56 protein-coding genes and 7 tRNA genes (1 of these 63 cut by a window edge) are annotated in these 53712 nt (G+C 71.5%); 27 read left to right on the top strand and 36 right to left on the bottom strand.

All coding sequences use genetic code 11. The features are described 5' to 3' along the window. Positions 1 to 319, bottom strand: the 5' portion of a protein-coding gene (locus ACK1X7_RS39060) for a DUF4365 domain-containing protein (RefSeq protein ID WP_385149537.1). It extends 164 nt beyond the left edge of the window; only the first 319 of its 483 coding nucleotides appear in the window; its start codon is at positions 317 to 319; the stop codon falls past the left edge of the window. A 258-nt stretch (positions 320 to 577) separates the two neighbouring features. Here ACK1X7_RS39060 and ACK1X7_RS39055 point away from each other — a divergent pair, with 258 nt between their 5' ends. Next, entirely contained in the window at positions 578 to 1303 is a 726-nt protein-coding gene (locus ACK1X7_RS39055) for a 3'-5' exonuclease (RefSeq protein ID WP_385149491.1), read from the top strand. A 102-nt stretch (positions 1304 to 1405) separates the two neighbouring features. On the opposite strand, the gene ACK1X7_RS39050 is transcribed toward ACK1X7_RS39055, so the two are convergent. The 10 genes from ACK1X7_RS39050 to ACK1X7_RS39005 all read right to left on the bottom strand — a co-directional run bounded on the left by ACK1X7_RS39050 (position 1406) and on the right by ACK1X7_RS39005 (position 10319). Further along, positions 1406 to 1777 (bottom strand): VOC family protein, encoded by a 372-nt coding sequence (locus ACK1X7_RS39050; protein WP_351902648.1) that lies wholly within the window; start codon positions 1775 to 1777, stop codon positions 1406 to 1408. Positions 1778 to 1936: 159 nt separating this feature from the next. Next, a tRNA-Val gene (locus ACK1X7_RS39045) sits at positions 1937 to 2011 on the bottom strand. A 67-nt stretch (positions 2012 to 2078) separates the two neighbouring features. Then, the gene (locus ACK1X7_RS39040; protein WP_385157129.1) at positions 2079 to 2567 is read right to left on the bottom strand and encodes an SRPBCC family protein; all 489 of its coding nucleotides are present in this window, start codon (positions 2565 to 2567) and stop codon (positions 2079 to 2081) included. Positions 2568 to 2601: 34 nt separating this feature from the next. Continuing rightward, positions 2602 to 5364, bottom strand: coding sequence for a Tat pathway signal sequence domain protein (locus tag ACK1X7_RS39035; RefSeq protein WP_413116386.1), 2763 nt, complete (start codon positions 5362 to 5364; stop codon positions 2602 to 2604). Positions 5365 to 5528: 164 nt separating this feature from the next. Next, positions 5529 to 6077 (bottom strand): hypothetical protein, encoded by a 549-nt coding sequence (locus ACK1X7_RS39030; RefSeq protein ID WP_413116385.1) that lies wholly within the window; start codon positions 6075 to 6077, stop codon positions 5529 to 5531. Positions 6078 to 6180: 103 nt separating this feature from the next. Then, on the bottom strand, positions 6181 to 6984 hold the full coding sequence (locus tag ACK1X7_RS39025) for a carbohydrate ABC transporter permease (protein ID WP_385157132.1): 804 nt from the start codon (positions 6982 to 6984) through the stop codon (positions 6181 to 6183). Positions 6985 to 7156: 172 nt separating this feature from the next. Next, positions 7157 to 8158, bottom strand: a complete 1002-nt coding sequence (locus ACK1X7_RS39020) for a carbohydrate ABC transporter permease (RefSeq protein ID WP_413116384.1) — start codon at positions 8156 to 8158, stop codon at positions 7157 to 7159. Between the two features lie 11 nt (positions 8159 to 8169). After that, the gene (locus ACK1X7_RS39015; protein WP_413116383.1) at positions 8170 to 9450 is read right to left on the bottom strand and encodes an ABC transporter substrate-binding protein; all 1281 of its coding nucleotides are present in this window, start codon (positions 9448 to 9450) and stop codon (positions 8170 to 8172) included. A 275-nt stretch (positions 9451 to 9725) separates the two neighbouring features. Beyond that, positions 9726 to 9797: transfer RNA gene (locus ACK1X7_RS39010), tRNA-Val, on the bottom strand. Between the two features lie 66 nt (positions 9798 to 9863). Next, positions 9864 to 10319 (bottom strand): TIGR02611 family protein, encoded by a 456-nt coding sequence (locus tag ACK1X7_RS39005; protein ID WP_385156422.1) that lies wholly within the window; start codon positions 10317 to 10319, stop codon positions 9864 to 9866. 190 nt (positions 10320 to 10509) lie between these two features. Between ACK1X7_RS39005 and ACK1X7_RS39000 the strand changes: the two genes are divergently transcribed. Then, positions 10510 to 10923, top strand: coding sequence for an SsgA family sporulation/cell division regulator (locus ACK1X7_RS39000; RefSeq protein WP_003959770.1), 414 nt, complete (start codon positions 10510 to 10512; stop codon positions 10921 to 10923). A 312-nt stretch (positions 10924 to 11235) separates the two neighbouring features. Further along, positions 11236 to 11805, top strand: coding sequence for a CGNR zinc finger domain-containing protein (locus ACK1X7_RS38995; protein ID WP_382961840.1), 570 nt, complete (start codon positions 11236 to 11238; stop codon positions 11803 to 11805). Between the two features lie 74 nt (positions 11806 to 11879). Here ACK1X7_RS38995 and ACK1X7_RS38990 read toward each other — a convergent pair whose 3' ends face one another. Continuing rightward, positions 11880 to 12053, bottom strand: coding sequence for a hypothetical protein (locus ACK1X7_RS38990; RefSeq protein ID WP_216346387.1), 174 nt, complete (start codon positions 12051 to 12053; stop codon positions 11880 to 11882). 68 nt (positions 12054 to 12121) lie between these two features. Next, the gene (locus ACK1X7_RS38985; protein WP_361513378.1) at positions 12122 to 12580 is read right to left on the bottom strand and encodes a hypothetical protein; all 459 of its coding nucleotides are present in this window, start codon (positions 12578 to 12580) and stop codon (positions 12122 to 12124) included. A gap of 132 nt (positions 12581 to 12712) precedes the next feature. On the opposite strand from ACK1X7_RS38985, the gene ACK1X7_RS38980 reads away from it, so the two are divergent. Then, a complete protein-coding gene (locus ACK1X7_RS38980) occupies positions 12713 to 13228 on the top strand; it encodes a DsbA family protein (RefSeq protein ID WP_216346389.1) in 516 nt (171 codons plus the stop codon). 54 nt (positions 13229 to 13282) lie between these two features. Here the strand turns inward: ACK1X7_RS38980 and ACK1X7_RS38975 are convergent, their stop codons facing one another. From ACK1X7_RS38975 to ACK1X7_RS38965, 3 genes are all read right to left on the bottom strand, one after another. Next, the gene (locus ACK1X7_RS38975) at positions 13283 to 14128 is read right to left on the bottom strand and encodes a GNAT family N-acetyltransferase (RefSeq protein ID WP_385156418.1); all 846 of its coding nucleotides are present in this window, start codon (positions 14126 to 14128) and stop codon (positions 13283 to 13285) included. Positions 14129 to 14197: 69 nt separating this feature from the next. Continuing rightward, positions 14198 to 15025, bottom strand: a complete 828-nt coding sequence (locus tag ACK1X7_RS38970; RefSeq protein WP_382961833.1) for an aminotransferase class IV — start codon at positions 15023 to 15025, stop codon at positions 14198 to 14200. Beyond that, a complete protein-coding gene (locus ACK1X7_RS38965; protein ID WP_390795342.1) occupies positions 15022 to 16077 on the bottom strand; it encodes a chorismate-binding protein in 1056 nt (351 codons plus the stop codon). Before ACK1X7_RS38965 ends, ACK1X7_RS38970 begins: the two co-directional genes overlap by 4 nt. 160 nt (positions 16078 to 16237) lie before the next feature. On the opposite strand from ACK1X7_RS38965, the gene ACK1X7_RS38960 reads away from it, so the two are divergent. From ACK1X7_RS38960 to ACK1X7_RS38940, 5 genes are all read left to right on the top strand, one after another. Next, positions 16238 to 16310: transfer RNA gene (locus ACK1X7_RS38960), tRNA-Gly, on the top strand. Positions 16311 to 16338: 28 nt separating this feature from the next. Beyond that, positions 16339 to 16409 (top strand) — tRNA-Cys (locus ACK1X7_RS38955). A 1-nt stretch (position 16410) separates the two neighbouring features. Beyond that, a tRNA-Val gene (locus ACK1X7_RS38950) sits at positions 16411 to 16482 on the top strand. Positions 16483 to 16526: 44 nt separating this feature from the next. Continuing rightward, positions 16527 to 16598, top strand: a tRNA-Val gene (locus ACK1X7_RS38945). Between the two features lie 11 nt (positions 16599 to 16609). After that, positions 16610 to 16681 (top strand) — tRNA-Val (locus ACK1X7_RS38940). Between the two features lie 63 nt (positions 16682 to 16744). Here the strand turns inward: ACK1X7_RS38940 and ACK1X7_RS38935 are convergent. Further along, on the bottom strand, positions 16745 to 17041 hold the full coding sequence (locus tag ACK1X7_RS38935; protein WP_361509529.1) for a zf-TFIIB domain-containing protein: 297 nt from the start codon (positions 17039 to 17041) through the stop codon (positions 16745 to 16747). A 65-nt stretch (positions 17042 to 17106) separates the two neighbouring features. Then, the gene (locus tag ACK1X7_RS38930; protein ID WP_413116382.1) at positions 17107 to 18141 is read right to left on the bottom strand and encodes a phosphotransferase family protein; all 1035 of its coding nucleotides are present in this window, start codon (positions 18139 to 18141) and stop codon (positions 17107 to 17109) included. Between the two features lie 178 nt (positions 18142 to 18319). On the opposite strand from ACK1X7_RS38930, the gene ACK1X7_RS38925 reads away from it, so the two are divergent. Then, positions 18320 to 19219 carry a cyclase family protein gene (locus ACK1X7_RS38925; RefSeq protein ID WP_413116381.1) on the top strand — a complete coding sequence of 300 codons (900 nt, stop codon included), beginning with the start codon at positions 18320 to 18322 and terminating at the stop codon, positions 19217 to 19219. A 114-nt stretch (positions 19220 to 19333) separates the two neighbouring features. Next, the gene (locus tag ACK1X7_RS38920) at positions 19334 to 19921 is read left to right on the top strand and encodes a TetR family transcriptional regulator (protein WP_385154549.1); all 588 of its coding nucleotides are present in this window, start codon (positions 19334 to 19336) and stop codon (positions 19919 to 19921) included. Positions 19922 to 19969: 48 nt separating this feature from the next. Here the strand turns inward: ACK1X7_RS38920 and ACK1X7_RS38915 are convergent, their stop codons facing one another. Continuing rightward, positions 19970 to 20434: a winged helix-turn-helix transcriptional regulator gene (locus ACK1X7_RS38915; RefSeq protein WP_385154546.1), complete on the bottom strand. Its 465-nt coding sequence runs from the start codon at positions 20432 to 20434 to the stop codon at positions 19970 to 19972. Positions 20435 to 20547: 113 nt separating this feature from the next. Here ACK1X7_RS38915 and ACK1X7_RS38910 point away from each other — a divergent pair, with 113 nt between their 5' ends. The 6 genes from ACK1X7_RS38910 to ACK1X7_RS38885 all read left to right on the top strand — a co-directional run bounded on the left by ACK1X7_RS38910 (position 20548) and on the right by ACK1X7_RS38885 (position 26403). Continuing rightward, positions 20548 to 21780 carry an MFS transporter gene (locus ACK1X7_RS38910; RefSeq protein ID WP_413116380.1) on the top strand — a complete coding sequence of 411 codons (1233 nt, stop codon included), beginning with the start codon at positions 20548 to 20550 and terminating at the stop codon, positions 21778 to 21780. 291 nt (positions 21781 to 22071) lie between these two features. After that, entirely contained in the window at positions 22072 to 23262 is a 1191-nt protein-coding gene (locus tag ACK1X7_RS38905) for a helix-turn-helix domain-containing protein (RefSeq protein WP_413116379.1), read from the top strand. Positions 23263 to 23691: 429 nt separating this feature from the next. Further along, positions 23692 to 23976 carry a hypothetical protein gene (locus tag ACK1X7_RS38900; RefSeq protein ID WP_385154537.1) on the top strand — a complete coding sequence of 95 codons (285 nt, stop codon included), beginning with the start codon at positions 23692 to 23694 and terminating at the stop codon, positions 23974 to 23976. Next, positions 23973 to 24149: a hypothetical protein gene (locus ACK1X7_RS38895; protein ID WP_385154534.1), complete on the top strand. Its 177-nt coding sequence runs from the start codon at positions 23973 to 23975 to the stop codon at positions 24147 to 24149. The genes ACK1X7_RS38900 and ACK1X7_RS38895 overlap by 4 nt, the downstream gene beginning before the upstream one ends. A 226-nt stretch (positions 24150 to 24375) precedes the next feature. Beyond that, positions 24376 to 25263, top strand: coding sequence for a radical SAM protein (locus ACK1X7_RS38890; RefSeq protein WP_413116378.1), 888 nt, complete (start codon positions 24376 to 24378; stop codon positions 25261 to 25263). A 300-nt stretch (positions 25264 to 25563) separates the two neighbouring features. Further along, positions 25564 to 26403, top strand: coding sequence for a protein-L-isoaspartate O-methyltransferase family protein (locus tag ACK1X7_RS38885; protein ID WP_413116377.1), 840 nt, complete (start codon positions 25564 to 25566; stop codon positions 26401 to 26403). A gap of 214 nt (positions 26404 to 26617) precedes the next feature. Here ACK1X7_RS38885 and ACK1X7_RS38880 read toward each other — a convergent pair whose 3' ends face one another. Next, positions 26618 to 26836: a hypothetical protein gene (locus ACK1X7_RS38880; protein ID WP_385154526.1), complete on the bottom strand. Its 219-nt coding sequence runs from the start codon at positions 26834 to 26836 to the stop codon at positions 26618 to 26620. A gap of 286 nt (positions 26837 to 27122) precedes the next feature. Further along, positions 27123 to 27359 carry a hypothetical protein gene (locus ACK1X7_RS38875; RefSeq protein WP_078639914.1) on the bottom strand — a complete coding sequence of 79 codons (237 nt, stop codon included), beginning with the start codon at positions 27357 to 27359 and terminating at the stop codon, positions 27123 to 27125. A gap of 306 nt (positions 27360 to 27665) precedes the next feature. Between ACK1X7_RS38875 and ACK1X7_RS38870 the strand changes: the two genes are divergently transcribed. Then, a complete protein-coding gene (locus tag ACK1X7_RS38870; RefSeq protein WP_385154523.1) occupies positions 27666 to 29057 on the top strand; it encodes a serine/threonine-protein kinase in 1392 nt (463 codons plus the stop codon). 234 nt (positions 29058 to 29291) lie between these two features. On the opposite strand, the gene ACK1X7_RS38865 is transcribed toward ACK1X7_RS38870, so the two are convergent. Further along, complete coding sequence (locus ACK1X7_RS38865; protein WP_216348140.1) at positions 29292 to 30110, bottom strand: TrmH family RNA methyltransferase; 819 nt, start codon at positions 30108 to 30110, stop codon at positions 29292 to 29294. 80 nt (positions 30111 to 30190) lie between these two features. After that, on the bottom strand, positions 30191 to 31411 hold the full coding sequence (gene cobA / locus ACK1X7_RS38860; protein WP_385150854.1) for a uroporphyrinogen-III C-methyltransferase: 1221 nt from the start codon (positions 31409 to 31411) through the stop codon (positions 30191 to 30193). Here cobA and ACK1X7_RS38855 point away from each other — a divergent pair. Continuing rightward, the gene (locus tag ACK1X7_RS38855; RefSeq protein ID WP_413116376.1) at positions 31410 to 31595 is read left to right on the top strand and encodes a hypothetical protein; all 186 of its coding nucleotides are present in this window, start codon (positions 31410 to 31412) and stop codon (positions 31593 to 31595) included. The two genes, cobA and ACK1X7_RS38855, sit on opposite strands and share 2 nt — an antisense overlap. Here the strand turns inward: ACK1X7_RS38855 and cobT are convergent. The 7 genes from cobT to ACK1X7_RS38820 form a co-directional block, all read right to left on the bottom strand. Further along, a complete protein-coding gene (gene cobT / locus ACK1X7_RS38850) occupies positions 31579 to 35745 on the bottom strand; it encodes a nicotinate-nucleotide--dimethylbenzimidazole phosphoribosyltransferase (RefSeq protein ID WP_413116375.1) in 4167 nt (1388 codons plus the stop codon). The genes ACK1X7_RS38855 and cobT overlap by 17 nt on opposite strands. A gap of 280 nt (positions 35746 to 36025) precedes the next feature. Continuing rightward, positions 36026 to 37279 carry a precorrin-6y C5,15-methyltransferase (decarboxylating) subunit CbiE gene (gene cbiE, locus ACK1X7_RS38845; RefSeq protein WP_390795337.1) on the bottom strand — a complete coding sequence of 418 codons (1254 nt, stop codon included), beginning with the start codon at positions 37277 to 37279 and terminating at the stop codon, positions 36026 to 36028. Positions 37280 to 37570: 291 nt separating this feature from the next. Next, positions 37571 to 38218, bottom strand: a complete 648-nt coding sequence (locus ACK1X7_RS38840) for a GNAT family N-acetyltransferase (protein WP_398159701.1) — start codon at positions 38216 to 38218, stop codon at positions 37571 to 37573. 197 nt (positions 38219 to 38415) lie between these two features. Continuing rightward, positions 38416 to 39237: a MetQ/NlpA family ABC transporter substrate-binding protein gene (locus ACK1X7_RS38835; protein ID WP_413116374.1), complete on the bottom strand. Its 822-nt coding sequence runs from the start codon at positions 39235 to 39237 to the stop codon at positions 38416 to 38418. 105 nt (positions 39238 to 39342) lie between these two features. Continuing rightward, positions 39343 to 40131, bottom strand: a complete 789-nt coding sequence (locus ACK1X7_RS38830) for a methionine ABC transporter permease (RefSeq protein ID WP_390795336.1) — start codon at positions 40129 to 40131, stop codon at positions 39343 to 39345. Further along, on the bottom strand, positions 40128 to 41183 hold the full coding sequence (locus tag ACK1X7_RS38825) for a methionine ABC transporter ATP-binding protein (RefSeq protein WP_361498049.1): 1056 nt from the start codon (positions 41181 to 41183) through the stop codon (positions 40128 to 40130). The genes ACK1X7_RS38830 and ACK1X7_RS38825 overlap by 4 nt, the downstream gene beginning before the upstream one ends. A gap of 401 nt (positions 41184 to 41584) precedes the next feature. Beyond that, positions 41585 to 42232: an HAD-IA family hydrolase gene (locus ACK1X7_RS38820; RefSeq protein ID WP_361498051.1), complete on the bottom strand. Its 648-nt coding sequence runs from the start codon at positions 42230 to 42232 to the stop codon at positions 41585 to 41587. A gap of 148 nt (positions 42233 to 42380) precedes the next feature. On the opposite strand from ACK1X7_RS38820, the gene ACK1X7_RS38815 reads away from it, so the two are divergent. Both ACK1X7_RS38815 and ACK1X7_RS38810 read left to right on the top strand, forming a co-directional pair. Further along, positions 42381 to 42749 (top strand): hypothetical protein, encoded by a 369-nt coding sequence (locus ACK1X7_RS38815; protein ID WP_413116373.1) that lies wholly within the window; start codon positions 42381 to 42383, stop codon positions 42747 to 42749. Further along, positions 42742 to 43191, top strand: a complete 450-nt coding sequence (locus ACK1X7_RS38810; protein ID WP_385157994.1) for a hypothetical protein — start codon at positions 42742 to 42744, stop codon at positions 43189 to 43191. Before ACK1X7_RS38815 ends, ACK1X7_RS38810 begins: the two co-directional genes overlap by 8 nt. 33 nt (positions 43192 to 43224) lie before the next feature. On the opposite strand, the gene ACK1X7_RS38805 is transcribed toward ACK1X7_RS38810, so the two are convergent. The 3 genes from ACK1X7_RS38805 to ACK1X7_RS38795 all read right to left on the bottom strand — a co-directional run bounded on the left by ACK1X7_RS38805 (position 43225) and on the right by ACK1X7_RS38795 (position 45669). Continuing rightward, complete coding sequence (locus ACK1X7_RS38805; protein WP_390795335.1) at positions 43225 to 43728, bottom strand: GNAT family N-acetyltransferase; 504 nt, start codon at positions 43726 to 43728, stop codon at positions 43225 to 43227. A gap of 121 nt (positions 43729 to 43849) precedes the next feature. After that, entirely contained in the window at positions 43850 to 44371 is a 522-nt protein-coding gene (locus tag ACK1X7_RS38800) for a sigma-70 family RNA polymerase sigma factor (RefSeq protein ID WP_078639927.1), read from the bottom strand. A gap of 128 nt (positions 44372 to 44499) precedes the next feature. Further along, complete coding sequence (locus ACK1X7_RS38795; protein WP_385153800.1) at positions 44500 to 45669, bottom strand: glycerophosphodiester phosphodiesterase; 1170 nt, start codon at positions 45667 to 45669, stop codon at positions 44500 to 44502. Positions 45670 to 45909: 240 nt separating this feature from the next. Here ACK1X7_RS38795 and ACK1X7_RS38790 point away from each other — a divergent pair, with 240 nt between their 5' ends. After that, on the top strand, positions 45910 to 46605 hold the full coding sequence (locus ACK1X7_RS38790) for a lysophospholipid acyltransferase family protein (RefSeq protein WP_237298669.1): 696 nt from the start codon (positions 45910 to 45912) through the stop codon (positions 46603 to 46605). A gap of 225 nt (positions 46606 to 46830) precedes the next feature. After that, positions 46831 to 47637: an alpha/beta fold hydrolase gene (locus ACK1X7_RS38785; RefSeq protein ID WP_385153806.1), complete on the top strand. Its 807-nt coding sequence runs from the start codon at positions 46831 to 46833 to the stop codon at positions 47635 to 47637. 88 nt (positions 47638 to 47725) lie between these two features. On the opposite strand, the gene ACK1X7_RS38780 is transcribed toward ACK1X7_RS38785, so the two are convergent. From ACK1X7_RS38780 to ACK1X7_RS38770, 3 genes are all read right to left on the bottom strand, one after another. Beyond that, positions 47726 to 48715, bottom strand: a complete 990-nt coding sequence (locus ACK1X7_RS38780; protein WP_385153797.1) for an aldo/keto reductase — start codon at positions 48713 to 48715, stop codon at positions 47726 to 47728. Positions 48716 to 48768: 53 nt separating this feature from the next. Further along, positions 48769 to 50199 carry an argininosuccinate lyase gene (gene argH / locus ACK1X7_RS38775; protein ID WP_364008878.1) on the bottom strand — a complete coding sequence of 477 codons (1431 nt, stop codon included), beginning with the start codon at positions 50197 to 50199 and terminating at the stop codon, positions 48769 to 48771. A 131-nt stretch (positions 50200 to 50330) separates the two neighbouring features. Next, the gene (locus tag ACK1X7_RS38770) at positions 50331 to 51527 is read right to left on the bottom strand and encodes an argininosuccinate synthase (protein ID WP_385153794.1); all 1197 of its coding nucleotides are present in this window, start codon (positions 51525 to 51527) and stop codon (positions 50331 to 50333) included. 165 nt (positions 51528 to 51692) lie between these two features. Between ACK1X7_RS38770 and ACK1X7_RS38765 the strand changes: the two genes are divergently transcribed. From ACK1X7_RS38765 to ACK1X7_RS38750, 4 genes are all read left to right on the top strand, one after another. Then, entirely contained in the window at positions 51693 to 51980 is a 288-nt protein-coding gene (locus tag ACK1X7_RS38765) for a type II toxin-antitoxin system Phd/YefM family antitoxin (protein WP_413116372.1), read from the top strand. Continuing rightward, entirely contained in the window at positions 51973 to 52389 is a 417-nt protein-coding gene (locus ACK1X7_RS38760) for a type II toxin-antitoxin system VapC family toxin (protein WP_390795334.1), read from the top strand. Before ACK1X7_RS38765 ends, ACK1X7_RS38760 begins: the two co-directional genes overlap by 8 nt. Positions 52390 to 52484: 95 nt before the next feature. Further along, positions 52485 to 52727: a hypothetical protein gene (locus ACK1X7_RS38755; RefSeq protein WP_361501660.1), complete on the top strand. Its 243-nt coding sequence runs from the start codon at positions 52485 to 52487 to the stop codon at positions 52725 to 52727. Positions 52728 to 52836: 109 nt separating this feature from the next. Continuing rightward, positions 52837 to 53697 carry an endonuclease/exonuclease/phosphatase family protein gene (locus tag ACK1X7_RS38750; RefSeq protein WP_390795333.1) on the top strand — a complete coding sequence of 287 codons (861 nt, stop codon included), beginning with the start codon at positions 52837 to 52839 and terminating at the stop codon, positions 53695 to 53697. Positions 53698 to 53712 lie beyond the last annotated feature (15 nt).

The raw sequence follows: 53712 nt of genomic DNA, 5'->3' as shown, positions 1-53712 counted from the left end.
GCCCGGCTCGCAGCCAGTCCTCCTGGCTGCGCGGCACGATCATCACCACGAGGATCTTGTGCACGGAGACCGGGCTGCGGGCCAGCTTGATCAGGTGGTCGTTGTCGAGGGTGAAGGCGAAGGTCGGGCCCGGAGGGTCCGGTGCGATCTGGTACGTGGCCTTGAGCTGCACCTTGATGGTGACCTCGTCGTCCACGGCGTGGCCGGGCGCGCTGTGGCTGACATGCCAGTCGATGCCGTGGTCGGGAAAGGGCTGGGCCAGTGAGCAGCCCGCGGCGGCGGCGACCGCGTGCAGATACCCCACCTGAAGGGTCTCCATGCATGCGGTGGTCGCGATCTGGCCACGCACGGGGGGTGATCCGCTCAGGGCAAGGCCGCTCACCGTCGGGGCCGGGTCGGGTTTCGCGAGCGTCATGTCCGTGACGCCTTCCGGTCGTCGCCGGCATACGTACACCTGTGTTGTCTCCGCGTCAGGACCTCGGCAAACAGCGGCGGTTCGAGGTGCTCGCTCCGGGTATCACCTGGTCGGGGCGGGATGCAGGAGTCATCGACGGGAAAAGCACGAGGAGTTGGGGCCATGCCGTCCTGGTTCGAGGGGCCGCTTGCCGCCTTTGACACGGAGACCACGGGTGTCGATGTCGAGCATGACCGGATCGTGTCGGCGGCGCTGGTGGTACAGCGCGGGACCGGAAGTCTGCCGGAGATCCGGCGTTGGCTGGTGAGTCCGGGGGTGCCGGTGCCGCCGGCCGCCACCGAGATACACGGCCTGACCGATGCCCATCTACAGAGTCATGGCAGATGGCCGGCGCCGGTGATGGACGAGATGGCGCGGGCGATAGCCGAGCAGACCGCGCGGGGCACCCCGCTGGTGGTGATGAACGCGCCGTTCGATCTGACCCTGCTGGACCGGGAGTTGAAGCGGCATCGCAACTCCAGTCTGGCGGGCTATCTTTCGCTGCGCTCGATGAGCGTGCTGGATCCGCGCGTGCTGGACAAGCATCTGGACCGCTATCGCAAGGGCCGCCGCACCCTGCTCGATCTGTGCGCGCATTACGGGGTGGAGCTGACCGGCGCGCATGAAGCGGCGGCTGACGCGGCGGCATCCCTGCATGTGGTGCGGGCGGTGGGCCGCCGGTTCGCCTCCCGGCTGGAGACGCTCACACCCGCCGAGCTGCACGCCCGCCAGACGGTCTGGTACGCGGCGCAGGCCCGGGGGCTGCAAGCGTGGTTCGCGCTCAACGGCTCGGACGAGGTCTGCGATCCGGCCTGGCCGCTGCGTCCCGACCTCGCGGCCGCGGCCTGACGCTCGGGTGCGGCCTGACGCTCGGGTGCGGCGGAGCGAGAGGGGAGCTCAGGCGCGGCGGAGCGAGAAGGGGGCTCGGGCGCGGAGGAGCGAGCAGGGAGCTCAGGCGCGGCGGAGCGAGAAGGGATGGCCCGCCGGGTCGGAGTAGATCCGGGTGTCGCGCGGGCCGCCGTTGTTCTTGGTGTCCAGCGGGCGGGCGCCCAGGTCGATGACCTGGCGCTCCGCGGCGTCGATGTCCTCCACCAGCAGGTCCAGATGTGCCTGCTGGGAGTCGTCCGGCCGCGGCCAGCTCGGCGGGGCGAAGCCGTGGTCCCGCAGGAACGCCATCCGCGACCCGCCGGGTGCGACGATCTCGATCCGGTCGGGGGTGGTCATCGGCTGGATCTCGGCGCCGAGCACCCGGGCGTAGAACTCGGCGAGCTCTTCGGGTTCGGCACAGTCCAGGGACAGGACGGCTGCGCTGGCTACGGCCATGAGTTCCCCTCCATATCGTCACCCACGGAAGTTTTATCCGGATACCCAGCTCTTGGCCGTACAAGCACACGGACCGGCCTTGCCGGCGGACAGACATGCCCACAGACATGCGGACAGACATGAGGCCGGGCCGCCTGCTGGCGGCCCGGCCTCATGGGGTGGTGGGCGATACTGGGTTCGAACCAGTGACCTCTTCGGTGTGAACGAAGCGCTCTCCCACTGAGCTAATCGCCCGGGTTGTCCCCATCAGGGTCTCCCCCGGTGGAACGACCTGAACAATACAGGTCGCGGCGGGTTTGGTTCAAACCGTATGCCCACCGGAGGGCGGGGAGGCCGGACCGGCGGGCCGTGCGGCGAGATGTGCCCGCAGCCCCCGCCGCCCGGAGCGCATCATCAGGGCGTGGTTGGCCCGGAAGACCGGACGGCCGGGGAGCGCGAGGCGGCGCAGCAGCGGCTTGCGGGCCACCACCTCCTGTTCGAAGAGGGCGCGGGTGCCGGTCCCATGGGGCAGCACCGTCCAGCGCGCCCATCCCTCCAGATCGCCCGAGAAGCCGATCTCCAGGACGCCGTCCGCCGGGTCCTGGCGTGCCTCGCTGACGGTCACCCGCAGGTCGTACGGGACCAGGGAGCGGAAGCGGGCGGCGCCGCTGCGCTCGTCGATCCGCCGGACCTCACGGACCTGGGGCCACCACCGCGGATAGTCGTCGCCGTTCGCCAGCGCCGCGAAGACGGCGGCGGGGGCGGCGTCGAGGTCCCATCGGCTGTGGAAGCGGTAATGGCACCAGTCCATGCCCTCAAGTGTCGTCGGAACCGGGACCGCGTGGCTAGCCCGGCAGCTTGTCGCCGACGAGCGCCAGGTTCTGGATGGCGGCCAGGCCGTACTGGGCGGTGGCGTTGGTGCTCACCCAGGCCGCCTCCACGCCGGGCTCCAGCACCCGCGGGCCTTCGAGCTCGACCGTCTTCCAGCTCGTGGTGGCATCGGGGTAGCCGTCGCCCTCGTGGAATTCGGTGAACTTCTGCCAGGCGCGGGCCGCCAGCTTCTCGTCCCCGAGCTGGACGGCGGCGTAGGCGTCGAGCCGTGAGTGGCCCTGGACCAGGATCAGGGAGCCGAAGTCGGTGCCGTAGCGGGCCTTCTGCTCGGCCTTGGTGGCGTTGAAGTAACGGCAGTAGTCCAGCCACGCCTCCTTGAACTTCGGCAGGTCGATGAGTTCGATCACCTCGGCGCAGACCTCGACCAGGCCGAAGACCGCGGACAGATGGGAGACGCTGACCTTGGGCTCGTCCTCGATGGCGTACTTACCGGTGTCGAGGTCGTACAGCCCGCTGCCCTGGACGAAGCCGTTGGGCTGGGCCGCGATGGTCTCCATGGTGGAGCGCAGCCGCGCCTCGGCCTTCTTCGCCTTCGGGCCGCGCCGCTCCCATTCGGTGAGCCAGGCGCCCGCGAGGCCGCTCCAGTCGGTGCCGAAGCCGATGGACAGGGCGTGCGGATCGGGCTCGTAGTCGGGGTCCTCGCGGACCTTGCGCAGGGGATCGAGGACGAGGAACGTCTCGTCGGAGTCGACGAGGGCGTGCATGATGTCGCCGGTCCGCTCGTCCGCGGTGAGGAAGTAGTAGTAGCGGCGGTACAAGGCGGTGGAGATGCGCTGCTGTTTGGCGCTGTCGGCGAAGTGCTGGACGCCGTGCCGGGTGCCGAGCCCGGCCCATTCGCCGAGGTGGTAGGCGTCGACCTCGCCGGTGTGCCGGGTCATGGATTCGGCGAAGCGGAAGATGTCGGAGCGGCCGGAGCGCAGATACGCCAGCCACAGCCACAGGTCGGGCGAGAGCTCGGAGTTGTCCCAGGCGTAGCCCCCGACGTCGTACCGCCACTGGTGCCGGTCCCCGTCGTAGGTGTGCATGATGTCGCCGAAGTCCCAGAAGCCGTACCAGCGGCGCTGTTCGACCTGGCCCTTGTGGTAGTCGAAGAGGAAGTCCAGCCGGTCCTCGATCCTGGCCCTGGCGGGGGTGGAGCGGTCGACGGGGGCGAAGAGGCCGCCGAAGACCTTGGCGCGGGCGATGTCGGCGGGGCCTGCGGCCAGTTGGGGCGGGGTGCGTACGGCGGCGGCCTGCCGGACGAGGGTGTCGGCGTCGGGGGTGGCCGCGTTGGCCCAGAAGGTGAGTTCGCTGGTGCGCGCGATGCCGTAGGGGGTGCCGAAGCCCGGTTCGTAGTCCTCGTAGGTGATCTCGAGGCCCTCGAGCTGTTCGGGGAAGGTGTCCTGGCCCATGCCGTCGTGGTAGAAGCGCAGGTCCATGGGCTGGGCCTGGGGCGACCAGAGCCACAGGGTGACCTCGGCCGCGTCCCCGGCGGCGCCGCGGATGTCGAGCTGGGCCGGGAACTTCTCCCAGAAGTCGCGGAGTCCGAAGGAGAGTCCGCCGCTGACCCCGCCGACGTAGCCGAAGCCGCTCGCCCGGCCGCCGCCGCCCGCCGCGATCCAGCCGTGGCCGGGCTTGGTGCGCTTGCGCAGGGTGAAGCCGTCGGCGGAGAGCTGGGCGAGGGTGTAGTCGCCCCAGGTGGGGATGAGGTGCAGCCGGGAGGCGACGCGCTGGTCCCAGGTGGCCGGGTCGGGCAGCTTCTCGCCCTTGACCTGGGCGGTGCGGACGCCCGCGCCGGGGTCGCGGCGCAGCCCGGTGACGCCCTTGACGGCCTCGGTGAGGAATCCCCTGCCCTCGCCCCCGATGCGGATGTGGCGGTCGTACGCCTGGTCGCGCATCGGTACGGAGAAGCGGACGCCGAGGCCGCGGATGAAGTCCCCGGACTCATGACCGGCCGTCTGGTCGCCGTCGTACGTGATGGTGTGCACCATGCGGAACGAGTCGGCGCCCGCGTAGAAGTAGAGCCGGACGCTGAAGGGGAGCCAGGCCCGGCGGCCCTTGCGGTGCTTGCCGTCGATGCGGACGACGGCGCGTACGGGGCCCCGCTGCTCGACCTTCGCCCCGCTGATCTCGCCGTCGAACCGCTCCCAGGCGGCGCTGCCGTGGTCGCCGTCGTCGAGGTCGCCCTGGCGGAGCAGGACCAATCGGCCGTCGCGGGCGATCTCGGTGGAGCCGCGGGTGACGGAGCGTACGAGCCTCTGGCCGTCCTTGCCGATCACGGCCCTGATCACTCCGGTGTCGACGGTGATCCGGCCGCCGCTCTCGGCAACGGTGATCTTCTTGGCGGGCGCGGCGGGTGTGCCGGTGGTGAGCTTGTAGGCGCTGCCGGTGAGCCCCTCCCCCGCCGCGTGCGCGGTCCATTTGAGCGAGCCGTCGGGCCAGTGGGCAGTGGCCCACGTCTGGAGGGGCACCTCCTTGCCGTCGGCGGTGGTCAGCGCGAACGTCCGGTCGCCGGGGTGGGTGCCCTTGGGCCAGGGGACGCCGAAGGTGGAGCCCGCGGCCGCGCCGAGGCCGCCGTCCTCCAGCCAGTTGATGTCCACGGGCTCGTCGGCGGACTTGGCGGCGGGGCTGTCGGCGGCGGCCTGCGGGGCGTTCTTGGCGAGCAGCCAGGAGAACGGTACGGCGGCGCCGGTGACGGCGGCGGCCTTGAGGAGGTTGCGTCGGGGGATCGGGGGCATGTCCGCTTCACCTTTCGTACAGGGGCAGGTGCATGACATGAGCGGGGGGCGGCGGCACTGGGGGCGGGCGGCAGGTGGCGCCCGCCGGGAGGCAGGTGGCGCCCGCCGGGAGGCAGGTGGCGCCCGCCGGGAGGCAGGTGGCGCCGGGAGCGGGTTGCGGCGGGTCAGACGCGGGCGCGGCGTTCCACCGCGACCGCACAGCCCGCGAGGGCGCCCGCCGCCGGGGCGATCAGCGGCAGCATCTGCCAGGCGGCGACGGCAAGCACCGCGAGCCCGCCGATGAGCAGCAGCGATCCGCCCAGGTCGGCGGCCAGGCCCTGGCGGGCAGCGGTACGAGCGGCGGTCGGCCATGCGGTGCCGGGCCGCCTTACGGTCGCCGTCCGCAGCCCGAGGACGAGCACCGCGAGCAGGCCCGCCACGCTGACGGCGATCAGCGCGGGCCCGCCGGGCAGGGCTCCGGTGCGGGCCACCCGCAGATCGAAGGCGAGCAGCGCGAGCGCCGCCCACCACAGCAGGGAGAACCGCCAGCCGCTGCGGGCGGCCTCCCACAGCCCGGTCAGGAAGTCCCGCCAGGTGGACCGCTCACCGTCCAGATGGCGGCGAAGGTGGGCGCACCCGGCGGCGAATGCGGGCAGCAGGGTGATCACCGGCAGGGCCGCGAGCACCATCCAGACGCCGGTCAGCAGACATTCGGCGAACAGCGCGAAGCGCAACCGCCGCGCAGTGCCTCGTACGGCGGCGCTTCCCAAAGCCTGTCCCGTGGCCTGTCCCGTGGCTTGTCCCGTGGCTTGTCCCGTGGCTTGTCCCATGAGGGCCTCAGCCCTTCAGTCCGGAGGTCGCCGCGCCCTCGACCAGATAGCGCTGGAAGGCCAGGAAGAACAGCAGCACCGGCAGCAGGGCGACGAGCGACATGGCGACCATGCCTCCGTAGTCGGCGACGGAGTCCTGGTCGATGAAGAGCTTCAGACCCAGCGAGACCGTGTACTTGTCCGGTTCGTTGAGGTAGAGCAGGGGTCCGATGAAGTCGTTCCAGGACCAGATGAAGGTGAAGATCGCGCTGGTGATCAGGGCCGGGCGGCACAGCGGCAGCACGATGTTCCAGTAGATGCGCAGATGGCCACAGCCGTCCAGCCGGGCCGCCTCGTCCAGCTCCCGGGGCAGCCCGCGCATGAACTGCACCAGCAGGAAGACGAAGAAGGCGTCCGCCGCCAGGTACTTGCCGAGCAGCAGCGGCACATACGTGTTGATCAGGTCCAGCTTCTGGAACAGGATGTACTGCGGAATGATCAGCACCTGGAACGGCAGCAGCAGGGTGGAGATCATGAGCGTGAAGAGCGCGTCGCGCCCCGCGAAGCGGATCCTGGCGAAGGCGTAGGCCGCCAGCGAGCAGGAGAACAGCACACCGATCACCGAACCGCCCGCCATCAGCAGCGAGTTGGTGAAGAAGGTCGAGATCGGCACGTCCGCGATGCCATCGCCGAGCCGACGGTAGTTGTCGGTGATCGGATCGGTGGGCAGCAACTGGAGGCTGCCGATGATCTGGTCTCCGGGCTTGAACGAGCCGCCGATCACCCACACCACGGGGTAGAGGATCACCGCCAGCACGGCGAGCGCCCCCATATGCCAGATCACGGAGCGCGCCCTGCGCTGCCGCCCGACCGTCGCAGAAGCACTCACGGCGCCTCCCGCTCAGTCCCGGCGCGCTCCCCTGCGCGGGCTTCCTTCGTCACTGCTCGCTCCTTCGTCGCCGCGCGGCTCCTCAGTCCGGCCCGCGCGGCGCGCCGGGACACGCTCATCCGGCCTCCTCCTCGTAGTGCACCCAGCCGCGCTGGGTCCTGAACAGCACGGCGGTCACCAGGCCGATGCCGAGCATCAGCATCCAGGCCATCGCGGCGGCGTAGCCCATGCGCAGATTGCGGAAGCCCTGTTCGTAGAGGTACCAGCCGTAGACCAGCAGTGAGTCGCCCGGACCGCCGGTGTTGGTGCCCGACCCGGCGATCACCACCGCCGAGGTGAAGACCTGGAACGAGTGGATGAGTTCCAGCAGGAGGTTGAAGAAGAGCACCGGGGAGATCATCGGCAGGGTGATGGACCGGAATCGCCGCCAGCGTCCTGCGCCGTCCATCTCGGCGGCCTCGTACAGTTCGCCCGGCACCTGCTTCAGCCCGGCCAGGAAGATCACCATGGGCGCACCGAACTGCCAGACGGTCAGGGTGATGAGGGTGGGCAGCGCCCAGTCCGGGTCGCCGATCCAGCCGCCGACGTCCCATCCGAAGAGGCTCATCGACTTGTCGACGATCGCATCGTCGTTGAAGATCGCCCGCCAGACGATGCCGACGCTCACGCTGGCCCCGATGAGCGAGGGGGCGTAGAACGCCGAACGGTAGAAGCCCTGGCCCTTACGGGGCTTGACCAGCAGCAGCGCCACGGCGAGCGCCGCGGCCAGCTTCAGCGGGGTGCCGATCAGTACGTACTTCAGCGTCACCTGGACCGAAGTCCACCAGCGGTCGTCCTGGAAGAGGTCCTGGAAGTTCTTGAACCCGATCCACCGCGGCGAGTCGAAGAGGTTGTAGTCGGTGAACGCCAGATAGAGCGAGACGAGCATCGGGCCGAGGGTGAGCAGCAGGATCCCGATGCACCAGGGCGTCAGGAAGAGATAGCCCGCGAGGTTCTCCCGGCGGCCCCGGCACCGCCCCGCCGCGGGGGCGGGGCGGCGGCCGGGGGCGGCCATGGCCCGGGACTTGCCGGTGGGCGGCCGCGCTCCGTCCGTCGTACGCGTCGTGGTCGATGTCACGGAAGCTCTCCTCACGAGCCGAGCGCGGACTCGGCCTCGTCGAAGAACTGGTCGACGGCCTTGTCCATCGAGGTCTGCCCCAGCGCGACCTGGGTGTAGATCCTCAAGAAGGCGGCCTCGGCGACATCGGCACCGGCCGGATGCGGGGTGATCGGCTCCAGCTCGGCGCTCACGCTCTTCTCATACGCGGCGATCTTGGCGTCGACGCCCCGCGGCTGGTAGGCGTCGTACTGGGTGGTGGTCGCCGGGATGCCGCGGTTGTAGCCCATGACCTTGCCCACCTCGGGGTCATGGGTCATGAAGTCGATGAACTGGGCGACTTCCTCGGGGTGCTGGGTGCGGGCGGAGCCGCTGAGCATCAGCGAGGAGAGGTACTGGCCGGTCCGTTTGCCGTCCGTGGTCGGGATGGGCCCGAGGTCGAGGGGGGTCTTGGTCTCGGCGGCGAAGCGGACCAGGAAGTTGTCCCAGGTGAACTCGGAGGCCGACAGATCGGCGCTGATCGACGCCTTGGGCTTGGCCTGCTCGGCCTTCTTGGCCGGCACCAGCTCGTCGGCCTCGGCGTGCCGCTGCCACCGGCTCCACCACTTCGCGAGGTCGTCCTTGGTGAAGCCGAGCTTGCCGTCCTTGGTGAAGAACGCCTTGCCGTTCTGCCGCAGATACAGGTCGTAGAGGTACATCACATTGGCGTTGTCGCTGGCCCCGTAGCGCGTGTCATCGCTCTTGCGTACCTTCTTGGCGGCCGTGAAGAAGTCGTCCCAGGTCCATCCGTCCTCGACGGTCACTCCGGCCTTCTTGAACGCGTCCGGGTTGTAGAAGAGGGCGAAGGTATTGGCCCCGACCGGCACTCCGAGGAGCTTGCCGTCGATATCCCCGGCCTTCTCCAGCCCGTTACGAAATCCCTTCAGGCTGAGATTTCCGGCCTTGGCCTGACCATTCAGATCCAGGAGAAGGTTCTTGTCGCCGTATTTGCGCAGGAAGGCGTAGGAGTTCTGGAAGACGTCGGGGGCGTTTCCGCCCGCGGCCTGGGTGTTGAACTTGCTCCAGAAGTCGGTGTATTCCGAGAAGTCCGTCTTGACCTTGATGTTCGGATGTTTCTCCTCGAACAGCTTCACCGTTTTCTGGATCAGCTCGGCGCGGTCCTTGGCGCCCCACCAGGAGTAGCGGATGGTGACCTTGCCGCCCCCCGAGCCGCTCCCCCCGCCGCAGCCGGCGGCCAGCAGCCCCAGCGCGGCCACCACGGCCGCCGCCGCGCGGACCCCTCCCGCCCTCGCCGTCCATCGCCGAGCACCCATGACACGCCCCTCCACGGGCAGGCCGTCCGACCGCCCTCGTTGGTTGAAACGTTTTAGGCAAGCGCTTGCCGGGACAAGTTAGGGACCAGTGAGGCGTACGTCAACGGTTCGGACAGGATCGATCAGGATTGAGGCGAAGCGCTTCGACAACCTGCGCCGGACGGCATCGACGGCTTCCCGTCACCGGACACCTTCGGACAGCCGCCGACACCTTGGGGCATGCGAGAACGCCGAGGGCCCGGAAGGCTGATGCCTTCCGGGCCCTCGGTCCAGGGTGGGCGATACTGGGTTCGAACCAGTGACCTCTTCGGTGTGAACGAAGCGCTCTCCCACTGAGCTAATCGCCCTGGCGCACGGCCAACATTAGCGTATGCCGGACCGTGCTCATGACCAGTCCTACGACCCCGGACCGGTCACTGCTCGATCTTCCACGGCATCACGATGCCGAACTTCCACACGTAGACCGTCACCGCCGCGGCGCAGATCACCACCGCGATCGTGGTCAGTATGAGATTGCGCCGGCGCACCTTCGGATCCAGCGCGCGGTGCGCCGCCTCGGTGACCTTGCGCTTGGTCCAGGCCAGCACCAACTGGGCCCAGACGAACTCGGTCGCCCAGATCGCCATTCCGGCGAAGATCACCAGCCACCCCGGACCGGGCAGGGGCAGCAGAATGATGCCCAGGACCACGACCCCGAGGCCGACGATGAAGACGCCGACCTGCCAGCTCAGATGGAGCGGCCGCGACCGTTTGATGAACCGCGGCGCCCGGGAACCCCACACCGGCTCCCGCTTCGGCTCATCGCCCCCCGTCGCGGCCTGGGATGCCGTTTCGGCAGCCCCCCGCCGCCCGTCACTCTCCGCATTCATGTGACCCAACCTACCTGATCATTTGAAGTCACCGGAACGGCGGTAGTAGCCATGTCGGAGCTGGGCCGCAAGAGCTACCGGAAGCGCCGCAAAACGGTCAGAGGGGTTTACAACGGCACCGTAGGTGGCATGTCGATTTCGCCGACGTGCGAATCCCCGAGCGCACACTGAGCGAAAGGCCCTGGCGCTTATGAACACCACGGTCAGCTGCGAGCTGCACCTGCGCCTCGTTGTGTCGAGCGAATCCTCACTGCCTGTACCCGCGGGCCTGCGGTATGACACGGCCGACCCTTACGCCGTGCACGCCACCTTCCACACCGGAGCCGAAGAGACGGTCGAATGGGTGTTTGCCCGCGATCTTCTCGCCGAGGGCCTGCACCGGCCCACCGGCACCGGCGACGTCCGTGTGTGGCCGTCCCGCAGCCACGGCCAGGGAGTCGTCTGCATCGCCCTGAGCTCCCCGGAGGGGGAGGCACTGCTCGAAGCCCCGGCGCGGGCCCTGGAGTCGTTCCTGAAGCGAACCGACGCCGCGGTGCCACCCGGTACCGAACACCGTCATTTCGACCTCGACACAGAGCTCTCCCACATCCTGGCGGAGAGCTGAGACCCGGCAAGAGCTGAGCGCTCGGCCGTCCGACTCGGGGAGACGGCGCAAGCCTGGGCGCGATCCACGCGACATGCGCAACCTTTCAGTACCGACCATCCCGACCATGGCAACCCGACAACGGCAGAGGCAGGCGACGGTGCCGTCGCCGCGGCATCCCCCGCGGCGGCGGCACCGTCGCGTGCCCGCGCGGCACCGTCGCGTGCCCGCCCGGGCCGTCCGGTGACCGCCCGGGGCCCGGCAGGACTAGAGTCGGGCAGATCGAGGGCCGCCCAGGGGCAGCCGCCGACCCAGCCGGCCAGGGAGCCAATCGTGCTGATCAACCACGACACCCGGTGCGCGCTCGACGCGGTCGTCGATCTGGTGAACACCGCGCCCGAGGGTGCGGACCGGGACGACCTCGCCGATGTCGCCGCCCTGCGCCGGTTCGTCGAGCGCAACGACATCAGCGACATCGGCACGCTCGGGGAGCGGGACCTGACCGCCGTCCGGGCCGTACGGGACCGGTTCGCCGAGGTCTTCTCGGCGGCTGGGAACGAGGCCGCCACCCGCCGCTCCGCCGAGCTGCTCAACGCGATGATCGCCGCGGCCGGCACCACGCCCCGGCTCACCGACCACGACGGCTTCGACTGGCATGTGCACTACTTCGCGCCCGGGGCCTCGCTCGCCGACCACCTGGCCGCCGACTGCGGCATGGCGCTGGCGTTCATCGTGGTGGCGGGCGAGCGGGAGCGGCTGCGCCGCTGTGAGGCCCCGGACTGCCGCCACGCCTTCGTGGACCTGTCCCGCAACCGCTCCCGGCGCTACTGCGACAGCCGTACGTGCGGGAACCGGCTGCATGTCGCCGCGTACCGGGCCCGGCGCCGCGAGGCCGCGAGCTGACCGCCCGCGCCCGGCGGTCGGCGGCCGGGCGGAAAGGAGCCAACGGGCGGTGGGGGAACAGGCGGGGTGCCGCCTCACCACCGGTGGAGGTCGTGAAGGGCGGTCACGAAGAGCAGGGTGCCGATGAACGCCAGGAACAGCATCAGCGGCGGCTGAGAGAGGGCGAAGAGACAGCCACGGGTCTCGTCGCTCGGCGGAACAGGGGGTCCTTCGATGGGGGATTGCTCCCCGGGCGGTGATTGCAGCATCTCGCGGAGATCATGACCCAGCCCTCACCCCGCCTGCGACCGGTGATCGTTTTTTGATCGGTCGCTTGTCAGATCCCGTGCTTTTTGAGTATGGCCTCGATGTCGGAGAAGTCATCTGTGCCAGAGCTCGTTCCGCCCTTGGCTTTCGGCCGCTCCGCCGCCTTCGTCCCGGCGGCTCCTCGGCCGGACCCCAGCGCGGGCTCCGAGGCCCTCGCGGACACCCCGGCGCGCTCGGCCGCGGCCGCCGCCCTGCGCTCCTTACGGGTGCCGCCGGAGCGACGCTCGACCGCCCGCGTGATCATGAACAGCGCCCAGGAGAGGCCCAGCAGGCCGAAGCCCAGCCAGATGCTCGGCTTGAAGACCAGGTCGGTCAGCCAGTCCAGGATGCCGGTCATGGCCAGGCCCAGCGGGACCAGGGCGTAGGCGGCGATCCGGGTCGCGGCCAGGAACCGCTTGCGGTAGGCGGTCAGCCCGGCGATGCCCAGACCGGCCGCGGACAGCGCGGCACAAATGGTGTCGGTCAGCATCGTTCCTCCCGCGACTTGCACTCCGTTATGTCCATCCTGCACCCCGTAAGGCGGCGGGGGCCATGGCCCAGGCCCGGGATCAGGGACATCTCCGGGTACGGAGCGGGGACCAGGGGCTGGAAGACTGGCCCCATGAGCCACACCGACCCCTCCCCTCGCCCCGTGCTCGACGTCTGGTGCGAGCTGGAGTGCCCCGACTGCCGTACCGCCCTGGGCGATCTGCGCGCGCTGCGCGACCGCTTCCAGGACGCCCTGGACATCCGGCTGCGCCACTTCCCGCTGGAGCGCCACCGGCACGCCCACGCGGCGGCCCAGGCGGCCGAGGAGGCCATCGCGCAGGGGCGCGGCTGGCCGTATGTCGAGGCCGTCCTGGAGCGCACCGAGGAGCTGGGCACCCGCGGTGAGCCGCTGCTGGTGGAGGTGGCCCGGGAACTGGGGCTGGACGCCGAGGAGATGGACACCGCGCTGGTCGACGGCCGGCACATCCTGATCGTGGACGCGGACCAGGCCGAGGGCAAGGCGATCGGGGTCACCGGCACCCCCACGTATGTGATCGGCGGCGAGCGGCTCGACGGCGGCAAGAGCCAGGAGGGGCTGCGGGAGCGCGTCGAGGAGATCGCCGCCCGCCTCATCGCCGAGCGGCCGTAAGGCCCCCGGCAGAGCCCCGTAAGGCCGTTGGAGCAGACCGTAAGAGGCCGGCCCTCAGAGCAGCGGCTTGTAGAGCTGGTACTCGGTCGGCTCGTAGCCCAGCGACTCGTACAGCCGCAGCGCCGGGGTGTTGCCGCCGAAGACATACAGGCCCAGGCTGCGCGCCCCGTGTGCCAGGCTCGCGCGCTCCGCGCCCAGCATCAGGGTGCGGCCGTGTCCGCGGCCCCGGTGCTCCTCGGCGATCTCGACGGCGTAGACGTACGCCTCCCCGCTCTCGGCGGCGTCGGGCTCCCCCTCGCGCAGCGCGACCCAGAGGGTGCCCACGTCCGTACCGCCGTGGGCGAGGACGCGCAGCAGGACCCCGGGGGTGTCCGGGCCCTGCGGCAGCAGCGTCGCGTAGTCGCTGTCCGCCTTGGTCTCGGCCTGCTGCCGGGTGACTCCGCGCTCCAGCAGGTCGGCGATGTATCCGGCTCGCTGGTGGACGCGCCACGCCGGGTATTCGGCCTCCGTCATGGGGCGTATCGCGCTGTCCCCGGGCAGCTCGGGCGGCTCCGTGAGCCGCTTGACCATGTTGCGGCCGCGCTCGAGGTAGCCGAGCGCGGCCGCGAGCCCGAGGGCGGTCGTGGCCGGTGCGGGGACGCTCACCACGAGCTGGGTGCAGCCCCAGCCGCGCAGCACCTCCTCGGCGGCGAGCGCGGCGACCGTGCCGCGGCCCCGGTGCCGCTCGCCCTCGTCGATATGGAGCCGCTCGATGCGCCCGGCCGCCGGGCCCAGGCGGGCGTCGGTGGTGAGCTGGAGGGAGCCGACGGGGCGGCTGTTGACGCATATCTCGTACGAGCGGGCACGCCCGCCGCCGTCGGTGTGCTGTTCGGTCGCGATGGGCCGCAGAGTGGTGGTCACGAGGGTGTTCTACCGGTCCGCCGGGCCGACGTCACCCGGTTTCCGCCCGGATCCGCCGCTACCGGCCGGTCAGGGGTCGATGTCCGCGGCGGCCCGCTCGGTGAAGATCCGCAGGGCCTCGGCGGTGACCGGGCCGGGGGCGCCGGGCAGGGTGCGGGTGTCCACCCGGTGCACGCCCTGCACGTCGCGGGTGGTGGAGGTCAGGAAGACCTCCTCGGCCCGGCGCAGCGCCTCCATCGGCAGATCGGTCTCCTTGGCGCCCACCCACTCCAGCACCAGGGCGCGGGTGATCCCGGCGAGGCAGCCGGAGGCGAGCGGCGGGGTGTGCAGCTCGCCGTCGAGGACCACGAAGACATTGGTGCCGGTGCCCTCGCAGAGCGCGCCGACCGTGTTGCCGAAGAGGGCCTCGGTGGCGTCCTGCTCGCGGGCGCGGGCCAGCGCGACCACGTTCTCGCCGTACGAGGTGGTCTTCAGGCCGGTGAGCGCCCCGCGCTCGTTGCGTGCCCAGGGAACGGTGATCACGGCCGTGGCGTCGGGCCGGCGGGACGCCTCGGCCAGCGCGACCACCAGTGTGGGTCCGGCCGTGCCGCGGTCGGAGCCGAGCGGCGAGAGCCCGCCGGTGTAGGTGATCCTGAGCCGTCCGAACGGCACGGGGTGGGCCCCCAGCACCTCCTCGCAGCCCCGCCGCACCTCGTCCAGGTCCGGCTCGGGAAGCCCCAGGCCCGCGGCGGAGCGGGCCAGCCGCCGCAGATGGCGGGTGAGGGCGAACGGCCGTCCCTCGGTGGCCTTGACGGTCTCGAAGACACCGTCGCCGACCGTGAGCCCATGGTCGAAGACGGACACCCTGGCGCTGTCCGCGTCGCAGAGGGATCCATCGAGCCAGATGGCCGGTTTCATCGCGTCGCCCTTCCCGTCGGCTGCTGTACGCCCGACGCTACCGCGAGCAGCCGGGCGGCCTTGAGTTCCGTTTCGTCCCATTCGCGCTCCGGGTCGGAGCCCCAGGTGATGCCCGCCCCGGTGCCGAACCGCAGCACGGCCCCGGCCGGGCCGCGGTCGATCCAGAAGGTCCGTATCCCGACCGCCAGCTCACCGGTGCCGCGGTCGGCGTCGACCCAGCCGATGCCGCCGCAGTACGGGCCGCGGGGCGCGGTCTCCAGCTCCTCGATGACGCGCAGCGCGCTGGACTTGGGCGCACCGGTGACCGATCCGGGCGGGAAGGTGGCCGCGAGCACTTCCGGCCAGCCGGTGCCGGGGGCGAGTTCGCCGCGCACCGTGGAGACGAGGTGGACCAGGCCCGGATGCGGTTCGACCGCGCACAGGGCCGGGACGGTCACCGAGCCGGTGGCGCAGACCCGGCCCAGGTCGTTGCGGACCAGGTCCACGATCATCACGTTCTCGGCGTGGTCCTTCTCCAGCAGGTCTTCGGGGCCGCGGCCGGTGCCCTTGATGGGGCCGGACTCCACGGTGCGCCCAGAGCGCCGCAGAAACAGCTCGGGCGAGGCCGTCGCGACCTCCACCCCGTGGGACGGCAGCCTTACGGTGCCCGCGTACGGAGCGGGGTTTCCCAGGGCCAGCAGCGCGGTCAGCGCGTCCACATCGGCCCCGGCCGGATCGGGCAGCGGCGCGGTCAGCACCCGGCAGAGATTGGCCTGGTAGACCTCGCCGGCCGCGATGCGCCGCCGGATGTCGCGCACCCCGGCGGTGTAGGCGGCCCGGTCCAGCGACGAGGTCCACTCCTCGGCCGCGGGGCCGCGCCAGCCACCGGGCGCGGGGGGCGGCACGGGCTCGGTCCTTACGTCCCCGAAGCGGGCACAGACCAGACGGCCCTCGAAGTCCGCGACAACGGCCCAGAAACCCTGGGTGTCCAGGGCCGATGGATCACTGGTCACATCGCGTAGATCGGTGGCGAGCAGGCCGCCGAAGCGGGCGAGCGGGGGCAGATCGTGCACGGTTGCGAGTCTATGGTGCCCAGGTCAGGGCGGCCTCGGGAGGGCGCGAGGCGCCCGAGCAGGGCAGCACGCTGCGGAAACGGAATTTGAGCTGGCCGTGGAATCCGCTAGAGTTCAACACGTCGCCGGGACGCGGAAGCGCCCCGGACAAACGACACCTGCGGACGTGGCTCAGTTGGTAGAGCATCACCTTGCCAAGGTGAGGGTCGCGAGTTCGAATCTCGTCGTCCGCTCGGAGTGGGGGTTTCGACCTCCACGGTTGGTGGAGTGGCCGAGAGGCGAGGCAACGGCCTGCAAAGCCGTCTACACGGGTTCAAATCCCGTCTCCACCTCGGACGATTAGCTCAGCGGGAGAGCGCTTCCCTGACACGGAAGAGGTCACTGGTTCAATCCCAGTATCGTCCACTCGGATCTTTGCGGATCCACTTGGGATCCTCGCGGATCCACCTGCGCGATTAGCTCAGCGGGAGAGCGCTTCCCTGACACGGAAGAGGTCACTGGTTCAATCCCAGTATCGCGCACGCAGTCCTGCGGACGATTAGCTCAGCGGGAGAGCGCTTCCCTGACACGGAAGAGGTCACTGGTTCAATCCCAGTATCGTCCACACAGATCGGCGGAGGGCCGGAGCGAGAGCTCCGGCCCTCTGACGTTTCTCAGCTCTCAGTCCTCAGGACGAGAAGAGCATGTGCCCGAAGCCCCGCTTGTGGTGGCCGTGGTGACCACCGTGACCACCGTGGTGGCCGCCGTGCTGCGGCGCGCCCCACGCGGGCGCGGGCGCGGCCGGGTACCCCTGCGGGCCGGGCGCGGCGGGCGGCATCTGCTGGGTCCACTGCGCCTCAAGGCTGGTCAGCGCCTCCAGCTCCCCGTAGTCCAGGAAGATCCCCCGGCAGCCACTGCACTGCTCTATCTGGACGCCATTGCGGTTATACGTGTGCATCGGCGCATGGCACTTGGGACACTGCATGGTCCGCTCAACTCCTCATGCTTCGGACAACAACGTGCCGGAACATCCGTCCGGCCGCGTGGCCTTCACCCTACGGCCTCCATGTACCTGGCGATGCGGACAGCCGCCTCCACCATCGCCTCCTCTGCCTCGTCCAACGCCCGTCCGGCGGCCGCCGCTTTGGCGAGCGCGAGCGCGGCGGTCTGCACGGTGAGGGCGCGGGCGGGCACGTCCAGCCGCGGCCAGGGGTCGCCCTGCCCCGCGGCGGAACCGCCCGCCGCCCGGTACGCCCCCAGAAACCGGTCCCAGTCCTCGGGGGCGAGCAGCCCGGCGGCGTACCAGGCGGCGGGCCGCGCGAGGTCCCAGGCCGGGTCGCCGAGGCCGAGGTCGTCGATGTCGATGAGCCGCCAGTCGGTGGCGCGGTGGCGGATGAGCTGACCGAGGTGGAGATCGCCATGGCAGAGGCTGTTGGCGTCTTGGCGGTCGGCGCGATCCCGGCGGCCCCCGTGATCCCCACGGTCCCCGCGGTTCGTGCGGTCCAGGTCCGCGCGGTCCGTGTGGTGCAGGTCCGCGCGGTCGGTGCGGTCGGTGCGGTCCGTGCGGTCCACTCCCCGTGCCCAGCCCGGCAGTCCGGCCCAGGCGCGCAGCACGGCCCGGATGGCCGTGCCGTCGGGGAGCTCCGCCGCCCGCAGCCGGGCGATGGCGCGGGCCGCCTTGACCGGGCCGCGCATCGCCGGGAGGGGGCCGGGCAGTTCGGCGACCGGCACGGCGTGCAGCCGGGCCAGCAGCTTCCCCGCCTCGACCCACGGGGCGGCCTCCGGTGCGTCGGGAGCCACGGGTTCGCCGTACGGCCAGAGGGTGACCCGGCGGCCGTCGGGCAGCGCGGCCATGCCGTCGTCGACCGGCGGCAGCAGTATCTCCGCGCACCGGGGGTGGGCCGCGACCCCGAGCCGGACGGCCAGCTCGGCCGGATCCGTGCCGGGCGGGTGCGCCTTGGCGACGACATGGCCGCACCGCACGACGGTGGCGTCGGGCCGGTCGGCCAGGACGGTCACCTCGGCGGCGGCGTCCCCCCGGCCCCGGCGAAGGGCGGCGACGAGCTGTGCCGCGGTTTGGCTCACGGCTCCCCCATGTCATCGGCTGCCCCGGGATCGTAGCCCCTGCCGGGCGGGGTGCCGGTGCTCCGCCCCTCCTGATGTCGGGCGCTCACCCGAGTGCGGGCCGTGGGCGTATGGGGCGTCACGCTCCAAGGTTACAGAGTTTGGATTCTGTAACCTCAACCCGGTACGGTCCGGCGCCATGGACGCATCGCAGACGGGAACGAGCAACTCAGAGGAACTGCCGAGCAATTGGGGCCGGTGGGGTGAGGACGACCAGCTCGGCACGCTCAACCTCATCACCGCGGAGGCCCGCGCCAGGGGCGCCGCGGAGGCCCGCACCGGGCGGACGGTGTCACTCGCGATTCCGATCCGGCCGACGCCACTCATCAGCGGCCCCTTCGCGCCGTCCACCCAAGACGCCTCGCCCGTTCAGCAGATGATGGTGTACGTCGGTTCTCCGGCGCCCGCGATGGCGGACGTGATGCTGGTGACCAATCACCACCCGCGCTCGACGCACCTCGACGCGCTGGGGCACGCGGTCCGCGACGGGCAGGTCTATCCGGGGCGACCCGTGGACGAGGCCGTGACACCGGCCGGTGCCCGGCACGGCTCCACGACGGCGTTCGCCGCCGGGCTCGCCACCCGGGGGATCCTGCTCGACCTGGCGGCCGACGGCCCGTTGCCCAGTGGCCACGCGGTCACCGCGCGGGACCTCGAGGCGGCCGAGGAACGCCAGGGCGTACGACTGGAGTCCGGGGACGCCCTGGTGGTGCGCTGCGGATGGCCCATGACACCCGACCCCGAGCGGCCGATGCCGGGGATGAGCCTGGACGCGGTGCGCTGGATGCACCGGCGCGGCGTGTCGCTCTACGCGGGCGACATCGGCGACGCGCACCCGGACCTGGACCCCGCCTGCCCCTTGCCGCTGCACCGGGTCGCCCTGCCGATGATGGGCCTGCCCCTGATCGACGCCGCCGAGGTGGACGAGCTCGCCGCCGTCTGCGCGGAGCTGGGCCGCTATGCTTTCCTGCTCACCGTGGCGCCGCCGCGTATCCACGGGCTGACCGGGGTGCCCGTCAACCCGCTCGCACTCTTCTGACCAGCCACTACTTCTGACGAGGCACGGGGAGGAACTGGCAGTGAGGGAGCAGCCGGTGCCCGCCGCCGGGGCCGGGAGCCGCGCGGTGCGGTGCGTACGGAACGGCGAGCGCTGATGCGTACGGGCCCCCTCGACGCCGAGACCATCCTGACGGCCACCGAAGACGTGCTGCGCCGCCATGGACCGGCGAAGGCCACGGTGCTGGACGTGGCGCGGGCGCTGGGAGTCAGCCACGCCAGCGTCTACCGCCACTTCCCGTCCAAGGCGGCGCTGCGCGAAGCCGTCACCCGGCGCTGGCTGGGCCGGGCGCGCGAGCCCCTCGCGGCGGTCGCGGCCGACGCCCGGCAGGCTCCGCCCGAGCGGCTGCGCACCTGGTTCACCACGCTGTTCGCCGCCAAGCGGAAGCTGTTGTCCGAGGACCCGGAGCTCTTCGCCACCTACCGGGTCCTGGCGGCCGAGCACAGCAGCGCGGCCGCCGACCATATGACCGGCCTGATCGAGCAACTGCGCGCCATCATCGCCGACGGCGTCACCAGCGGCGACTTCACTTCCCCCGACCCCACCGCGACGGCCCGGACCGTCCTCGACGCCACCATGGCCTACCACCACCCGGCGCACGCCCCCGAGTGGCGGTCCCCGGGCGCCGAGGCCGCCTTGGAGTCCATCTGCACGCTGCTCATCAACGGCCTGCGCCCGCGCTGACGCCGCGCGTGCAAGGACGGGCCGTGCGGTGGGTGGCCGTAGGACGAGTCAGTCCGTGCCGTCCGCACCGCCGAGCTTCTCGACGATGGTCTCGTCCGGGCCGACGGAACGCCCGTCGCTGGAGCGGATCTCCAGCGGGTTCAGCGGGTGCCCGTTCCGGCGGTCGAGGAGCCGAGAATGCTCCTCCCCCGGACCGAAGCAGTGCGTCTCGCCCCACTGGCGCAGCGCCACGACGACCGGGAAGAGCGCGCGGCCCTTTTCCGTGAGCACGTATTCCTGGTAGCGGCTGCCGTCGGAGGCGGGCACGGCTTCCATCACTCCGGTCCGCTCCAGCGTGCGCAGCCGGCTGCTGAGGATGTTCTTGGCGATGCCCAGGCTTCGCTGAAACTCGCCGAAGCGGCGACTGCCGTCGAACGCGTCGCGCACGATCAGCAGGGACCACCAGTCGCCGATGGCGTCGATCGACCGGGCAACGGGACACGGTTCGGCGTCGAATCGCGTACGGGCGACCATCGCGTTTCCTCCTCGCAATACATCTGGCTGCAACTCGCCTGGTTGCAACATGCTACCTCCTGGCCTAAGGTCCGGATGGTGGCAACTTGCAACCATCGATGAGGGGGCGCCATATGCCGAGCGACTGCTCGACGGCCGACGGCCGGACGGCCGTGAACACCGCACTCGCTCCGTCCGGGCCGCCATCCGCGCGCCTGATCCTGCTCTTCGCCATCGCCTGCGGCAGCGCGGTGGCCAACGTCTACTTCGCCCAGCCCCTGCTGGTCACGCTCGGCGAGCAGTTCGCGCTCGGCCCCGGCCTGCTCGGCGCCATCGTCGCGATCACCCAACTCGGATACGCCGCAGGTCTGTTTCTGCTCGTCCCGCTCGGCGACCTCGTCGACAGGCGCAGGCTGATCACACTCCAGCTCGGCCTGCTCGCCGCCGCGCTGCTGATCGCGGGTCTGGCACCCGGGACCGCCGCACTGCTCACCGCCCTCGCGGCGGTCGGTGCGCTCGCCGTCGTCGCCCAGACCATGGTCGCCGCAGCGGCCCACCTCACCGCTCCCGCCTTTCGGGGGCGAGTCGTCGGAGCGGTCACCAGCGGGGTGATCACCGGCATTCTGCTGGCCCGCACCGTGGCAGGCGTCGTGGCCGACCTGGCCGGATGGCGCGCCGTCTACCTCCTCGCGGCCGTGGTGACCGCGACGCTCGCCATCCTCCTGCGCCTCGCCCTGCCGACCGGCCTGCCGCCGACGGCCACCATGCCGTACCGCCGTCTCCTGGCATCGACCGTCATCCTGTTCGCCCGCCACCCTCTGCTCCGGGTCCGCGGCATGCTGGCGCTGCTGGTCTTCGCGTCCTTCAGCACGCTGTGGAGCAGCGTCGTCCAGCCGCTCAGCAGTCCCCCCTGGTCACTGACGCACACCGCGATCGGCGCGTTCGGGCTCGCCGGAGTGGCCGGAGCCGCGGCCGCGGGAGCCGCCGGCCGATGGAACGACCGCGGTTTCGCCCAGCGCACCACCGGTATCGCACTCGTCCTGCTCACCGCGTCGTGGCTCCCCCTGGTCTTCACCCGGCAGTCGCTCTGGGCCCTGGCCATCGGAGCGGTCCTCCTGGACTTCGCCGTCCAGGCCGTGCACGTCACCAGCCAGTCCCTCATCTACGCCGCCCAACCGGACGCGGGAAGCAGAATCATCGGCGGCTACATGGTCTTCTACTCGGCCGGCAGCGCCCTCGGCGCCATCGGCTCCTCCACGGCGTACGCGGCGGCCGGATGGCCGGCGGTGTCCGCCCTGGGAGCGGCATTCAGCGGCGCAGCCCTGCTGCTTTGGGCGACGACCCGGCGCCTGGGGCCGGTGGCGTGACGTCCTGAACCCACCGCGGCCAAGCGCCACGTGCGCTGTCGCGCACAAGCTCCAAACACTGCTTCTCACGGCCCTGTGATCGAACTGAACCCTCGTTGTGCCCTGCCGTCCGTAGCCTCGCTGGTCACCCTGTACGGCCTCATGCTGTCCGCATGGCAGCTCGCCACCAGGTGGCAACACAACGCACCAGGGCAGGAAAACGCCTGCCTCACGAGAGCGAGGGCCGACCGAGCGCACCCCGGAGCCGACCAGGGGTACCGTCTGAGTGTGGCGTTCAGAACGGAGTTCAGTATGCCCGAAGAGACTGACATCGGCTCCAGCCTCCGCAAGGTCCGCAAGCGGCGCGGGTTGACGCAGCGGGGGCTGGCCGACGTATCAGACGTATCGCTCTCGCTGATCCGGAAGCTGGAGCAGGGCGAGATCACCGACACCCGGATGGAGACTGCCCACAAACTCGCCTCCGCGCTGCGCGTCCCCACCAGCTACCTCCTGGAGCGGGACGACGAGGAGTCCGCGACCGAGGGCAAGCCCTGGCGTCCGCTGGGGCAGGCAGTCCAAGTCGCGACGGTCCGCATGAGCCAGGCCCCCACGGTCGAGGGCGTGCGCGCGATGCTCCCCGAGGTGCGTTCCGCCTACTTTGACAACCGACTCGCTGAGTTGACCGGACTCCTGACCCCGCTCCTGGCGGATGCTGACGCGCTCGGCGACTCGGCCGAGGCCCGGGACGTACGCTCCCACCTGCTACAGATCGCCGGATCGGTGCTGACCCAGGTCCGCCAATTCGGCGCAGCGGAGACCGCACTGCGCCGCGCCCTCGATGACGCGCCGGACCGGCTGCGGGCGTCGGGGATCATCGCTACCTGGAGCTGGCTTCTCGTCCGGCAGGGCAGGTTGGCCGCGTCCCGGGAGCTGGCCACGAAGTGGGCGGACGACGTCGAGCCGAAGATGTCCAGGGCGACACCGGAGGAACTCGCCGCTTTCGGCTGGCTGCTCATGCAGGCGAGCGCCGCAGCTCTGCGTGACAACCGGCGAGGGGAGGCGGCCGACACGATGCGCCTCGCCCAGTCGGTCTCCGTGCTACTGGGGCGCGAGCTACCCCGAGGTAGTGAGCGCCTCACTACATGGGGCCCAACCACTGTGCGGTACAAGGCATGCGAGCGGCACATCGTGCTGGATGAGCCGGACAAGGTACTGCGCGCGGTGAAGCCGAAGCGGTCCGGACGAGCTGCGGCCGGGAAGCCCGGCGGGCAGGCGGTGAGCACCGAGTACCACCGGCACCGGCTCGACGTCGCGAAGGCCCACACCATGATGCGGCAGTACCCGGAGGCTGTGGACATGCTGACCAGCGTGCACGCCGAGGCGCCGGAGTGGCTGGCCAGCCAGCGGTACGCACGCGACATTCTCGGCGATGTGGTCGAGAAGCGGCGGACGTTGACGCCGGAGATGCGAACGCTCGCAGACGCGGTCAGCCTGCCGCTGTAACGCTCGTTGGCACTTCCCTCGGCAGCCCGAGGGAAGTGCCATTGAGTGACGCGAGTCACCACACTTAGCGTGACGACACGGATACAAATCGGCCACGAGGGGCCGTGTCGTGATCGCAGACCCACAGCCAGCCCTGCCCTGGCTGCCGCCACCCGCCGGGGACGTCGAGGCATTACCCGCAGGTAGATGGTGGGACGCCGTTCGCGCGGCCCCCACTGTCGGAGAACGCGTCCTAAAGATACTCGGCGACGAGACCGGCGCCGTCATCCAGGACAAGCACTTCCCCTTGTACTGGCTCGTGAAGGTGGGCTCCGCCAAAAGCTGGCACCTGCGGCAAGTCCGGGTCCTCACCCAATGGGCCAACGAGAGCAACTACCTTGGTGTGCCCCCCCCGTCTCCCGGACGAAGGGCCCTAGCACCCACTGGCGCGTGCCGCTCGACCGTTCCCACTATCTGACGGACGCCCCGAAATTGTGGAGGGCGCTGGCCGAGGCCGACCGCGCCGAGCTCGGACCCGTCCCACAAGGCCGCCAGACCTGCTATCGCTGTGAACTCCCTACCGACGAGCCAGTCATCGTCGATGTTCAGCACGGCGGCAGCGGCGCCGGGCGCACCGTCTACGCCTGCCCCCGGCACGCCCGGACCTACCGGCGTGACGTGGTCGCGGAAGCCGCCGCCAGGCGCCGCGCCCTCGACCGGGGCAGGACCCGATGACGGCCGCCGAGACCGCCGCCCCCTTCGCCGGTGAGCCATGGCGCGCGGCCATCGAGCACGCCGCAGGCTGCCTGGCCTGCCGGACACCCGGCGCCGTCTGCCCGGAGGGCGAGCGGCTGCTGCGCGCCCACGAGGAGGCTGCACGGCAGGTCCGATCAGGAGATGGCGCATGAGTCGCCGTCAGCATCCCTCTGCCAAGTGGCCAGCGCTGTCCGTCTTCCGCACCGCATGCCCAGGTCTGCTGCTCAGCGCGATCCCCGCGCCACCCTCCCCGGCACCCTGTGGTCGGCGCAGCCAGGCACCGCCGCCGACCGCAGGGCAGGGAGTCCGCCCCGCGGTGCACCACCCCAGGCGACCGCAGGGCCAGGGTCGCGCCCGCCTCATCATGGAGGCACATACATGAGCACATCTGTCATTTCCGGTATCCAGTCGATTGAGCTGGAGATCACCGGCACCTGCCAACTCCGGTGTACCCACTGCTGCACCAACAGCAGCCCGCAGGCACCCGCCGGGCACATGACCCGCGACGACTGGTCACGCGTCATCGCGGACGTGGCCGAGCTGGGCATCCCCATGGTGCAGTTCATCGGCGGTGAGCCGACCCTCTCACCGCACCTCCCGCAGTTCATCGAGGAAGCCCTCGATGTCGGCCTCGGTGTCGAGGTGCATTCGAATCTCACCCACGTACGGCCGTCCCTCTGGGACTCGTTCAGCCGTAAGGGCGTCTGCCTCGCCACGTCCTACTACAGCGACGACCGGGCCCAGCACGAGCAGATCACCCGCACGCGCGGAAGCCTCGACCGCACCAGGGCGAACATCGCCGAAGCGGTCCGCCGCGGTATCCCCATGCGCGCCGGCATCGTCGAAGTGATCGAGGCGCAGCGCGTCGAGCAGGCCAAAGCGGAGCTGCACCGGCTCGGCATCAAGGAAATGCGGGTCGACCGCATGCGCAAGATCGGCCGCGCGGCCGCGCCGGACGCGGGCACGCCGACCGCCGCCGAGCTGTGCGGACACTGCTTCCGGCACCGCGTATCCGTCTCCCCCGACGGAGCCGTGTCCGGCTGCATCCTCAGCCGCTTCATGGTCGCCGGCAACGTCCGCGAACAGCGCCTCGCCGAGATCCTGCACAGCGACCGATGGGCCGAGATGATTGCGGCCGTGCCCGAGCCGCGCGCCGACGCGTGTACCCCGGACGATTCGAACGACTGCGATCCCGCCCGTACGCCCGCCTGCAACCCGAAGCACTTCGCGCCCGCCCCGCCGCCCTCTCTTGGAGTCCACGCGTGAACTGGACCACGTGCGCCGCCGCTCTGGCCGACGTCTCAACACACCGGCACTCCCGATGGGCGCCGGCCGTCGCCGCCACGCCACGGCACCTGTTCATCCCCCCGATGGTGGAAGCGCGGTGCCGACGGCTGGGAGCTGCGTGACGGTCCCACCGATCCGGACCGCTGGCTTGAAGCGGCATACCGCGACACCTCACTCGTCACCCGTGTCGGCCCCTTACACGCCGACTACGCCACGGCGGCCGACCGGCCGTACGGTCGGCCGACGTCCTCGGCCACCCTGCCGAGCCTGGTCGTGGGCATGTTCCAGCATGCCCATATCGGCGATGGCGACCGGCTGCTCGATGTGGGCACGGGAAGCGGGTACGGGGCCGCCCTCGCTGCCCGTCGGCTGAGCGACGAGCAGGTGACGAGTGTCGACGTCGACGGCTACCTGACCGAGGCCGCCCGTAAGCGGATGAGCGAGGCTGGGGTCGCTCCCACGCTCGACACGATCGACGCGACCAGGGACTTGCCGTACGAGCCCGCGCGCTTTGACCGGATCGTCGCCACCGTGTCCGTACGCACGATCCCCGAAAGCTGGCTCCGGGCGCTCCGCCCCGGCGGTCGGCTGGTGACCACGATCGCCGGTACTTCCCTCCTCGTCACGGCCGAGAAGGACGAGGACGGGGGCGCGACCGGGCGCGTCGAGTGGGAGCGGGCAGGGTTCATGCACGCTCGCCACGGCGACGACTACCCGCCCGGTGCGGCCGTTCGCCTCGCCAAGGCCGCGGAGCTGGACGGCGATGAAGTGACTCGCGGTCCGTATCCCGTCCTCGACGTGGCGAACGCGTGGGACCTCGCTTCCATGCTGGACATCACCGTGCCCGGTATCGAGCACGAGTACCGGGAGGACGGCGAGCGGCGCGTCGCGCTGATGGCGCACGCCGATGGGTCGTGGGCACGTGCGACAGCGGCCGGTGACGAGCGGCGCCGTGCACCAGGGCGGCCCCCGTCGGCTGTGGGACGCCCTCGACAAGGTCCGCGACCACTGGCTCAGCAACGGCGAGCTGCCGGTACGAGGGGCCCGGGTGGACATCACACCCGACGGTCGTACGTTCCTCGGCCGCGGAAGGTGGTCTGCCGAGCTGAGCTGAGCTGACTTATCACAGCGGGAACGGCGGCCCGGGCGCACCGTCTCCGGCTGAGGGCCCCCTTTGCGGCGGGCCGCGTCGGTTCCGAACGCGCCTGGACGGCGCGATGCCCGGACAGCTCCCCAGCTGTCCGGGCATTCGTGCCGTCCGCCGCACCCCCGTCCCCACGGGGTTAATGGCCGGAAGTCCCCGGCCCGGGCCGCTCTCCCGGGCCTGGGGCGCTCAGCGCCCCAGCATTCCCGCCACGGACGACGCTTGTGTGACGACGGCTTCCCAGCCGCCGAAGGTGATGGTCAGGAGGATGGCCATCGGCAGCACCATCGCCGCCGCGACCAGAGGGTGGCGGGTGCCGGTCTGCGGGCCGCCGAAGGCGTCGGCCGCCGCGCTCACGGACCTGCGACGACGTGTGTGGATGACTGTGCGTCCAGCCGTGTCCGCCATCGTCCCTCCTCCGTCACATCTGGGGGCGGCGAGCGTCTGACCTCGGGGGACGAGTGCTGCGCCCGCCGCTTGACCACAACATTAGGCGCGCACCCCGGTCCTCGGCGTCATGCCTTCGTACCGATTGCCGGGCCTCCCGGAGGATGACCCCGGGAGGCGTCGACTACTCCCCTGGGTGGAGATGCGCCCTCACGCCTTGGGGTCTTCCCGGAGGGGTCCGGGGAATCGATCCTTCCGGAGCCCTTCCGGAGCCCATGGAGTGTGCCCCTCCGAGCGCGTGCGTGCTCTACTCACCGTCTCCCTCCTCGCCCCGCGGCACCGGCTGCTCCACCAGTGCCAGGACGCGGTTGGCCATGAAGCGGGCCGTCCGCACCACGGACCCATTACGGGTGACTTCGCTCACTTCCACCACCCCCCGCCGGACCGCTGTCTCGACCCTCCGGCCCGCCCTGCTGGCCACCACTTCATATGTCCGCGTCGTGTCCCCCGCGTCCACGACTATCTCCACACGATCACCCTTCACGGTCTCAATCCCCCTTCTGAGACGGCCTTTTGAGATCACGCAGCACGGAGCCGAGCGTGGATTGCCACGATTCCGGCCCACTTCTCCAGGATCCCAGGCACCACTGACAATCCATCGGCCGACGCATGCGCGGCCTCTCAGCGCGCGGGGCCGTCAATCCGTAAGCTGTGCACGTCAGACGGACAGCGACGGACAACAGCGGCGGACTGACGGCAGATCAGCGGCAAACGGCAAGCAGACGGCAGCGGATGGGGCTCCCCACCAGGGGTTAAGGGAGGGGCTCCCCACCGGAGGTAGGGGACGGACATGGCGATGATGCGGCTCCGGCGCGAGGACCCGCGTGTCGTCGGTTCCTTCCGGCTGCACCGGCGGCTCGGCGCGGGCGGCATGGGGGTGGTCTACCTCGGCTCCGACCGGCGCGGGCAGCGGGTGGCCCTGAAGGTGATCCGGCCGGATCTCGCCGAGGACCGGGAGTTCCGGTCGCGGTTCGCCCGGGAGGTCTCCGCCGCGCGGCGGATCCGCGGCGGCTGTACGGCCCGGCTGGTGGCCGCCGATCTGGAGGCCGACCGCCCCTGGTTCGCCACTCAGTACGTACCGGGCCCCTCCCTGCACGACAAGGTGAACGAGGAGGGCCCGCTGCCCGCCGCCCAGGTCGCGTCGATCGGGTCGGCGCTGGCGGAGGGGCTGTTGGCGGTGCATGAGGCGGGGGTCGTCCACCGTGACCTCAAGCCCTCGAACATCCTGCTCTCCCCCAAGGGCCCGCGCATCATCGACTTCGGCATCGCCTGGGCGACCGGGGCCAGCACCCTCACCCACGTCGGCACGGCGGTCGGCTCGCCCGGCTTCCTCGCGCCCGAGCAGGTGCGGGGCGCGGCGGTGACCCCGGCGACCGACGTCTTCGCGCTGGGCGCGACGCTCGCGTACGCCTCGACGGCGGACTCACCGTTCGGGCACGGCAGTTCCGAGGTGATGCTGTACCGGGTGGTGCACGAGGAGCCGCAGTTGCTGGGCGTCCCCGACGCCCTGGCGCCGCTGCTCCACGCCTGTCTGGCGAAGGATCCGGAGGACCGGCCGAGCACTCTGCAACTGTCGCTGCGGCTGAAGGAGATCGCGGCGCGCGAGGCGCATGGGCACGGGCACGGCACCGGCCACGGCACCGGGCATGGGCACGGCACCGGGGGCTACGGCGGCGGGCCGGGCCGGGCCCCGGCGCGGCGCCCCGAGGCATACGCCGACCAGCACACGGAGCGGCGTCCGGGCAGTACGCCGGCGCCGCGGAACGGGTCCCCGTCCTCGCGGCCGGGAGCCAGTACGGGCGGGGCCTCGGGCCGCCCCACGGGGCGGAACACCCCCGCGCGTCCGGCGCAGGCGCAGCGCCGGGGTCCGCGGCCGCCCGCGCGTACGGACCGCTCGGGGCGCCCGGTCAACACCGTTCGCACCTCGCCGGGCGGGCGCCGCCCCAGCGGGCCGAACCGCCGGTTGCTGCGGCAGCGGCTGACCGTGTTCGTCGTGGTGACGCTGCTGGTGGCGCTGGGGATCGCGGCGGCGCAGGGCTGTCAGGGTCCGGCCAACGGCCTGGGCGCGCCGCCCAGGCCGACGGGGTCGGGGGCAGTCTCGTCGGTGGCACCAGACTCGGTGGCGGCCGACTCGACGGCAGTCGAGCCGGACGGGCGCCAGGGCGCGTCCGACGGATCGTGACGCCTGCGGCGGGCTGCTCCCCTCCCCGCCCCTTCCCACGCAGCGTCGATTTGCGGCTCCGCCGCGTGGGGGCTCCGCCCCAGACCCCGCTCCTCAAACGCCGGAGGGGCTGAAAGGCGAGGCTCTGCCCCAGACCCCGCTCCTCAAGCGCCGGAGGGGCTGGAAGGCGGGGCTTCGCCCCAGGCCCCGGGATCCAGGGGCGAAGCCCCTGCCACGCGCCGGACCCCGTAGCGGTCAGAGCCCCGGCCTGCCCGAGGTGACCGCGTAGAAGGCGACCGCCGCCGCCGCGCCCACGTTGAGCGAGTCCACACCGTGGGCCATCGGGATCCGCACCCACTCGTCCGCGGCCATCAGCGCCTGGGTGGAGAGCCCGTCGCCCTCCGCGCCCAGCATCAGCGCGACCCGCTCCAGGCGGTGCGGGGCCGCGTCGTCGATGGTGGTGGCCTTCTCGTCGGGGGTCAGGGCGAGGATCTTGAACCCGGCGTCCCGGACCGCCTCCAGCCCGCGCGGCCAGCTCTCCAGGCGGGCGTACGGCACGGAGAAGACGGCGCCCATGGAGACCTTGACCGAGCGCCGGTAGAGGGGGTCGGCGCAGTCCGGGGAGAGGAGTACGGCGTCCATGCCGAGGGCCGCCGCGCTGCGGAAGATGGCACCGGTGTTGGTGTGGTCGTTGACGGACTCCATGATGACGACGCGCCGCGCGTTCCGAAGGACCGACTCCGCGTCCGGCAGCGGCTTGCGCTGCATGGAGGCGAGGGCGCCGCGGTGGACGTGGTAGCCCGTGACACGCTCGGCCAGTTCGGGGCTGACGGCGTAGACGGGGGCGGGGACGTCCTCGATGACGTCCCGCATCACATCGACCCACTTGGACGACAGCAGCATCGAGCGCATCTCGTAGCCGGCGAGGCGGGCGCGCCGGATCACCTTCTCGCCTTCCGCGATGAACAGGCCCTCGGCCGGTTCCCGCTTGCGTCGCAGCTCCACATCGGTCAGACCCGTGTAGTCGCGCAGCCGCGGGTCGTCCGGATCATCGACGGTGATGAGATCAGCCACTTAAGTGATACTGCCTTGTCCTGGATGCGGTGCCAATGAGCCCGACGTGAATAAGTTACCGGCGGTTACGTCCGCTTACGTCAGCGGTGGTCACGGGCGGAGAGGGCGACCACATCGCCGATCACCACGACCGCCGGGGGCCGTACGCCCTCGGCCGCGACCCTCTCCCCGACGGTGGCGAGGGTCGCGTCCACCCGGCGCTGGGCCGGGGTGGTGCCCTCCTGGACCACGGCGACAGGGGTGTCGGCGGCCCGGCCGTGGGCGACGAGGGTCGCGGCGATGGCGCCGATCTTCTCCACGGCCATGAGCAGCACCAGTGTGCCGCGCAGCCGGGCCAACGCCGCCCAGTCCACCAGGGAGCTGGGGTCGTCGGGCGCGACATGGCCGCTGACCACCGTGAACTCATGCGCGACGCCCCGGTGGGTCACCGGGATCCCGGCCGCGCCCGGGACGCTGATGGAGCTGGAGATGCCGGGGACGACCGTGCACGGGATACCGGCCTCGGCGAGCGCCTCCGCCTCCTCCATACCGCGCCCGAAGACGAAGGGGTCGCCGCCCTTGAGGCGGACGACCGATTTGCCCGCCCTGGCGTGCTCGATCAGCGCGTGGTTGATCGCCTCCTGGGCCATGAAACGGCCGTACGGGATCTTCGCCGCGTCGATCACCTCGACATGCGGCGGGAGTTCATCGAGCAGATCGCGCGGGCCGAGCCGGTCGGCCACCACCACGTCCGCCTCGGCGAGGAGGCGGCGGCCGCGCACGGTGATCAGGTCCGGATCGCCCGGCCCGCCGCCCACCAGCGCCACCCGCGGGCCGCGGGTGCGGTGCCGGGGCGCGGCGAGGGTGCCGTCGCGCAGCCCCTCCACCACGGCGTCCCGGACGGCGGCGGAGCGGCGCGGGTCCTGTCCGGTGAGCACGGCGACGGTGACGCCCTCGCTCCGCCCGGTGGCCGGGGTCCAGGCGGAGGCGGCCTCGGCGTCGTCGCTGCGGACGCACCAGATGCGGCGCGCCTCGGCCTCGGCGGACGCGGTGGCGTTGGCCTCCGGGTCGTCCGTGGTGATCAGGACGTACCAGGCGCCCTCGAAGTCGCCCTCCTGGTAGCGGCGGCGCTCCCAGCGCACCTCCCCCGCCTCTGCCATGGCCTCGACGGAGGCGGTGGCGGACGGCGAGATCAGCAGGATGTCCGCACCGGCCGCTATCAGCGCGGGCAGCCGGCGCTGGGCGACCTGCCCCGCCCCGAGGACGACCACACGCCGACCGGAAAGGCGCAGTCCGACGGGGTATGCGAAGTGTTCGGACATGGCGGTGCGGCTCTCCTCGTGCGAATGCGCGGCCGCTGCGGCGCTGGAGCGGCTGATCGACTGGGGCTTGCTCTACTGGAGCTTGATCGGCTGGAGCTTGATCGGCTGGAGCTTGATCGGCTCTGAGGCGGAGCCCCCGCCGACACCCTACGCGGCGGGGGCACGCATCAGTTTTTCTCCGTGACCCCTGCGGAGTCGAACGTGGCCACCTCGTGCATCGCCCGTGCGGCGCTCTGCACCACCGGAAGGGCGAGCAGCGCACCCGTACCCTCGCCGAGCCGCAGATCCAGGTCGACCAGGGGGCGCAGACCCAGCTTGTTCAGAGCCGCCACATGGCCCGGCTCGGCGCTGCGGTGGCCCGCGATGCAGGCCGCCAGCACCTCGGGCGCGATGGCCCGTGCGACCAGCGCCGCGGCGCCCGCGCTCACCCCGTCCAGGATCACGGGGGTACGCAGCGAGGCGCCGCCCAGCAGCAGCCCGGCGATCGCGGCGTGCTCCAGGCCGCCGATCGCCGTCAGGACGCCGATGGGGTCGGCCGGATCGGGCTGGTGCAGTTCGAGACCGCGCCGTACGACATCGATCTTGCGCGCGTGCATCTCGTCGTTGATGCCGGTGCCGCGCCCGGTCACCTCGGCCGGGTCGGCGCCGGTGTAGACGGAGACCAGGGCGGCCGACACGGTGGTGTTGGCGATCCCCATCTCTCCGGTGAGCAGCGCCTTGTTCCCGGCGGCCACCAGATCGCGGGCCGTCTCGATGCCCACCTCGATGGCGCGCAGCACCTCCTCGCGGGTGAGCGCGGGGCCGACGGTGAAGTCTCCGGTGCCCGCCCGCACCTTGCGCGGCAGCAGCCCGGGGGTGCTGGGCAGATCGCCGGCCACCCCGACGTCCACGACGCACACCTCGGCGCCCACCTGGGCGGCGAAGGCGTTGCAGACCGCGCCGCCGCCCAGGAAGTTGGCCACCATCTGGCTGGTGACCTCCTGCGGCCAGGCGGTGACGCCCTGGGCGTGCACTCCGTGGTCGCCCGCGAAGATCGCGACGGCCGCGGGCTCCGGGATCGGCGGCGGGCACTGCCGGGACAGCCCGCTCAACTGGGCGGAGATGATCTCCAGCATGCCGAGCGCACCCGACGGCTTGGTCATCCGCTTCTGCCGCTCCCACGCCTCGCCGAGCGCCTTGGCGTCCAGCGGGCGGATGCCCCGCAAGGTCTCCTGGAGCAGATTGTGCGGATCGCCGCCGGGCAGGGTGCGGCGGCCGTACGTCTCCTCATGGACGACCCAGGACAGCGGGCGGCGCTTGGACCACCCGGCCTTCATCAGCTCCGGCTCCTGCGGGAACTCGTCGACGTACCCGACGCACAGATACGCCACGATCTCCAGATGGTCGGGCAGCCCGAGCTCCCGCACCATCTCGCGCTCGTCGAAGAAGCTGACCCAGCCGACACCGAGGCCCTCGGCGCGGGCGGCGAGCCACAGGTTCTCCACCGCGAGCGCGGAGGAGTACGGCGCCATCTGCGGCTGAGTGTGCCGGCCGAGGGTGTGGCGGCCGCCGCGGGTGGGGTCGGCGGTGACGACGATGTTGACCGGGGTCTCGAGGATGGCCTCGACCTTCAGTTCCTTGAACTGCTTGGCCCGGCCCTTGGGGAGGGACTTGGCGTACGCGTCCCGCTGGCGCATGGCCAGCTCATGCATGGCGCGCCGGGTCTCCGCCGAGCGGATGACGACGAAGTCCCACGGCTGGGAGTGCCCGACGCTGGGCGCGGTGTGCGCGGCTTCGAGGACGCGCAGCAGCACCTCGTGCGGGATGGGGTCGGACCGGAAGCCGTTACGGATGTCCCGGCGCTCGCGCATCACGCGGTGGACGGCGGCGCGCTCGGCCTCGTCGTACCCCTCGGCGCGAGGGCCGAGGGGGATGGGGATCGGCTCGGGCTCGAGCTCGGAGTCGGGCTCGGTGTCGACGTGGGTCTCGGCGTCGGCGTCGGAGTCGGCGTCGGGCTCCGGTGTGGATTCCTGGGCCGCTTCGGGGGTGGTGTCCGCTTCGGGCTCGGTGGCCGCTTCGGGCTCCGTCTGAGGCTCGGGCTCCGGCTCGGCGGCTTCCGGGGCTGTGGGCTCCGGTTCGGCGGTCCCGGCCTCGGGCGCGGGGGCTTCGGCCGCGCCGGCCTCGGGCTCGGGGGCTGCGGGCTCGGGGGCTGCGGGCTCGGGGGCTGCGGGCTCGGGGGCTGCGGGCTCAACGGCTTCCGGGCTAGCGGCCTCAGCGGTACCGGCCAGCGGCTCCGGGGCTTCCTGCTCGGTGGGTTCGGGCTCCGTGGCTTCGGCTCCGGCTTCGGGTGCCGTTTCGGGCGTCGTGGCCTCGGGCTCGGTGGGCTGGGCCTCCGTCCCTGCCTCGGGCTCCGCCGTGGGCTCGGTGGCTTCGGCTCCGGCCTCCGGCGCCGCTTCGGCCGCCGCTTCCGCGTCCGGTTCGGCGGGTGCCGCCTCGGCCTCGGCGGTCTCGGGTGCCTCCGGCTCAGCGGCTTCGCTCTCGGTGGCCTCGGCCTCCGGGGTGTCCGCCGCTTCGGCCTCGGGAGCCTGCTCCTCAGCCACGGCCTCGGCTGCGGGCTCCGGCTCGGCCGCCGCCTGCTCAGGCGTCTCGGCGGGCTCCTCCGGCGCCGCAGCCTCCGTCTCCGCCTCCGGTACGACCTCCGCTTCGGGCGCGGCCTCGGCCTCCGGCTCGACGGGCGCCTCCCGCTGAGGCGTCTCGGCAGCGGCCGGTTCCTCGGCGGCGGCCTCCTCGGGCTGAGGCGCCTCATCGGCCACGTCGGCCACATCGGCCACTATCGAGAGCGCCGGGTCCACGGCGGCCTGCTCCACCGTTTCGGCGGGCTGATCCGGCGGTTCCTGGGCGGGGGCCTCGGCGGCCGGAGCGTACGGCTCCTCGGCCGTGACCGGCTCATGGGCCAACTGCGCCGGGATCTCCGGTACGGCCTCCGGGGCGGGGGCGGGCCGGGCCTCGGGCTGTTCGGTGATGGGCTCGGTCTGGGCCTGGGCCGGGATGTCGAGGACCTGCTCCTCGGCCACGGCGGCTTCCGGGGCGGGCGCCATGACGGGCTCCCCGGCCTGGGCCGGGATGGTCGCGCCCATCTGGTGCGGGTCCGCGACCGCCGGGTCCCCGTACGCCTGGTCCATCGCGACCGGCTGTGCCTCCGGCGCCATCGCCTCGGGCTGGGCGAACTGCTCGGGAGCGGGATCCGCTTCGGGCCCCTCCGCGGCCTGAGGCTCCTCAGCCGTACCGACCGCCTCGGCGGGAGCGGCGGCTTGCTGCGCAGGCGGCGTGGAGTCCCAGGCGTCCCCCGGCTGCGGGGCGTCGACCATCTGCGGGAGGTCCGCGAGCTGAGGCCCGGGGAGCCGGCTCAGGTCGTCGGGCTGCGGGGTGAAGTACTGCGGCCCGGCGGCGTACTGGGGCGCGGTGGAGTAGTCGGTCGCCAGCGGCTGCTCGAGCATGACCGGGTGCTCGGGAACGACGAAGTGCTCAGGCGCGGCAAGCTGCTCAGGTGTGGCGAACTGCTGCTCGGCCTCGGCAAGCTGCTCGGGCCCGGCAAACTGCTGCTCGGGCCCGGCGAACTGCTCGGGCTCCGCGTACTGCTGCTCGGGCCCGGCGAAGTGCTCGGGCCCGGCGAACTGCTGCTCCGCCATCCCGCCCTGCTCAGGCACCGGAACGCCCTGCTGCGGCCCCGCCCCGTACTCGGGCTGGGCCCCGACCTGGTGCGGCACCTGCGGCTGCGGCTCCGGCACGGCCTGCGACTCCGGAACGGCCTGTGGCTCCGGCGCGGCCTGCGGCTCGGGCTCCGGCTGGCGTACGGGCGCGGCGTGCCGGCCCGCGGCCGGGCCCCGGTCGGCGAGTGAACGCACCACGCCGTTGGAGGTGTCGGGCACCGGCGGGCCCATATGGAGCGGTCGCCGGGCGGGGGCGGCGGGCGCCGCGTACGCGGCCTGGGCGGGGGCCGACTGCGGTACGGGCTGCTCCGCCACGGGCTGCGGCTCGGGCATCTGGGTCTCGGCGTACGCGGCGGCGCCGGGGTCGAGCACACCCGCCTCGTACGCCCCGGTCTGGTACTGGGCCTGCTGCTCGCTCCAGGCGCCCTGGGCGCCCGGCATCAGCAGCAGATCGTCCTCCTCGCCGACGTGTTCGGGCCCGTCGAGGAAGGTGTAGGCGGCGCCTGGAGGGACACCGGGATGCGGCTGTTCGATGTAACCGGCGTCGGCAGGCGGGGCATGGACATCCGCCGGGTGCGGATGTCCGAGTCGTCCGCCTGCGTTCTCCGGCAGTCCCTCTCCCGGGACCTGGCCGGTGTCGGTCATGCGTACCCCTCGCCCATCGTTAGTGCTCCTTCCAACCGCCTACCGCCGAGAGCAAGCCCCCTGAGCAAGAACGAGCATGCGCCGTGCGCGGCACGTAGACACGCCCGAGGCTTGCCTACCGCCGCCCCGCCAAGGGAGGGGCATTTTCCGGCCTTTGGCCAATAAAGCGCCGAACGCCGGGCAGCGGTACAGGCAGTACAACGATCCGCCAGCCTACCTCGCGCGGTGCCCGGGGCAGGTCACCGGGGCGAAGCTCGGGGTGAACGTCACAAGGACAAAATCACTGGTGCGGGCGGTGGCCGCAGAGCATGAAGGCGACCGCGCGCTCCCGTTCCGTCCAACCCCGCGTGTCCAGTTCGACGGACTGGAGCAGCACGCATTCGACGGCGTAGCCGCCGTCCTCCAGGGCCTGGCCGATGGCCTCCGCCTCGTCTCGGGTCGCGGCGTGGGTGACGATGCGCTCGGGGCGGCGCGCGGCGCACGCGGCGACGACGGACGCGCCCCCACCGCCGATCCGCACCACATCCGGCTCCGGCAGGTCCTCCAGCACCCCGGGGGCGACGCCCTGGACGACCTGGAGCTGTACGCCGAAGCGGCGGGCCAGGGTGTCGGTGCGCTCGCAGGCGTCCGGGTCGCGGTCGACGGTGATGACGGCGGCGCCGAACCCGGCGGTCTCGACGGCCGCGGCCCCGCTGCCCGCTCCGATGTCCCAGACCAGGTCGCCCAGGCGGGGGCCGATCCGGGCGAGTTGGAGGGCGCGCAGTTGCGGGGACTCGCTCTCGCCCAGCACGGTCCCGTACGCGGGGCCGGGCAGCGCCCAGCCGCGGACGGCGCCCGGGTAGCCGGGGTCGCGTCCGGCGATCCAGCCGCCGCTCTGTAGCGCGCCGCGGGCGGCACCGGCCGCCGGGCCGCCGCGGACGGGAGTTATGCCGGAGCCGCCGATGACGATGACGACGTTGGGGTCGCGCCAGGCGTGGTCGGCGGCCTTGTCGGAGGTCAGGACGGTGACCTGCTCGCGTTCGGTGCCCAGCGCCTCGCAGATGACGAAGGTGCGGTGCACCGGGCCGAGCAGCAGTGCGAGTTCGGCGGGGCCGGCGCCGGGCGAGGTGAGGACGGCGACCTTGGTGTGGGCGCGGCAGACGTTGACCGCGCGGCGCAGATCGCGGCTGTGGGCGACGACGACCTGGGCGTCGTCCCAGGGCATTCCGGCCCGGGCGAAGGCGGCGGCGACGGAGGAGACGGCGGGGACGACCTCGACCTCGAGTCCGTGCTCGGGGGCGCGCAGGGCGCGGACGACGCCGAAGAAGCCGGGGTCGCCGTCGGCCAGGACCACGGCGGAGCCGCGGTGCTGGGCGATCCGGCGGGCCGCGAGGTCCACGCTGCCGAGCCGGATCCGTTCGGCGCCGGGCGGGACTTCGGGCAGCGCCAGGTGGTGGGCGGCGCCGGCCACGAGGGTGGCCGCCGCGAGGGCGGAGCGGGCCGCGTCCGTCAGCGGGGTGCCGTCCCAACCGATCACCGTGACGCGGTCGGCCATCGTCCTTGTTCTCCCCTGTGTGCGGCGGTTCGGGTCTGTCGGTGCGTCGCGGTGGGCCGCGTACGTCGCGTGGTGTGCCTGTGAGGTTCACGGGCGGGTCGCGGCCGGTGTGCCGCGGATGCGCGGGGCGCGGTCCCGGATGCGGCCGAGGCGCGGGTGCTCGGCGCGGTCGAAGAGTACCCCGGCTGGTCCGGACCGCCGGAGCGGGGGCGGGCGCGGAGGTGGTGCGCCGGGGGCGCGGGCGGCGCGAATGCGCCGGATCTCCGCCCCGGCCGGGGCGTGGTCGGGGCGTCAGCCCCAGTCGGAGTAGGTGGGATAGACGCCGAAGCCCTCGGGCTCGGAGTTCTGGCCGGGGACGCCGTCGAGGTCCTCGGCGAGCAGACTCCAGACGATGAGGTCGGTGCGCATATCGGTCCAGCCGCCGTCCTCCGTCTGGGTGCGGGCTATCCAGGCGTTGCGCAACACACCCTCGCTGATGCAGCCGACCTTCTGGGCGACCTGCTGGGCGGCGGTGTTGCCGGCGGCGGTGCGCAGCTCCAGGCGCTCGAACTTCTGGTCCTGGAACAGCCAGCGGGCCACCGCCAGCACCGCCTCCGAGGCATAGCCCTCACCGCGCGCCCAGGGGGCGACGATATAGCTGGCCTCGGTGGCCAGCAATCTCCAGTCGGTATGGGTCAGATGCACGATGCCGACCAGCCGCTGGGTGAGGAATTCGGCGACCGCGAAGACGATTCCCCGGCCCGTGGTCCGTTCCGCAGGGGCGAGCCGCAGCGCCTGGTCGCGGGCGTCGGCGGGGCTGTACGGATGGGGCGCCCGGGTCCAGGCGATGATGCTTTCGTCGTTCATCATGTCCGCGAGCGCGGGTATGTCCGCTTCCTCGAACGGGCGCAGCACCAGCCGTTCCGTACTGATGGAGATGTCCGGGAAGGTGGATGTCATGCGCCGCTCCGTAACCGGGGGTCGTTTCAGGGCCGTAGAGAGGCCCAGCATGCAGCATCACGCAGGGAGAATGCAGCACGGGGGGTGAATCGCAAGGCCCCGCATCCGGTTGTGGTCCGGATGCGGAGCCCTGGGGATCCGCCGGTGGGCGGGAAGGTTGGCGCGATCGTTGCGGTGGTGTCGCGGTGCGCCGCGGCTCAGAAGGACGCGAGCACGGAGCCCTGGTACTGGTCCTTGATGTACTTCTTCACCTCGGGGGAGGTGAGGAGCTTGGCCAGCTTCTTGACCCGCGGGTCGTCCTCGTTGCCCTTCTTCACGGCCAGGAAGTTGGCGTACGGGTTGTTCTTGGGCGATTCGAGGAGGATGGCGTCCTTGGCGGGCTTGAGGTGCGCCTCGATGGCGTAGTTGCCGTTGACGACCGCGGCGTCCACGTCGTCGAGCGACCGCGGCAACTGGGCGGCCTCCAGTTCCTTGAACTTCAGGCCCTTGGGGTTGGTGACGATGTCCTTGGGGGTGGCCTCGTTGCCCACACCGCTCTTGAGCTTGATGACCCCGTTCGCGTCCAGCAGCTTCAGCGCGCGGGCCTCGTTGACCGTGTCGCTCGGGACGGCCACGGTGGCGCCCTTCCCCAGCTCATCGGCCTTCTTGACCTTGTGCGAGTAGAGGCCGAGCGGCTCGAGGTGCACGGTGACGACGGGCACGATGTCGGTGCCCTTCTTCTTGTTGAAGTCGTCCAGGAACGGCTGGTTCTGGAAGTAGTTGGCGCCGACCGAGCCGTCCTGGGTGGAGAGGTTCGGCGTGTTGTAGTCGGTGAACTCCCGGACCTCCAGCTTGAGGCCCGCCTTGTCGGCCAGGTGGTCCTTGACGTAGTTGAGTATCTCCGCGTGCGGGACCGGGCTCGCGGCGACGACCAGCGCGCCGTTCTTGTCGTCGGAGGACGAGGGGCTGCAAGCGGCGACGCCGAGGGCGAGCGCACCGGCGGCGAGGACAGTGGTGACGGTCTTGGTGGCGTTACGCACGAAAAGTGCCTTTCTTCGAGGGCGCACGAATCCGCCGCGGGTGCGGAAGCGGAATGACGGCCGGGTGGTACGGGGGGGGTACGGAGGTGGGTGGGGGGTGGGGGCTCAGGGGACCTTGGTCGGCTCCACGGACTCGATCTCGGCGGGCGCGGTCCGCGGCTCCGGGGCCGCGGCGGGCTTCCCGGCCCGGGACGCGCCGCCGCGCAGCAGCACCAGCCGCGGGGCGACCGAGGAGCGGCCGCGGTGCGACAGGCCGCGGGCGGCGATGTCGCCCGCGAACTGGATGACGGAGATGACCACCGCGAGGATGGCGACGGTGATCCACATCAACTTGGTCTCGAACCGCAGATAGCCGTAGCGGACCGCCAGGTCACCGAGGCCACCGGCGCCGACCGTGCCGGCCATCGCCGAGTAGCCGATGAGTGCGACGATCGTGGTGGTCGCGCTGGAGATCAGCGCGGGCAGCGACTCGGGCAGCAGCACCTTGCGGACGACGGTCCAGGTGGAGCCGCCCATCGACTGCACGGCCTCGACCAGCCCGCCGTCCACCTCGCGCACCGAGGTCTCCACGAGCCGGGCGTAGAAGGGGATGGCGCCGATGGCCAGGGGCACGATCGCGGCCTCGGGGCCGATGGTGGTGCCCACGATCGCCCGGGTGAAGGAGATCAGGGCGACCATCAGGATGATGAACGGCATCGAGCGGGCGACGTTGACGATCTGCCCGACGACCTTGTTCACCACGACGTTCTGAAGCACTCCGCCGCGGTCGGTGAGGACCAGCAGCACACCGAGCGGCAGTCCGCCGACGACGGCGATCACCGCCGACCAGCCGACCATGTAGAGGGTGTCCCAACATGCCTGCTCCAGCAGGGGCTCCATCTCGGACCAGGTCACTTGGCGCCCTCCTTGAGCAGCGGGGTCGGGTTCGCGCGCGGGCCGTCGGCGATGGCCGCGACATCGACCTGGAGTCCCTGCTCCCGCAGGAAGCCGATCGGGACGACGTTCTCCTCGAACCGGCCGGGCAGTTCGATCCGCATCCGGCCGACCTGGTGGCCGCCGACGGTGTCCATCGCGGCGCCCAGGATCGAGATGTCGATGTTGTAGGTACGGGAGAGCTGGGAGATGACCGGCTTGGTGGCCGCCTCGCCCTGGAAGGTGACGTCCACGACCGTGCGGTCCTCGCCCGAGGGCACCCCGCCGACCGGGAAGAGCTCCTGGGCCAGCTCGGAGCCGGGCGTCGCCAGCAACTCGCTGACCTGGCCGGACTCCACGATCCGGCCGTCGCGCATCAGCGCGGCCGAGTCGCAGATCGTCTTGACGACGTCCATCTCGTGGGTGATGAGCAGCACGGTCAGGCCGAGCTGCTCATTGAGGTCGCGCAGCAACTGGAGGATCGAGCGGGTGGTCTCGGGGTCGAGCGCGGAGGTCGCCTCGTCCGAGAGCAGCACCTTGGGGTCGCCGGCCAGCGCCCGGGCGATGCCGACGCGCTGCTTCTGGCCGCCGGAGAGCTGCGCGGGGTACGCCTTGGCCTTGTCACTGAGGCCCACCAGCTCCAGCAGTTCCAGGGCCTTGCGGGTGCGCTCCTTGCCGGAGACGCCGAGGATCTCCAGGGGCAGCTCGACGTTGTCCCGCACGGTGCGCGAGGAGAGCAGGTTGAAGTGCTGGAACACCATGCCGATACGGCTGCGGGCCTGGCGCAGCGCGGAGCCGGCGCTCTGGCGGCGCCCGGCGAGTGCGGTCAGGTCCTGGCCGGCCACGGTGACCGTGCCGGAGGTGGGGCGCTCCAGGAGGTTGACGCAGCGGATGAGGGTGGATTTCCCGGCGCCGCTCTGGCCGACGACGCCGTACACCTCACCCTCGCGGACATGCAGATCGACACCGTCGAGGGCGGTGACCTCGCGGCCTCGTGAGCGGTAGACCTTGGTCAGGTCCGTGGTGGTGATCACAGGGTTTCCGTCACTGTTGAGTGCACGGCGGTTGGTGCCGCCGGGCACGGCTCGTTCATTTCGGAACGCGGCAGGGCGGACCCGAGGAGATGCGCGATGTGTGGGCGCGTTTCGGGTTCCGGTGACGCGGGGCGGCGCGGCCCGGCGCGCTGGGCGCACGGGTCCGGCTCAGCCGGTCTCGCTTCGGGGCGCGAGGCTCGGGCAGGGGCCCTCAGCAGTCACACATTCGACACCGACAACGAGCACCGGGCGTGGGGTTCGCCTCGGTCGCAGGGATGCGGCAGCTCGTCGTGGTCATGGCTGTAAGTAAAGCAGACACGGGTACGGACCCATCAGGGGTGTCCGTATAGCGGACATGCTTGATCAGTCCGTGGACAGGGAACGGGGGCGCCGGACCCGGTTCAGACCCGGCAGGTGATCTCCACGCCCCCGTCGAGAAGCCGTGCGGACACGGCCGACAGGTCCTCGACCACGATGTCGGCGACCAGCTCCTCGCGGGCGGTCGTTGTGGTCAACGCCACGGTCCGCATCCCGGCCGCACGGCCCGCCGCGAGCCCGGCCGGGGCGTCCTCGAAGACCACACAGCGTGCCGGGTCGACTCCCAGCCGCTCGGCCGCCAGCAGGAACGGCTCGGGGTCGGGCTTGCCGCGGGTGATGTCGTCGGAGGTGATCAGCGTTCCGGGGCGTATCGCCACCTCGGCCAGGCGGGCCTCGGCCAGCGGGCGGTTGGCGGAGGTCACCACGGCCCAGCGCGCGGCGGGCAGCCCGGCCAGCAGCTCGGCGGTGCCGGGGAGCAGCTTCACCCCGCCCGGCACGTCCGCCAGCTCCAGCTCGTCGATGCGCGCCCGGGCCCGCGGGGCACGGTCGGCGGGGAGCAGATCGGCGATGATGTCGTCGGCCGGGCGGCCATGCAGCTCGACCCGGGCGAAGTCCTCCGCCTCAATCCCCTGCTCATCGGCCCAGCGGGTCCAGCAGCGATGCACCGAGTCCAGGGAGGAGACGAGGGTCCCGTCGTTGTCGAACAACAGCGCGTCAGCGGAGATCTTCATGAGCCGCAGCGTACGTGGGGCTCGCGGACGCCCTCGGGCGCGGGGCCGAGCGCGGCGCGGCCGGGCGGGCCGATTACCCTCGTCCCATGCTTGTCACTCCCTGTGTGCGCCGCCGTCGGGTGCGCCGCCGCACCGCGCGGAGGTCCCGTTGATCGACGCGCTGACGGTCGCGCTCGGTGTGACCGCGCTCCTTCTCGCCGCGTGGTGCGGCTTCGCCGCCTACCGGGACCAGCCGACCAAGGACTGGCACTTCATCGGCATGGCCGTGGTGGCACTGCTGGCGATCGTGCAGTTGGGCATAGGAGTGGTGCGGCTGGCGGGCGGCGCCGATCCGCAGCAGGGGGTGGCCATCTTCGTGGCCTATCTCATCGGCTCGGCGCTCGCGGTGCCGGTCGCGGCGTTCATGTCGCTCACGGAACGGACCCGCTGGGGGTCGGCGACGGTCTCCGCGGCGGCCGTGGTGCTGGCCGTGCTCGAGGTGCGGCTGTACGACATCTGGGGAGGCGCCGGTGGCTGAATCACCAAAGGTGGGGACGACGGCCGGGAAGACGGAAGCGGAAGCGGACGCGCGCACCGGGCTGGGGCAGGGCCCCGGGCGGCTGCTGGTGCTGCTCTACGGCGTCTTCACCGTGGCCGCCGCGTCCCGCTCGATCTACCAGCTCATCGCCCAGTACCAGGAGGCCCCGCTCGCCTACATCCTCTCGGCGGTCTCCGCCGTGGTGTACGCGTTCATCACGGTCTCGCTGGTGCGCGGCGGCGAGGGCGCGCGCAGGGCGGCGATGGTCTGCTGTGCGGCGGAGCTGGTGGGGGTGCTGACCGTGGGCACCTGGACCCTTGCCGACCCCTCGGCCTTCCCCGACCAGACGGTGTGGTCCGACTACGGGATGGGCTATCTGTTCATCCCGATCTTCCTGCCGGTCACGGGCCTGCTGTGGCTGAGGAAGGCCCGCCGGGGCTGAACCCCGGCGGGCCTTGACCCACGCGTCCGAGTATCAGGCGCTGGCCGCGTACGCGGTGGCCGTGGCGTCCTTCTCCATGGTCACCAGGCTCAGCCGGCGGTTGACCTCCTCGGTGCCCACCTGGGCGTAGCCGTAGCGGCGGTACAGCCGCAGATTGCCCTCGCTGCGGTGGCCGGTGAACAGCCGGTAGCGCTTGGCGGCCCGGTCCTCGGTCAGCCGCCCTTCGATGGCCGCGAGCAGCCGTCCGCCCAGGCCGTGCCGCTGCATCCGCGGGTGGACGATCAGCTTGCCGATGGCGGCGGTCCCCTTTTCGTCGACGACTCCGCGGACCGAGCCGACGACCTCCGCGCCGAGCCGGGCGACGAGCACGCAGCCCCCGCTCAGTTCGGCGCGCAGGTCGTCGAGCGACTGCGTCAGCGGTTCGATCGAGTAGTCGCCGTAGAGCTCCGCCTCGCCCTGGTAGCACAGATATTGCAGCTTCAGGATCTGCTCGGCGTCGTCCGCGGTCGCCGCGGAGATGGTCACGCTCATGCCCATGTGCGCATGCCTCCCCTATTCTCGGTCCCCCGGCCGCGGTGAGGGTAGGTGTGCGACCGAGGGTTCATGGCCTGGGTGGAGGCGCCGCATGGTGGGCGTCCGCCTCCGAGGCGCCGGTTGTCTATCGCTCCTTTCCCCATGGTTCAGGAGCCGCAACCTCCGCCATGAGCATTCTGCGCAGGCAAGCCAGACATCGGGAACGTACCGGGCCCAGACTGCCCTGTGACATTCCCAACTGGTGCGCGATCTCGCGGTACGTGAGGTCGGAGCGGGAGAGCATCGCCGCGAGCAGCGCGGGGCAGCGGCCGGGCAGCCGCCGCACCGCCGCACGCAGCGTCCGGCGGGTCTCCGCGGTCAGCACGGCGTGTTCGGCGGGGTGGGGCTCGGGGCCGCTGAGCGGGCCGCCGGCCATCGGGTCGTACGGCACCTCGCGGCGCGCCCGGCGCCTGGCCCCGCGCACCTCGGCCCGTACGGCGCAGCGCAGCCAGCGGGCGGGGTGGGGCGGCGGTCCGGTGTCCCGGGTGCGTTCCAGCAGCCGTAGCCAGACGGCCTGTTCGAGTTCGGCGGGCTCGACGCCGACGCCATATGCCTCGGCCGCCGCTTCGGCGGCCAGCAGCGGGCCCAGTCGTTTCACAAGGTCCATGCCGGGCGGGACGAGGCCGGGTCGTGGGGTGGTTGCCGGGTGACCGTGGTCTCACCCGACCGGGGAAGCGGCGGGGCCGCGCCTTGACGCTCGCGCGGCCCCGCCGTCACCCACCCGTATGTGCGGAACTACTTGCGGAAGTCCGCCGCCGCGAGGAGGGCGGTGTCCGCGTTGTCGGAGAAGATGCCGTCAATTCCGGTCGCGAAGTATGCCTTGAACGCACCGAAAGCGTCACCGTAGGCATTGGGGTCGGTGCCGCGGCGGAAGTCGGCCGGGAGGAAGGTGTTCTCGTTGCGCATGGTGTACGGGTGCAGGATCAGCCCCGCCGCATGCGCGTCCTTCACCACGCTGGTCGGCGTGCCCAGCTTGCCGTCCGGCGTCCTGGGGATGATGACCGACAGATCGGGGCCGATCCCCTGGGCGTAGCTCGCGATCCACTTGAGCCCCTCGGGCTTGACCAGGTCCGCGACCGTACGCGGGTCGTTCGCCTCGACGAAGTCCCAGGGCCGGCTGTCCATCGTGGACAGCAGTACGACGGACGGGGTGCCGACCAGCTTGCGCAGCCGCTGGATGCTGCTCGGCTCGAAGGACTGGAGGAACAGCGCCGCGTCCTTCTTGTGGCGGCCGTACCGGCGCAGCAGCTTGGCCAGCGGCTCCTCCAGGCCGAGGCCCAGCTTGCGGAAGTAGGTGGGGTGCTTGGTCTCCACGTACAGCCACACCCGGCGGCCGCGCTTGCGGCCCTCGCGCTCGGCCCACTGGAGCACCTCTTCGAAGGTGGGCACCTCCCAGCGGCCGTCGTAGAGGGTGTTGCGCTGGCGGTTGCCCGGGATGCGCTCCTTGGCGCGCAGCGTCTTCAGCTCGGCGAGGGTGAAGTCCTCGGTGAACCAGCCGGTGAGCTTGGTGCCGTCGACCGTCTTGGTGGTCTTGCGGTCGGCGAACTCCGGGTGCGCGGAGACATCCGTGGTGGCCGTGATGTCGTTCTCGTGGCGGCAGACCAGATGGCCGTCCTTGGTGGGGACCAGGTCCTGCTCGACGATGTCCGCGCCCATGTCCAGCGCGAGCTGGTAGGAGCCGAGGGTGTGCTCGGGCCGGTAGCCGCTGGCGCCGCGGTGGCCGATCACGGTGGGAACCGGCAGCTCATGGCCCCGTCCGGACGTCCCCGCGGCGACCGCCGCGCCCGGCGCCGACCGCGTGCCCGCGGCCGTCGCCGTGCCCGCGCCGCTCAGCGCCACCGCTCCCGCGCCGAGGGCCGCGGCCCCCAGCAGGGCGCGCCGTCCGGGCTGTTGCTCCCGCTCCATCTGCACTCCTTGATGTGGTGTTCAACACCTGTCAAATCCAGTCAGAAGATGGGCTGATGGTAGGCGTGGGCAGCTTTCCTACGGGAGACATCGGACGAAACGTGGAGGGAACGCGGGTCAACACTGCGTACCAGGTGGGTGAACCTGGTGTGCGCCGGGGCGCAACCGGCGAGTATCGTCCTCATCGGCGCTCCGGTGCGGTACGAGGTTGACGGACCGTACGACGGTGCGCCCCAGACCTTGACCCCGACCGGAGGGCCCGTGTCCCGATTCGCGTTTCTGAAGGCAGTACTCGGTCCGCTGATGCGCCTGATGTTCCGCCCACGGGTCGAGGGGGCCGAGGGCATTCCGGGCTCGGGCCCGGTGATCCTCGCCGGAAACCATCTCACCTTCATCGACTCGATGATCCTGCCGCTGGTCTGTGACCGTCAGGTCTTCTTCATCGGCAAGGACGAGTACGTCACGGGCAAGGGCCTCAAGGGCCGGCTGATGGCCTGGTTCTTCACCGGCGTCGGCATGATCCCGGTGGACCGGGACGGCGGACGCGGCGGCGTCGCGGCGCTGATGACGGGGCGCCGGGTACTGGAGGAGGGCCGGGTCTTCGGCATCTACCCCGAGGGCACCCGCTCCCCCGACGGCCGCCTCTACCGCGGCCGTACCGGTATCGCCCGCCTCGCGCTGATGACCGGCGCGCCCGTGGTGCCGTTCGCGATGATCGGGACCGACCGGATCCAGCCGGGCGGCAAGGGGCTGCCGCGGCCGGGCCGGGTGCGGGTCCGCTTCGGCGAGCCGCTGGAGTTCACCCGCTACGAGGGCATGGACCGCGACCGCTATGTGCTGCGGGCGGTGACCGACGAGGTGATGAGCCACGTGATGCGGCTCTCGGGTCAGGAGTACGTGGACATCTACGCCACGAAGGCGAAGGCGGCGGCCTGACGTTTCGGGCGAAACCCGCGGCGGTCCGGTGTCCGGGCCGCCGCGGTGGTGGTGCGTCGGGGGTGGTGAGTCGGGGGCGCCGCGGTTCCGCGGCCGGGCGGCGGCGGTACCGTCTCCGGTCGGCGTCGACCGTCGGCAGCGGGGCGGAAGAGGGGCGGAAGATCTGATTCCGCTACCCGCTGGTCACCACTGGGCCCGGGCACTATGGTGCCGCGGGTGACCACGATGACCGTGCCCTCCCCCGACTTCGTGACGTTGCGCGGTCGGCGATTCGCCCTGACCGATTTCGGCGGACCGGGCGACCCGGTGCTGGCCCTGCACGGCCACTTCGGCCGGGGCAGGATGTACGCGCCGCTGGCCGCCGCCCTCGCCCCCGAGCGGCGGGTGATCGCCCTCGATCAGCGGGGGCACGGGCTGACCGGCGGCGGTGGCCCGTTCACGCTGGACGAGTATGTGGCCGATGCCGCCGCGCTGCTGCGGGAGCTGCGTCTGGGCCCGGTCCCGGTCGTCGCCCACTCCACCGGCGCGGTCGGCGCGTACGCCCTGGCCGCCCGCCATCCGGACCTGGTGAGCGCGCTCGTCGTGGAGGACATCGGCGCGGTGACGGACCGTCCGGTGGTCAGCCATCCGGTGCTCGACGTCTCGGGGTGGCCGACCTGGGCCGTGGACCGGGAGAAACTGCGCGCCGACATCGAGTCCCGGGGCATTCCGGACGCCTCGTACTTCCTCGACAGCGCCGAGCGGGACCCCCAAACGGGCGGCTGGCGGCTGCTGTTCGAGCCCAGTCATATGATGGCGTCCCAGCAGGCCATGTGCGGTGACTTCTGGGACGACTGGCTGGGCTCCTCCTGCCCCGCGCTGCTGATGCGCGGCGAGCACAGCTCGCTGCTGCCGCCGGGCCACGCCCATGAGATGGCCGCCCGCCGCCCCAACACGAAGCTCCGCGAATTCGCCGGGTGCGGTCACTGGATCCACGACGACGCGCCCCGGCCGTACGCCCGCGCGGTCCGCTCGTTCCTGAGCGCGGTGTAGCCGCGTCCCTCCCCCGTCCCCCGCACGCCCTTCGGGCGTGGCCGCAATCGCCGGCCGGGCTGGAAGCAGCCGACGGCCCCGCCAGGGGTCAGGACCAGGGCAGTTCGGAGCGGTGGTGCCAGTAGGTCTCCGGGGTTTCGGCCAGCCGCTCCAGCTCGGTGAGCCGGCGCTCGTCCAGGCGGAGGTCGGCGGCGGCCAGATTCGAGCTCAGTTGGGCCGTGGTGGCGGCGCCGGAGAGGACGACGGTCACCCAGGGGCGGTGGAGGACCGCCGCCAGCGCGACGGCGTCCGGAGTCGCGCCCGTCTCCTCGGCCACCTGGCGCAGGGCCGCCGGAAGCCTCTCGGCCGCCTCGGTGAGGCGGCCGTTGGCCACGGCTTCCTTGACGATGACCGCCCGGCCCGCCGCATGGGCCTCGGCCAGTGCCGCCCCGGCCGAGGGCTCCAGCAGGTTGTAGGTGGACTGGACGGTACGGAAGAGCGGGCGCCGGTCGACCTCCACGGCCAGCGCCGCGCGGATCGCCTCGGCCTGGCGCGGACCGCTGGTGGACACGCCGACCGTCACCCCCTCGGCGGCCAGCTCCGCCAGCCGCGCGTGCAGCTCGCGGTCGGTGAGGGCGGGGCTTTCGGGGGTCACCGAGTGGATCTGGTAGAGGTCCAGCCGGTCGCCGAGCAGCGCGTCGGTCAGCCCGCGCTGCCGCTCGAAGGTCTGGACGCCATGGTCCTTGACCTCGTGCGTCTCGGCGTCCGTACGCCAGTCGGCGACATACGTATAGCCCCATTTGGAGCCGACCACCACGTTCCGCGCGGCGTCCGGGCGGTCGCGCAGCCAGCTTGCGAGGAACTCCTCGGCCCGGCCGTAGGAGCGCGCCGCGTCCAGATAGCGCACCCCTGCGGCGTACGCGGCGTCCAGCAGCTCATGGCTGCGCTGCCGCATCACCTCGACCGGGCGCTCGGCCGGGAGGTCCCGGTCCCGGCCGAGGTTGATATAGGCGGGGCGGCCGACCGCGGCCAGGCCGAGCCCGATCCGGGCCGCCCCCGCCCCGGGGGTCGCGATCTTCGCGAGTCGTTCGAAACCCATGGCTTGGTCCCCACCTCTCCCATACGAGCTGACGTTCAGCGATGAGCCGATGGTCAGCGCTTGGCGCCCGCCCATGCGTACTGAGCGGCCAGATCCTCCTTGACCTCCGCGAGCTGGGCCCGCACCGCCACGGGGGCGGTGCCGCCGCGGCCGTCGCGCGCGGCCAGCGCGCCCGGCACATTGAGGACGCCGCGGACCTCGGGCGTCAGATGCGGGGAGATCTTGGCGAACTGCTCGTCGGTGAGCTGGTCGAGCTCGATGCCCGTCAGCTCGCACTCCTTGACGCATTCCCCCGCGACCTCGTGGGCCACCCGGAACGGCACGCCCTGCCGCACCAGCCATTCGGCGATGTCGGTGGCGAGCGAGAACCCGGCCGGGGCCAGCTCCTCCATGCGCTCACGGTTGACGGTCAGCGTCGCCATCATCCCGGTGAAGGCCGGGAGCAGCACCTCGAGCTGGTCGCAGGAGTCGAAGACCGGCTCCTTGTCCTCCTGGAGGTCGCGGTTGTACGCGAGCGGCAGGGCCTTGAGCGTGGCCAGCAGCCCGGTGAGGTTGCCGATCAGCCGGCCGGACTTGCCACGTGCCAGCTCCGCGATGTCCGGGTTCTTCTTCTGCGGCATGATCGAGGAGCCGGTGGAGAAGGCGTCGTGGAGGGTCACGAAGGAGAACTCCTTCGTGTTCCAGAGGATGATCTCCTCCGCGATCCGCGACAGATCGACGCCGATCATCGCGGTGATGAACGCGAACTCGGCGACGAAGTCACGGGAGGCCGTGCCGTCGAGCGAGTTGGCGGACGAGCCCCGCTCGAAGCCGAGGTCGGCCGCGACCGCCTGCGGGTCGAGCCCGAGCGAGGACCCGGCCAGCGCGCCCGAGCCGTACGGCGAGACGGCGGTGCGCTCGTCCCACTGCCGCAGCCGCTCCGCGTTCCGCGACAGCGCCTGGACATGGGCGAGGACATGGTGGGCGAAGAGCACCGGCTGGGCGTGCTGGAGGTGCGTACGGCCGGGCATCGCGACATCGGGGTGTGCCTCCGCGAGCCCCACCAGGGCCTGCTGGAGGTCGGCGATCAGCCCGCCGAGGATCCGGGCGTGGTCGCGCAGATACATCCGGAAGAGGGTGGCGATCTGGTCGTTGCGGGACCGTCCGGCCCGCAGCTTGCCGCCGAGGTCCGGGCCGAGCCGCTCCAGCAGCCCGCGCTCCAGCGCGGTGTGCACGTCCTCGTCGGCGATGGTGCCGGTGAAGTCGCCGGAGGCGACATCGGCCTCCAGCCGGTCCAGGCCCGCCAGCATCCGCTCCAGCTCATCGGCGGTGAGCAGCCCCGCCGTGTGCAGCACCCGGGCGTGGGCGCGGGATCCGGCGATGTCGTACGGCGCCAGGCGCCAGTCGAAGTGCACGGAGGCGCTGAGCTTCTCCAGTGCCTCGGACGGGCCGTCGGCGAAGCGGCCGCCCCAGAGCCGGACGTCGCCGCTGTTGCCGTTGCTCACGCTGTTGCTCCTCAGGCCAGGTGGTGTGCGTCCGCCTCCCCGCCGCGGGGCGGGAAGGCGGCTTCGATGTGGTCGCGCACGTCTCGTACGTCTCGCACGTCTCGTACGCGGGCTTGACGCCGGTACGCAGGCTACTGGTGCAGATCCCGCTTCGCGGCGATCTTGCTGGACATCCCGAAGATCTCGATGAAGCCCTTGGACAGCGACTGGTCGAAGGTGTCGCCGCTGTCGTAGGTCGCCAGGTTGAAGTCGTAGAGCGACGCCTGCGACTTCCGCCCGGTGACGACGGCCCGGCCGCCGTGCAGGGTCATCCGGATCTCGCCGGAGACCTGCTCGTTCGCCTCGGTGATGAAGCCGTCCAGCGCCCGCTTGAGCGGCGAGAACCACAGACCGTCGTAGACCAGCTCGCCCCAGCGCTGCTCGACCTGCCGCTTGTAGCGGGCCAGCTCGCGCTCGACGGTGACGGCCTCCAGCTCCTGGTGGGCGGTGATCAGCGCGATGGCGCCGGGCGCCTCGTAGACCTCCCTCGACTTGATCCCCACCAGCCGGTCCTCGACCATGTCGATCCGGCCGACGCCCTGGGCGCCCGCCCGCTCGTTGAGCCGCTGGACGGCCTGGAGCACGGTGACCGGCTCGCCGTCGATCGCGACGGGGACGCCCTTGTCGAAGGTGATGATCACCTCGTCGGCCTCGCGCGGGGTGGCCGGGTTGGAGGTGTACTCGTACACGTCCTCGATCGGCGCGTTCCAGATGTCCTCCAGGAAGCCGGTCTCCACGGCCCGCCCGAAGACGTTCTGGTCGATCGAGTACGGGGACTTCTTGGTGGTCGCGATCGGCAGGCCCTTGGCCTCGCAGAAGGCGATCGCCGCCTCCCGGGTCATCGCGTAGTCCCGGACCGGCGCGATGCAGGTCAGGTCGGGTGCGAGGGAGGAGATGCCCGCCTCGAACCGCACCTGGTCGTTCCCCTTGCCGGTGCAGCCGTGGGCGACGGTCCCGGCGCCGTGCTTACGGGCGGCGGCGACCAGGTGCTTGACGATCGTCGGCCGCGACAGCGCGGACACCAGCGGGTAGCGGTCCATGTACAGCGCGTTGGCCTTGATCGCCGGAAGGCAGTACTCCTCGGCGAACTCGTCCTTGGCGTCCGCGACCTCCGCCTCGACCGCCCCGCAGGCGAGCGCGCGCTTGCGGATGACGTCCAGGTCCTCCCCGCCCTGGCCGACGTCCACGGCGACGGCGATGACCTCGGCACCCGTCTCCTCGGCGATCCAGCCGATGGCGACGGAGGTGTCCAGGCCGCCCGAGTAGGCGAGTACGACGCGCTCGGCCACGGGTGCCTCCTTACGATCCATTGACGATCCATGCATGCTTGAGCATAAGTATGCACTGCGCCGCATGGTTCGTCAAAGCGAGAGGTGACGCGAGCCGCGGCGCGTGGCCGCAAGCCTCCGCATTACAGCGCGACACGATGCAATGCGCCGCATTACACTGGAGCCATGAAAACCATCACGCAGCGCGAACTGGCGGCCCGCTCCAAGGCGGTGCTCGACGATGTGGAAGCGGGCGAGACGTACCACGTGACCAGGAACGGCGTCGAAATCGCCGAGGTCCGCCCCCTGGAGACCCGTCGCCGTCGCTTCGTCCCCGTCCAGGAACTTCAGCGCGAGTGGCGCAACGCCCCGCGCGTGGATCACGCCGCGATGCGGGCCGAAGCCGATGCCTTCTTCCGCGACGAGGACCGGGTCAGCGAACAGGATGACCCGTGGGGGAAGTCAGGTGGCTGAACATGTGAGGGAACAACGGCCGCAGGGTCTGCTGGACACCTGTGTTGTCATCGATCTCGTGGACATCCCGTCGGACCGGCTCCCGGTCGAGGCCGCCGTCCCCTCCGCGGTCCTTGCCGAGCTGACCCAAGGCGTCGCCATGGCCACTGATCCGGTGGAGACGCTCACCCGAGCGCAGCGCGTGGCCGACATCGAGGCGCGTTTCTCCACCGTCCCCTTCGACCGGGAAGCCGCCCGCCGATACGGCACCATGGTCGCCCTGACGCTCAAGGCCAACCGCAATCCTCGTCCGCGCCGCATGGACCTCATGATCGCTGCCACCGCCGCCGCGCACGGACTGCCGCTCTACACACGGAACCCGGACGACTTCAAGGGCCTGGAGAGCGGCCTTGAGGTCATCTCCGTCTGACCGGGCGCGCGGACCGCTCGTGCCGCCGACGGGGTGATGTCACCATGGTCGGTGCTGGGGAGAGACCGCTGCGGACCGAAGGGGAGTCGGGGCCCGTGCAGAAGAAGCAGATGATGGTGCTCGGCGCGATCGTGGTGGGGGTGATGGTGATCAACAACCACGGTGACGGCAACACCCGCGACGGCAAGTCGCCGAATCCGCATCAGACGGCCCGGTATCCGGTCCACTTCGAGAAGAAGAAGGACGACGGGAAGGGCACCAAGAGCGGGAAGGGCAGCAAGAAGCAGCCCATACCGCGCTCTACGGTGTCCTACCCGATCAAGTTCGACCATCGGTGACATCGTTCGCGGTTCCCCGGCGCTGGAACGCGACGGCGACTCCCGCCCGCCCAGGGCCGTTCATGGCGCCGTGGGACGACGTTCGGAACCGGAACGCACGCTGACCGCCATGAATCACCTGAATACTGCCCCCAGTCGACGCAGATTCCTCGCCGTGGCGGCCGGCCTCGGCGCCACGGCCGCCGCCGGGACGTCCGGGGTGGCGGCCGCCGCCACGGGTCCGCGGCCACTACGCGTGGCCACGTTCAACATCCACCACGGCGCGAGCCCCGCCGACGTACCGGACCTGGAACGCGTCGCCCGGGTGATCGAGGACCTGCGGGTGGACGCCATCGGCCTCCAGGAGGTCGACCGGTACTGGAAGCGCAGCGGCTTCACCGACCAGCCCGCCTGGCTGGCCGAGCGGCTGGGGATGCATCACGTCTTCGGCGCCAACCTCGACTTGGACCCGGAGGAGCCCGGGCGACCGCGCCGTCAGTACGGCACCGCGGTGCTCTCCCGGGGGCCGATCCGGTCGTGGACCAACACCCACCTTCCGCTCGTCCCCGGCCATGAGCAGCGCGGTCTGCTCCAGGCCACCCTGGACGTGCGCGGCATCCGCGTCGAGTTCGCCGTGACGCATCTCCAGCACGACGACAACAAGGAGCGCGAGCGGCAGGCCGCCCGGATCGTCGAACTCCTCGGGTCCTCCCCCGAACACACCGTCCTGGTCGGCGACCTGAACGCCACGCCCGGGACCCCGGAGATCGGGATCCTGACCGGCGCGCTCGACGACGTATGGCCGCGGGCCGGCAGCGGCGACGGCTTCACCTACGACGCCCTCGACCCGCACGCCCGTATCGACTTCCACCTCGCCTCCCGCGATCTGCGCCCGCTCACCGCCCAGGTGGTCACGGCCGACCCGGAGGCGTCCGACCATCTGCCAGTGGTGAGCGAGCTGCGGATGCCCGTACGCCGCCACCGCCGGTGAATCCCGGAACCTGTG

Origin of the sequence: Streptomyces sp. CY-1 (assembly GCF_047218265.1) — a bacterium.
Taxonomy (GTDB): Bacteria; Actinomycetota; Actinomycetes; order Streptomycetales; family Streptomycetaceae; genus Streptomyces; species Streptomyces niphimycinicus.
Note: the sequence above shows the minus strand (reverse complement) of the source record. Positions and strands in the feature narration are given on the sequence as shown.

What these genes read in the sequence shown, in the direction of transcription:
- ACK1X7_RS39055 (WP_385149491.1), top strand. Translation starts at nt 578, where the DNA reads ATGCCGTCCTGGTTCGAGGGGCCGCTTGCCGCCTTTGACACGGAGACC.
- ACK1X7_RS39050 (WP_351902648.1), bottom strand. Translation starts at nt 1,777, where the DNA reads ATGGCCGTAGCCAGCGCAGCCGTCCTGTCCCTGGACTGTGCCGAACCC.
- ACK1X7_RS39040 (WP_385157129.1), bottom strand. Translation starts at nt 2,567, where the DNA reads ATGGACTGGTGCCATTACCGCTTCCACAGCCGATGGGACCTCGACGCC.
- ACK1X7_RS39035 (WP_413116386.1), bottom strand. Translation starts at nt 5,364, where the DNA reads ATGCCCCCGATCCCCCGACGCAACCTCCTCAAGGCCGCCGCCGTCACC.
- ACK1X7_RS39025 (WP_385157132.1), bottom strand. Translation starts at nt 6,984, where the DNA reads ATGGGGGCGCTCGCCGTGCTGGCGGTGATCCTCTACCCCGTGGTGTGG.
- ACK1X7_RS39015 (WP_413116383.1), bottom strand. Translation starts at nt 9,450, where the DNA reads ATGGGTGCTCGGCGATGGACGGCGAGGGCGGGAGGGGTCCGCGCGGCG.
- ACK1X7_RS39005 (WP_385156422.1), bottom strand. Translation starts at nt 10,319, where the DNA reads ATGAATGCGGAGAGTGACGGGCGGCGGGGGGCTGCCGAAACGGCATCC.
- ACK1X7_RS39000 (WP_003959770.1), top strand. Translation starts at nt 10,510, where the DNA reads ATGAACACCACGGTCAGCTGCGAGCTGCACCTGCGCCTCGTTGTGTCG.
- ACK1X7_RS38990 (WP_216346387.1), bottom strand. Translation starts at nt 12,053, where the DNA reads ATGCTGCAATCACCGCCCGGGGAGCAATCCCCCATCGAAGGACCCCCT.
- ACK1X7_RS38985 (WP_361513378.1), bottom strand. Translation starts at nt 12,580, where the DNA reads ATGCTGACCGACACCATTTGTGCCGCGCTGTCCGCGGCCGGTCTGGGC.
- ACK1X7_RS38980 (WP_216346389.1), top strand. Translation starts at nt 12,713, where the DNA reads ATGAGCCACACCGACCCCTCCCCTCGCCCCGTGCTCGACGTCTGGTGC.
- ACK1X7_RS38970 (WP_382961833.1), bottom strand. Translation starts at nt 15,025, where the DNA reads ATGAAACCGGCCATCTGGCTCGATGGATCCCTCTGCGACGCGGACAGC.
- ACK1X7_RS38935 (WP_361509529.1), bottom strand. Translation starts at nt 17,041, where the DNA reads ATGCAGTGTCCCAAGTGCCATGCGCCGATGCACACGTATAACCGCAAT.
- ACK1X7_RS38925 (WP_413116381.1), top strand. Translation starts at nt 18,320, where the DNA reads ATGGACGCATCGCAGACGGGAACGAGCAACTCAGAGGAACTGCCGAGC.
- ACK1X7_RS38920 (WP_385154549.1), top strand. Translation starts at nt 19,334, where the DNA reads ATGCGTACGGGCCCCCTCGACGCCGAGACCATCCTGACGGCCACCGAA.
- ACK1X7_RS38915 (WP_385154546.1), bottom strand. Translation starts at nt 20,434, where the DNA reads ATGGTCGCCCGTACGCGATTCGACGCCGAACCGTGTCCCGTTGCCCGG.
- ACK1X7_RS38910 (WP_413116380.1), top strand. Translation starts at nt 20,548, where the DNA reads ATGCCGAGCGACTGCTCGACGGCCGACGGCCGGACGGCCGTGAACACC.
- ACK1X7_RS38905 (WP_413116379.1), top strand. Translation starts at nt 22,072, where the DNA reads ATGCCCGAAGAGACTGACATCGGCTCCAGCCTCCGCAAGGTCCGCAAG.
- ACK1X7_RS38895 (WP_385154534.1), top strand. Translation starts at nt 23,973, where the DNA reads ATGACGGCCGCCGAGACCGCCGCCCCCTTCGCCGGTGAGCCATGGCGC.
- ACK1X7_RS38890 (WP_413116378.1), top strand. Translation starts at nt 24,376, where the DNA reads ATGAGCACATCTGTCATTTCCGGTATCCAGTCGATTGAGCTGGAGATC.
- ACK1X7_RS38885 (WP_413116377.1), top strand. Translation starts at nt 25,564, where the DNA reads ATGTTCCAGCATGCCCATATCGGCGATGGCGACCGGCTGCTCGATGTG.
- ACK1X7_RS38880 (WP_385154526.1), bottom strand. Translation starts at nt 26,836, where the DNA reads ATGGCGGACACGGCTGGACGCACAGTCATCCACACACGTCGTCGCAGG.
- ACK1X7_RS38870 (WP_385154523.1), top strand. Translation starts at nt 27,666, where the DNA reads ATGGCGATGATGCGGCTCCGGCGCGAGGACCCGCGTGTCGTCGGTTCC.
- ACK1X7_RS38855 (WP_413116376.1), top strand. Translation starts at nt 31,410, where the DNA reads ATGGCGGTGCGGCTCTCCTCGTGCGAATGCGCGGCCGCTGCGGCGCTG.
- cobA (WP_385150854.1), bottom strand. Translation starts at nt 31,411, where the DNA reads ATGTCCGAACACTTCGCATACCCCGTCGGACTGCGCCTTTCCGGTCGG.
- cobT (WP_413116375.1), bottom strand. Translation starts at nt 35,745, where the DNA reads ATGACCGACACCGGCCAGGTCCCGGGAGAGGGACTGCCGGAGAACGCA.
- cbiE (WP_390795337.1), bottom strand. Translation starts at nt 37,279, where the DNA reads ATGGCCGACCGCGTCACGGTGATCGGTTGGGACGGCACCCCGCTGACG.
- ACK1X7_RS38840 (WP_398159701.1), bottom strand. Translation starts at nt 38,218, where the DNA reads ATGACATCCACCTTCCCGGACATCTCCATCAGTACGGAACGGCTGGTG.
- ACK1X7_RS38820 (WP_361498051.1), bottom strand. Translation starts at nt 42,232, where the DNA reads ATGAAGATCTCCGCTGACGCGCTGTTGTTCGACAACGACGGGACCCTC.
- ACK1X7_RS38805 (WP_390795335.1), bottom strand. Translation starts at nt 43,728, where the DNA reads ATGGGCATGAGCGTGACCATCTCCGCGGCGACCGCGGACGACGCCGAG.
- ACK1X7_RS38800 (WP_078639927.1), bottom strand. Translation starts at nt 44,371, where the DNA reads ATGGACCTTGTGAAACGACTGGGCCCGCTGCTGGCCGCCGAAGCGGCG.
- ACK1X7_RS38795 (WP_385153800.1), bottom strand. Translation starts at nt 45,669, where the DNA reads ATGGAGCGGGAGCAACAGCCCGGACGGCGCGCCCTGCTGGGGGCCGCG.
- ACK1X7_RS38785 (WP_385153806.1), top strand. Translation starts at nt 46,831, where the DNA reads ATGACCGTGCCCTCCCCCGACTTCGTGACGTTGCGCGGTCGGCGATTC.
- ACK1X7_RS38780 (WP_385153797.1), bottom strand. Translation starts at nt 48,715, where the DNA reads ATGGGTTTCGAACGACTCGCGAAGATCGCGACCCCCGGGGCGGGGGCG.
- ACK1X7_RS38765 (WP_413116372.1), top strand. Translation starts at nt 51,693, where the DNA reads ATGAAAACCATCACGCAGCGCGAACTGGCGGCCCGCTCCAAGGCGGTG.
- ACK1X7_RS38750 (WP_390795333.1), top strand. Translation starts at nt 52,837, where the DNA reads ATGAATCACCTGAATACTGCCCCCAGTCGACGCAGATTCCTCGCCGTG.